Source organism: Vreelandella sp. ssv, from assembly GCF_059448525.1.
In genome coordinates this window covers 1-57,671 of the sequence record NZ_CM182545.1, presented here as the reverse complement: position 1 = coordinate 57,671, position 57,671 = coordinate 1, and the positions used below count along the sequence as shown (strand labels likewise).

At 52.9% G+C, this 57,671-nt stretch carries 46 protein-coding genes, 1 rRNA gene and 1 other RNA gene (1 of these 48 running past the window's edge); 24 read left to right on the top strand and 24 right to left on the bottom strand.

What is annotated here, in order from left to right:
• Nucleotides 1-998, bottom strand: a 16S ribosomal RNA gene (locus AC5TBW_RS00240) (it extends 535 nt beyond the left edge of the window).
• A 517-nt stretch (nucleotides 999-1,515) separates the two neighbouring features.
• Between AC5TBW_RS00240 and AC5TBW_RS00235 the strand changes: the two genes are divergently transcribed.
• A complete protein-coding gene (locus tag AC5TBW_RS00235) occupies nucleotides 1,516-2,541 on the top strand; it encodes an aspartate carbamoyltransferase (protein ID WP_495510205.1) in 1,026 nt (341 codons plus the stop codon).
• Nucleotides 2,542-2,590: 49 nt separating this feature from the next.
• Here AC5TBW_RS00235 and ruvX read toward each other — a convergent pair whose 3' ends face one another.
• The 7 genes from ruvX to AC5TBW_RS00200 form a co-directional block, all read right to left on the bottom strand.
• Nucleotides 2,591-3,046, bottom strand: a complete 456-nt coding sequence (gene ruvX / locus AC5TBW_RS00230) for a Holliday junction resolvase RuvX (protein ID WP_495510204.1) — start codon at nucleotides 3,044-3,046, stop codon at nucleotides 2,591-2,593.
• Nucleotides 3,046-3,603 (bottom strand): YqgE/AlgH family protein, encoded by a 558-nt coding sequence (locus tag AC5TBW_RS00225; protein ID WP_495510203.1) that lies wholly within the window; start codon nucleotides 3,601-3,603, stop codon nucleotides 3,046-3,048. The genes ruvX and AC5TBW_RS00225 overlap by 1 nt, the downstream gene beginning before the upstream one ends.
• A gap of 72 nt (nucleotides 3,604-3,675) precedes the next feature.
• Nucleotides 3,676-4,632, bottom strand: coding sequence for a glutathione synthase (gene gshB, locus AC5TBW_RS00220; RefSeq protein ID WP_495510202.1), 957 nt, complete (start codon nucleotides 4,630-4,632; stop codon nucleotides 3,676-3,678).
• Between the two features lie 76 nt (nucleotides 4,633-4,708).
• Complete coding sequence (locus AC5TBW_RS00215) at nucleotides 4,709-5,401, bottom strand: CvfB family protein (RefSeq protein WP_495510201.1); 693 nt, start codon at nucleotides 5,399-5,401, stop codon at nucleotides 4,709-4,711.
• Nucleotides 5,402-5,557: 156 nt separating this feature from the next.
• Entirely contained in the window at nucleotides 5,558-6,313 is a 756-nt protein-coding gene (locus AC5TBW_RS00210; RefSeq protein WP_495510200.1) for a 16S rRNA (uracil(1498)-N(3))-methyltransferase, read from the bottom strand.
• Between the two features lie 3 nt (nucleotides 6,314-6,316).
• Nucleotides 6,317-6,826, bottom strand: a complete 510-nt coding sequence (secB, locus tag AC5TBW_RS00205) for a protein-export chaperone SecB (RefSeq protein ID WP_495510199.1) — start codon at nucleotides 6,824-6,826, stop codon at nucleotides 6,317-6,319.
• A gap of 41 nt (nucleotides 6,827-6,867) precedes the next feature.
• Nucleotides 6,868-7,290: a rhodanese-like domain-containing protein gene (locus tag AC5TBW_RS00200; RefSeq protein ID WP_495510198.1), complete on the bottom strand. Its 423-nt coding sequence runs from the start codon at nucleotides 7,288-7,290 to the stop codon at nucleotides 6,868-6,870.
• 202 nt (nucleotides 7,291-7,492) lie between these two features.
• Between AC5TBW_RS00200 and gpmI the strand changes: the two genes are divergently transcribed.
• The 3 genes from gpmI to AC5TBW_RS00185 all read left to right on the top strand — a co-directional run bounded on the left by gpmI (nucleotide 7,493) and on the right by AC5TBW_RS00185 (nucleotide 11,615).
• Nucleotides 7,493-9,058: a 2,3-bisphosphoglycerate-independent phosphoglycerate mutase gene (gene gpmI / locus AC5TBW_RS00195; RefSeq protein WP_495510197.1), complete on the top strand. Its 1,566-nt coding sequence runs from the start codon at nucleotides 7,493-7,495 to the stop codon at nucleotides 9,056-9,058.
• A gap of 5 nt (nucleotides 9,059-9,063) precedes the next feature.
• Nucleotides 9,064-10,200 carry a murein hydrolase activator EnvC family protein gene (locus tag AC5TBW_RS00190; protein WP_495510196.1) on the top strand — a complete coding sequence of 379 codons (1,137 nt, stop codon included), beginning with the start codon at nucleotides 9,064-9,066 and terminating at the stop codon, nucleotides 10,198-10,200.
• A 122-nt stretch (nucleotides 10,201-10,322) separates the two neighbouring features.
• Complete coding sequence (locus AC5TBW_RS00185) at nucleotides 10,323-11,615, top strand: S41 family peptidase (RefSeq protein WP_495510195.1); 1,293 nt, start codon at nucleotides 10,323-10,325, stop codon at nucleotides 11,613-11,615.
• On the opposite strand, the gene AC5TBW_RS00180 is transcribed toward AC5TBW_RS00185, so the two are convergent.
• The 4 genes from AC5TBW_RS00180 to AC5TBW_RS00165 form a co-directional block, all read right to left on the bottom strand.
• Nucleotides 11,616-12,890 carry a UbiH/UbiF/VisC/COQ6 family ubiquinone biosynthesis hydroxylase gene (locus tag AC5TBW_RS00180; protein WP_495510194.1) on the bottom strand — a complete coding sequence of 425 codons (1,275 nt, stop codon included), beginning with the start codon at nucleotides 12,888-12,890 and terminating at the stop codon, nucleotides 11,616-11,618.
• Between the two features lie 78 nt (nucleotides 12,891-12,968).
• Complete coding sequence (ubiH, locus tag AC5TBW_RS00175; RefSeq protein WP_495510193.1) at nucleotides 12,969-14,210, bottom strand: 2-octaprenyl-6-methoxyphenyl hydroxylase; 1,242 nt, start codon at nucleotides 14,208-14,210, stop codon at nucleotides 12,969-12,971.
• Between the two features lie 96 nt (nucleotides 14,211-14,306).
• Entirely contained in the window at nucleotides 14,307-15,644 is a 1,338-nt protein-coding gene (pepP, locus tag AC5TBW_RS00170) for a Xaa-Pro aminopeptidase (RefSeq protein ID WP_495511885.1), read from the bottom strand.
• Nucleotides 15,645-15,684: 40 nt separating this feature from the next.
• Nucleotides 15,685-16,263 (bottom strand): UPF0149 family protein, encoded by a 579-nt coding sequence (locus AC5TBW_RS00165; protein ID WP_495510192.1) that lies wholly within the window; start codon nucleotides 16,261-16,263, stop codon nucleotides 15,685-15,687.
• A 182-nt stretch (nucleotides 16,264-16,445) separates the two neighbouring features.
• Between AC5TBW_RS00165 and AC5TBW_RS00160 the strand changes: the two genes are divergently transcribed.
• The 3 genes from AC5TBW_RS00160 (at nucleotide 16,446) to AC5TBW_RS00150 (ending at nucleotide 17,701) form a co-directional block, all read left to right on the top strand.
• Nucleotides 16,446-16,745 (top strand): cell division protein ZapA, encoded by a 300-nt coding sequence (locus tag AC5TBW_RS00160; RefSeq protein ID WP_495510191.1) that lies wholly within the window; start codon nucleotides 16,446-16,448, stop codon nucleotides 16,743-16,745.
• A gap of 93 nt (nucleotides 16,746-16,838) precedes the next feature.
• Nucleotides 16,839-17,021, top strand: a non-coding RNA gene (gene ssrS, locus AC5TBW_RS00155) — 6S RNA.
• 65 nt (nucleotides 17,022-17,086) lie between these two features.
• Nucleotides 17,087-17,701, top strand: coding sequence for a 5-formyltetrahydrofolate cyclo-ligase (locus tag AC5TBW_RS00150; protein WP_495510190.1), 615 nt, complete (start codon nucleotides 17,087-17,089; stop codon nucleotides 17,699-17,701).
• A gap of 455 nt (nucleotides 17,702-18,156) precedes the next feature.
• On the opposite strand, the gene ilvA is transcribed toward AC5TBW_RS00150, so the two are convergent.
• Nucleotides 18,157-19,671 (bottom strand): threonine ammonia-lyase, biosynthetic, encoded by a 1,515-nt coding sequence (gene ilvA / locus AC5TBW_RS00145; RefSeq protein ID WP_495510189.1) that lies wholly within the window; start codon nucleotides 19,669-19,671, stop codon nucleotides 18,157-18,159.
• 163 nt (nucleotides 19,672-19,834) lie between these two features.
• Between ilvA and rpiA the strand changes: the two genes are divergently transcribed.
• The 9 genes from rpiA (at nucleotide 19,835) to pelG (ending at nucleotide 34,261) form a co-directional block, all read left to right on the top strand.
• The gene (gene rpiA / locus AC5TBW_RS00140; protein ID WP_495510188.1) at nucleotides 19,835-20,509 is read left to right on the top strand and encodes a ribose-5-phosphate isomerase RpiA; all 675 of its coding nucleotides are present in this window, start codon (nucleotides 19,835-19,837) and stop codon (nucleotides 20,507-20,509) included.
• A 259-nt stretch (nucleotides 20,510-20,768) separates the two neighbouring features.
• Nucleotides 20,769-21,740 carry an NAD-dependent epimerase/dehydratase family protein gene (locus tag AC5TBW_RS00135; protein WP_495510187.1) on the top strand — a complete coding sequence of 324 codons (972 nt, stop codon included), beginning with the start codon at nucleotides 20,769-20,771 and terminating at the stop codon, nucleotides 21,738-21,740.
• 128 nt (nucleotides 21,741-21,868) lie between these two features.
• A complete protein-coding gene (locus AC5TBW_RS00130; protein WP_495510186.1) occupies nucleotides 21,869-24,592 on the top strand; it encodes a bifunctional glycoside hydrolase/polysaccharide deacetylase family protein in 2,724 nt (907 codons plus the stop codon).
• Nucleotides 24,579-28,271 (top strand): tetratricopeptide repeat protein, encoded by a 3,693-nt coding sequence (locus AC5TBW_RS00125; RefSeq protein ID WP_495510185.1) that lies wholly within the window; start codon nucleotides 24,579-24,581, stop codon nucleotides 28,269-28,271. The genes AC5TBW_RS00130 and AC5TBW_RS00125 overlap by 14 nt, the downstream gene beginning before the upstream one ends.
• A gap of 2 nt (nucleotides 28,272-28,273) precedes the next feature.
• On the top strand, nucleotides 28,274-28,897 hold the full coding sequence (locus tag AC5TBW_RS00120) for a hypothetical protein (protein ID WP_495510184.1): 624 nt from the start codon (nucleotides 28,274-28,276) through the stop codon (nucleotides 28,895-28,897).
• A gap of 10 nt (nucleotides 28,898-28,907) precedes the next feature.
• Entirely contained in the window at nucleotides 28,908-30,269 is a 1,362-nt protein-coding gene (locus AC5TBW_RS00115) for a PelD GGDEF domain-containing protein (protein WP_495510183.1), read from the top strand.
• Entirely contained in the window at nucleotides 30,256-31,281 is a 1,026-nt protein-coding gene (locus AC5TBW_RS00110) for a hypothetical protein (protein ID WP_495510182.1), read from the top strand. The genes AC5TBW_RS00115 and AC5TBW_RS00110 overlap by 14 nt, the downstream gene beginning before the upstream one ends.
• Nucleotides 31,278-32,855, top strand: a complete 1,578-nt coding sequence (pelF, locus tag AC5TBW_RS00105; protein ID WP_495510181.1) for a GT4 family glycosyltransferase PelF — start codon at nucleotides 31,278-31,280, stop codon at nucleotides 32,853-32,855. The genes AC5TBW_RS00110 and pelF overlap by 4 nt, the downstream gene beginning before the upstream one ends.
• A gap of 23 nt (nucleotides 32,856-32,878) precedes the next feature.
• Nucleotides 32,879-34,261, top strand: a complete 1,383-nt coding sequence (gene pelG / locus AC5TBW_RS00100) for an exopolysaccharide Pel transporter PelG (protein WP_495510180.1) — start codon at nucleotides 32,879-32,881, stop codon at nucleotides 34,259-34,261.
• 16 nt (nucleotides 34,262-34,277) lie between these two features.
• Here the strand turns inward: pelG and waaA are convergent, their stop codons facing one another.
• Genes waaA through AC5TBW_RS00085 form a run of 3 tightly spaced genes read right to left on the bottom strand, consistent with a single transcriptional unit; the run spans nucleotide 34,278 to nucleotide 38,110 of the window.
• Nucleotides 34,278-35,582, bottom strand: a complete 1,305-nt coding sequence (gene waaA, locus AC5TBW_RS00095) for a lipid IV(A) 3-deoxy-D-manno-octulosonic acid transferase (protein ID WP_495510179.1) — start codon at nucleotides 35,580-35,582, stop codon at nucleotides 34,278-34,280.
• A gap of 10 nt (nucleotides 35,583-35,592) precedes the next feature.
• Complete coding sequence (hldE, locus tag AC5TBW_RS00090; protein WP_495510178.1) at nucleotides 35,593-37,023, bottom strand: bifunctional D-glycero-beta-D-manno-heptose-7-phosphate kinase/D-glycero-beta-D-manno-heptose 1-phosphate adenylyltransferase HldE; 1,431 nt, start codon at nucleotides 37,021-37,023, stop codon at nucleotides 35,593-35,595.
• Nucleotides 37,013-38,110 (bottom strand): glycosyltransferase family 9 protein, encoded by a 1,098-nt coding sequence (locus AC5TBW_RS00085; RefSeq protein WP_495510177.1) that lies wholly within the window; start codon nucleotides 38,108-38,110, stop codon nucleotides 37,013-37,015. Before AC5TBW_RS00085 ends, hldE begins: the two co-directional genes overlap by 11 nt.
• On the opposite strand from AC5TBW_RS00085, the gene AC5TBW_RS00080 reads away from it, so the two are divergent.
• Nucleotides 38,109-38,816: a 3-deoxy-D-manno-octulosonic acid kinase gene (locus tag AC5TBW_RS00080; protein WP_495510176.1), complete on the top strand. Its 708-nt coding sequence runs from the start codon at nucleotides 38,109-38,111 to the stop codon at nucleotides 38,814-38,816. The two genes, AC5TBW_RS00085 and AC5TBW_RS00080, sit on opposite strands and share 2 nt — an antisense overlap.
• Before the next feature lie 35 nt (nucleotides 38,817-38,851).
• Here AC5TBW_RS00080 and AC5TBW_RS00075 read toward each other — a convergent pair whose 3' ends face one another.
• Both AC5TBW_RS00075 and AC5TBW_RS00070 read right to left on the bottom strand, forming a co-directional pair.
• Nucleotides 38,852-39,823 carry a glycosyl transferase family 90 gene (locus AC5TBW_RS00075; protein WP_495510175.1) on the bottom strand — a complete coding sequence of 324 codons (972 nt, stop codon included), beginning with the start codon at nucleotides 39,821-39,823 and terminating at the stop codon, nucleotides 38,852-38,854.
• Nucleotides 39,824-39,854: 31 nt separating this feature from the next.
• Nucleotides 39,855-40,883, bottom strand: coding sequence for a glycosyltransferase family 4 protein (locus AC5TBW_RS00070; RefSeq protein WP_495510174.1), 1,029 nt, complete (start codon nucleotides 40,881-40,883; stop codon nucleotides 39,855-39,857).
• A gap of 82 nt (nucleotides 40,884-40,965) precedes the next feature.
• Here AC5TBW_RS00070 and AC5TBW_RS00065 point away from each other — a divergent pair, with 82 nt between their 5' ends.
• The 4 genes from AC5TBW_RS00065 to AC5TBW_RS00050 are packed head-to-tail and all read left to right on the top strand — an operon-like array spanning nucleotide 40,966 to nucleotide 45,285.
• Nucleotides 40,966-41,718: a glycosyltransferase family 2 protein gene (locus AC5TBW_RS00065; RefSeq protein WP_495510173.1), complete on the top strand. Its 753-nt coding sequence runs from the start codon at nucleotides 40,966-40,968 to the stop codon at nucleotides 41,716-41,718.
• A gap of 31 nt (nucleotides 41,719-41,749) precedes the next feature.
• Nucleotides 41,750-42,925 carry a glycosyltransferase family 4 protein gene (locus AC5TBW_RS00060; protein WP_495510172.1) on the top strand — a complete coding sequence of 392 codons (1,176 nt, stop codon included), beginning with the start codon at nucleotides 41,750-41,752 and terminating at the stop codon, nucleotides 42,923-42,925.
• Nucleotides 42,889-43,587 carry a YrbL family protein gene (locus AC5TBW_RS00055; RefSeq protein ID WP_495510171.1) on the top strand — a complete coding sequence of 233 codons (699 nt, stop codon included), beginning with the start codon at nucleotides 42,889-42,891 and terminating at the stop codon, nucleotides 43,585-43,587. Before AC5TBW_RS00060 ends, AC5TBW_RS00055 begins: the two co-directional genes overlap by 37 nt.
• A 54-nt stretch (nucleotides 43,588-43,641) precedes the next feature.
• Nucleotides 43,642-45,285 (top strand): sulfatase-like hydrolase/transferase, encoded by a 1,644-nt coding sequence (locus tag AC5TBW_RS00050; RefSeq protein WP_495510170.1) that lies wholly within the window; start codon nucleotides 43,642-43,644, stop codon nucleotides 45,283-45,285.
• On the opposite strand, the gene waaF is transcribed toward AC5TBW_RS00050, so the two are convergent.
• Both waaF and rfaD read right to left on the bottom strand, forming a co-directional pair.
• A complete protein-coding gene (waaF, locus tag AC5TBW_RS00045; protein ID WP_495510169.1) occupies nucleotides 45,275-46,318 on the bottom strand; it encodes a lipopolysaccharide heptosyltransferase II in 1,044 nt (347 codons plus the stop codon). The genes AC5TBW_RS00050 and waaF overlap by 11 nt on opposite strands.
• A complete protein-coding gene (gene rfaD / locus AC5TBW_RS00040) occupies nucleotides 46,311-47,267 on the bottom strand; it encodes an ADP-glyceromanno-heptose 6-epimerase (RefSeq protein ID WP_495510168.1) in 957 nt (318 codons plus the stop codon). Before rfaD ends, waaF begins: the two co-directional genes overlap by 8 nt.
• A gap of 109 nt (nucleotides 47,268-47,376) precedes the next feature.
• Here rfaD and glyQ point away from each other — a divergent pair, with 109 nt between their 5' ends.
• The 3 genes from glyQ (at nucleotide 47,377) to gmhB (ending at nucleotide 51,126) form a co-directional block, all read left to right on the top strand.
• The gene (gene glyQ, locus AC5TBW_RS00035) at nucleotides 47,377-48,336 is read left to right on the top strand and encodes a glycine--tRNA ligase subunit alpha (RefSeq protein ID WP_495510167.1); all 960 of its coding nucleotides are present in this window, start codon (nucleotides 47,377-47,379) and stop codon (nucleotides 48,334-48,336) included.
• Nucleotides 48,336-50,402, top strand: coding sequence for a glycine--tRNA ligase subunit beta (gene glyS / locus AC5TBW_RS00030; protein ID WP_495510166.1), 2,067 nt, complete (start codon nucleotides 48,336-48,338; stop codon nucleotides 50,400-50,402). The genes glyQ and glyS overlap by 1 nt, the downstream gene beginning before the upstream one ends.
• Nucleotides 50,403-50,508: 106 nt before the next feature.
• Nucleotides 50,509-51,126 carry a D-glycero-beta-D-manno-heptose 1,7-bisphosphate 7-phosphatase gene (gmhB, locus tag AC5TBW_RS00025; protein ID WP_495511997.1) on the top strand — a complete coding sequence of 206 codons (618 nt, stop codon included), beginning with the start codon at nucleotides 50,509-50,511 and terminating at the stop codon, nucleotides 51,124-51,126.
• A 154-nt stretch (nucleotides 51,127-51,280) separates the two neighbouring features.
• Here the strand turns inward: gmhB and gyrB are convergent, their stop codons facing one another.
• From gyrB to dnaA, 4 genes are all read right to left on the bottom strand, one after another.
• Nucleotides 51,281-53,701, bottom strand: a complete 2,421-nt coding sequence (gene gyrB / locus AC5TBW_RS00020; protein ID WP_495510165.1) for a DNA topoisomerase (ATP-hydrolyzing) subunit B — start codon at nucleotides 53,699-53,701, stop codon at nucleotides 51,281-51,283.
• Between the two features lie 105 nt (nucleotides 53,702-53,806).
• Complete coding sequence (recF, locus tag AC5TBW_RS00015; RefSeq protein WP_495510164.1) at nucleotides 53,807-54,910, bottom strand: DNA replication/repair protein RecF; 1,104 nt, start codon at nucleotides 54,908-54,910, stop codon at nucleotides 53,807-53,809.
• 130 nt (nucleotides 54,911-55,040) lie between these two features.
• Complete coding sequence (dnaN, locus tag AC5TBW_RS00010) at nucleotides 55,041-56,144, bottom strand: DNA polymerase III subunit beta (RefSeq protein ID WP_495510163.1); 1,104 nt, start codon at nucleotides 56,142-56,144, stop codon at nucleotides 55,041-55,043.
• A gap of 60 nt (nucleotides 56,145-56,204) precedes the next feature.
• Nucleotides 56,205-57,671, bottom strand: coding sequence for a chromosomal replication initiator protein DnaA (gene dnaA / locus AC5TBW_RS00005; protein WP_495510162.1), 1,467 nt, complete (start codon nucleotides 57,669-57,671; stop codon nucleotides 56,205-56,207).

Genomic DNA, 57,671 nt, shown 5'->3' with positions numbered 1-57,671 from the left:
CTTCTGTAGATGTCAAGGGTAGGTAAGGTTCTTCGCGTTGCATCGAATTAAACCACATGCTCCACCGCTTGTGCGGGCCCCCGTCAATTCATTTGAGTTTTAACCTTGCGGCCGTACTCCCCAGGCGGTCGACTTATCGCGTTAACTTCGCCACAAAGTGCTCTAGGCACCCAACGGCTGGTCGACATCGTTTACGGCGTGGACTACCAGGGTATCTAATCCTGTTTGCTACCCACGCTTTCGCACCTCAGTGTCAGTGTCAGTCCAGAAGGCCGCCTTCGCCACTGGTATTCCTCCCGATCTCTACGCATTTCACCGCTACACCGGGAATTCTACCTTCCTCTCCTGCACTCTAGCCTGACAGTTCCGGATGCCGTTCCCAGGTTGAGCCCGGGGCTTTCACAACCGGCTTATCAAGCCACCTACGCGCGCTTTACGCCCAGTAATTCCGATTAACGCTTGCACCCTCCGTATTACCGCGGCTGCTGGCACGGAGTTAGCCGGTGCTTCTTCTGCGAGTGATGTCTTTCCTAATGGGTATTAACCACTAGGCGTTCTTCCTCGCTGAAAGTGCTTTACAACCCGAAGGCCTTCTTCACACACGCGGCATGGCTGGATCAGGGTTGCCCCCATTGTCCAATATTCCCCACTGCTGCCTCCCGTAGGAGTTCGGGCCGTGTCTCAGTCCCGATGTGGCTGATCATCCTCTCAGACCAGCTACGGATCGTCGCCTTGGTGAGCCATTACCTCACCAACTAGCTAATCCGACATAGGCTCATCCAATAGCGGGAGCCGAAGCCCCCTTTCTCCCGTAGGACGTATGCGGTATTAGCCTGGGTTTCCCCAGGTTATCCCCCACTACCGGGCAGATTCCTATGCATTACTCACCCGTCCGCCGCTCGTCAGCATCTAGCAAGCTAGATCTGTTACCGCTCGACTTGCATGTGTTAGGCCTGCCGCCAGCGTTCAATCTGAGCCATGATCAAACTCTTCAGTTTACAATCATTGTGATCCTTACTCGTCACCCGAAGGCAACAAAAGCGAATCAAACTTGGCTCAAGGTTCAAACGAATTCATTTCAATTTACATTGTCATGACCGCTTGCCTTGATATTTGGTGATTTGTCACCAACGTCAGCAAGCGCCCACATGAATTACCTGATCAAATTGTTAAAGAGCGTTTCGCTGCTGGGGTTACTGTGAAAGCAACCGGCTTGCCGTTGACTTGGCTTGCCTCAGCGAGGAAGGCGTATTCTACGCATTTCCTGGCGGTTGTCAATATGCGATTTTCAAAACCGCTAACTCGTTGACTAACCAAGGCTTTTACACCTTATTCACCGCTGGTAACGCTAGGCGTCCCCGGCAGCGGATGCGTACTCTACGGACTCACTGGCGAGTTGGCAAGGGGTTTTGTAGAAAAATGACAGATTAGTAGTTTTTCGCGAATTAAAGCCCTTCGGCGTCAGCCTTATTGGCGGTTACACTAGTGTTATCTATCACCTTATCGAGATCCGCCATGAGCCACCATCTGCTAACTGTCGACTCATTAAACCGCGAAAGTGTTGATCATTTACTGCGTGTTGCTGCGCGCATGGAGCCAATTGCTCAGCGGCACCAAGTGACACGTGTGTTAGAGGGGGCGGTACTCGGTAATCTTTTTTTTGAAGCCAGCACACGAACAAGGGTGAGTTTTAACGCCGCCTTTTGCCGTTTAGGCGGCAGTGTGTGCGACACAACAGGCTTTACCTTCTCCTCTATGGCGAAGGGAGAGTCGCTATACGATACCAGCCGTGTAATGAGCGGTTACTGCGATGCGATTGTGATGCGTCACCCCGACCAAGGCTCAGTAGCTGAATTTGCCGCAGCGACCAACGTACCGGTGATTAATGGTGGTGATGGCCCTGGCGAGCATCCCAGCCAAGCACTACTTGACCTTTATACGATTGATAAAGAGTTTCAGCGCCTGGGTAAATCACTGACCGGTGCGCATATCTTACTTACCGGCGACTTGAAGTACGGCCGGACCGTCCATTCACTGATTAAGCTTTTATCGCTCTATGGCCCGCTGCGCATTACGCTGGTTTCACCGCCAGGCCTTGAGATGCCTTCCAAGCTGATTGACTTAGTGGCCTCTCGCGGCCATCGCATCGAGCAGCGTGATTCACTTGCGAGTGATTTTGCCGATTTAGATGTGGTGTACACCACGCGAATTCAGAAAGAGCGCTTTACCGACGAGATGAACGAGAGCTTTCAGGGGCTCTCTGATGACTTTATGGTGAACCGCGATTTTCTCGATCACCGCTGCAGCCAAAGCACCATTGTGATGCACCCACTCCCCAGGGATAGCCGCCCCGGTGCGAATGATTTAAATGTGGACCTTAACGGCGACCCGCGTCTGGCGATTTTCCGCCAAACCGATAACGGTATCCCCATGCGAATGGCGATTTTCGCGACACTCTTGAATGTCGATGCGCTAATCGAAAAAGAGCTGCGCCCCGTGCGCTGGTACGTACCCACCCAAACGGGCACACTGGATCGTTAAAGCGCACAAGTTTAAGGGCAGGAATTTCAAGTTAGGGACTTATTAGGACTTATAAAGAAAGGCGCCCGCCAGGCAAGCCTTCCTGGTGGGCGAACCAGCCCTCAAGAATAAGAATGGCCGCAATGCCATCGACGCTATCTTGGCGATAGTTGCCTTTATGGCCCGCCTCGCGAGCAATTAGCTTGGCTTCTCGCGTGGTGCCACGCTCGTCGACCATTTCACACGGTTTACCAAAGCGACCATGCAAACGATTACCGAACTTGCGGGCGCGAGTGCTCATCTCTGACTCGCTGCCGTCCATATTAAGCGGCAGCCCCACCACTAACAGATCCGGCTGCCACTCGCTAAGCAGCCGCGTCACGACATTCCAATCGGGAATCCCATCCCTTGCCGTCAGCGGAGTGAGCTCGCGTGCACTCCGCAGTAGCTCGTTACCCACCGCCACACCGATACGCCGAGTGCCGTAGTCAAAGGCCAGGATTAAACGCTGCCCCACTTCGGCCATCAGGCGTGCCCCGCGTCTCGGGTCATTAGGTTAAGATCGATACCGAGTAAACCAGCCGCCGCCGTCAAGCGCTCAACGGGAGGTGTATTGAAGAGTACGCTGCTCTCGGCTTCTACAGTTAGCCAACTGTTCTCCTTCAGTTCCTCTTCCAGTTGCCCCACTTCCCAGCCCGCGCAGCCTAAGCAGACTAAAAAATGCTCTGGCCCCTCGCCTGCGGCAAAGGCCTGAAGAATATCCAGCGAGGTGGTCAGCGCAATGCCATCCTCTACCTGGATACTCGAGTCCCACTGCTGGCTATCGCCAACATGCAGGATGAAGCCACGGTCTTTATGCATCGGCCCACCGTAATAAACCGGCGCATTACGGTGTGGACTTGTTTCACCACCTAATTCCAACTGATCAAACAGGGCCTCAAGCGTGATCTCTAACGGTCGGTTAGTAATCACCCCCATACAGCCGTTGGTATCATGATCGCAAAGATAAATCAGACTACCGGCAAAATTAGGATCTTCTAAATGCGGCATCGCCATTAGAAAGTGATGTTTCAAACTTTGCATGCGTCTCCCACTGCCTGCTGGCGTCTCAGCAGGCATAGCGTAATAAGTGTCATTATAAGAGTGAAGTCGTGCTTAGGCTAAGCGGCGCTCGATGGCATCGAGCAGTAGACCGGCAATATTAGTGCCCCGCTGATCATCAATTTCACGAACACAGGTGGGGCTGGTGACGTTGATTTCAGTAATGTAGTCACCGATAACATCGAGGCCCACGAACATTAGGCCCTTTTCACGAATCATCGGCTGCACCTGCTGAATCAGCCAATAGTCACGCTCGGTGAGCTCGCGGCTTACGCCTCGACCACCGGCGGCCAGATTGCCACGGGTTTCGCCAGCCGAGGGAATACGTGCCAAGCCATAAGGTACTGGCTCACCATCGACCAATAGAATACGCGTGTCGCCATCCTTAATTTCCGAAAGATAACGCTGCGCCATGATTTGCCGTTTACCACGCAAAGAGAGCTGCTCTATCACCGCGCCAATATTGCGACCCTCTGGACCGATATGAAAGATACCGGTGCCACCCATTCCATCCAGCGGTTTAAAGATCACATCGCCATGTTCCGCGTGGAAAGCACGCAGCACATCTTCACGGCTCGCGACGATGGTAGGGGCACAGCATTGAGGGAACTGCTGGGCAAACAGCTTTTCATTACACTGCAACAACGCCGCCGTGGGGTTAACCACCAACACACCCTCGCGCTCGGCAAAGCCGAGCAGGTGAACAGCGTTGATAAATTCAGCATCGACGGGCGGGTCTTTACGCATCAGCACGACATCAAGCTCAACCAGTGGACGCGCAGAGGGTTCGCCCAGGTCGTACCAGTGATTCGGATCGCGATGCACCGTTAACGGCCGCATGCTTGCGTAGGCTTGCCCCGCATTTAAGAAAAGATCTTCCTGCTCCATATAGTGCAGGGTATAACCACGCTCCTGGGCAGCCCATAGCATGGCCATGGTGGTATCTTTCTTGTAAGCGATGTCGCTGATGGGATCCATCACAACGCCGAGATGCAGATTTGATTGGCTCATCGGGGCACTATCCAAACATGAACAATAGAGGCCCAGTATGCCGCACTGCCCGCCCGGCTCCAACTGCCCCAGCTAACTACTCGCTCAGCGCGCCAGGCACTAAGCGAATAGCGTCAGGCTCCAATGTGATCAATTGCTGCTTATAAAGCCGCCCAATGGCTTGTTTATAGGCACTTTTACTCACGCCTAAGCGGGCCTTAACTTCATGGGCCGGGCTTTTGTCTCCCAGCGCCAAATAGCCGCCGCTTTCACGCAGTGCTTGTAATATCTTATCGCCCACTACATCTAAACGAGCGGCTCCTGGCGGTAGCAAAGAGATATTTAAGCGGCCATCTTCGCGACGCTGCTTCACATAACCTTTAACGGACTGACCACGGCGCAATGGCTGAGTGACATCGTCCTGGTAAATAAGCCCCCAGTAGCGGTGATTGACCACTACCTTCATGCCCAAATCGGTACGCTCCGCCACGACGACAGCGACTTCGTCGCCTTTCTCCATAGCCCAGGCGTCATCGGTCAAAAATCGATCCAGCTTCATCGACGCCACTGGCCGGCCCTGGTCGTCGCTATATAGCATGACCAGTACACGTTTACCGGGATCAGGGCGGAAGTGCTGCTCGCTAAACGGCAGCAACACATCCTTCGGCTGCCCCCATTGCAAAAATGCGCCAATGTTATTGACGGCCGTGACCGTTAGATATGCCACTTCACCCAACTGGGCAGATGCATCGCTGGCGGATCGAGGGGATGAGTGTGACTCACGGACCATGGGGTGACATCCTTCAAAAATAGATGAACATTATGGTGTGTTCAGGGCGCAAGGCAAAGCGCGGCGGTATAAAAGTGCAGGGGGGGATAAATGCGTAGTGGGATCAGGGAGAAGGCTGTTAAGAGTAAAATAGAAGCCTACGTTGATAGTAAGTCCTTACAAATCACCAAAATAGTGCTGTAGCAATGAAAGCGCCACCACCGGTGCCGTCTCCGTACGCAATACTCGAGGCCCTAGGGTAAGAGTCGTAAAGGTAGCCGTTTGGGCAGCAGCGATATCGCTCTCGCTCAATCCCCCTTCCGGGCCGATAAGCAGCGCTACCGACGTCGGGCGGTCTTGGCGATCAAAGGCATTGCCGGTAGCCAAATGCAGCATCAGGCGCAGTGGCTCTTGTCGTTGTTCTAGCCATGCCTGGAGTGCCATGGGCGGATGTACGGGTGGTACTACCGCGCGCCCGCTTTGCTCGCAGGCGCTGGCAGCCACCGCTTGCCAGTGCAACAGCTTTTTCTCTTCACGGTCGCCTTTCAATCGCACATCGCCACGCTCGGTGTAGAGCGGCGTAATGGCAGAAACGCCAAGCTCGACGGCCTTTTGAATGGCGTAATCCATTCGGTCGCCCTTAGAGATGGCTTGGCCCAGATGGACAGATAGCGGCGACTCGCCGCTTCCGGACCATATTGCCTCAACACGCGCCACTGTCTGCTTGCGGCCTACCTCCACCAAACGAACGCCCGCCTCATACCCTTGCCCGTCAAACAGCACTAGTGGCGTACCTTCACCCATGCGCAGTACACGTGTGGTATGACGAGCCGGTCCTTCAGGCAATACAACGTCACTGCCCACTGCAAAAGCAGTGGGCACATAAAAACGTGGCATTTTGCCATGCTGGGCATACCAATCAGCGGCACTCATTACTTAGTGAGTGTTCTCTGCTGCTTGCTGTGCTTGCTGAGCTTCGCGCTGCTTACGCTGGGCATACATCGCTTCGAAGTTAACCGGCGCCAGCATCAACGGCGGGAAGCCACCGCGGTTGACTAGATTATCTACGCACTCACGGGCATAGGGGAACAGCAGGTTAGGGCAGAATGCGCCTAAGGTTTGTTCCAGCTGTGCACCTTCGATACCGGCAATGCGGAACAGGCCGGCCTGTTCAACTTCAGCCAGGAAAGACGTTGTGCCCGTTTCGTTATCGTTCACCTGAGCGGTCACTTTGACAACGACTTCGTACTGGTCGTCAGCAATTTTGGTGCTCGTGGTGTTCAGGTCCAAATTCACCTTGGGCTTAAACGACTGCTTAAACACTGAGGGCGAATTGGGCGCTTCAAACGAAATGTCTTTTACATAAATGCGCTGCAGCGAAAATTTAAGCTGCGGTTTTTCGTCTGATGCGGCACCGGCCTGCGGGGTGTTGTTATCTTCCGCCATGAGAAAACTCCTAATTATTTATTAAATAAATATAGCTATGGTTACTTCTTAACCACCGGAAGGCCATCGCCTTGCCACTGCGCCATACCGCCTCTTAACTTATAAGCGCGCTCAAAGCCAGCCTTGGCGAGTTTGGCCTGTGCGGCACCGGAACTCTGGCCATGTTTGCATACCACAATGATCGGCTGGGCTTTCACTTTATCCAGTTCGTTCATGCGGCTATCGAGGTTGCTTTGCGGAATGTTGCGCGCACCTGCGATATGCCCGGCTTTGAAATCCTTGCTTTCACGGATATCCAGCACCACCGCATCTTCGCGGTTAATAAGCTGAGTGGCCTGCGAGGCGGTCAGTGCATTTGTCGAGGCACTGCGCGTTTCATAAATAATCCACGCAATTAGCACCAGCAAAAATACCCCAACCAGCAGGGGGTGGTTCTGTACGAATTCGAACACCTGATCGATCATCGCGAACACAATCTCTTGGTCAATGCAGAAAAAAGCGGCCTAACCGCTGCCAAAACGCGACAAGTATACACGTCAGATAGCTTCCCGCGCAGGTCTTGATCATGACGCCTGGCAGTTGCCTGCGTTATGATGCCCCAAGCGTGCGCCCGTCGCGACCCCGAATTATCGAGTCACTCGGCTTGCCAATCTTAACGAGGTTTTTATGGATACTTCTCGTACCCCGCGCCCAGTGGCGCTGATTATTCTCGACGGCTACGGCCACAACCCCGATAGCGACCATAATGCAGTGGCTGCTGCCCATAAACCGGTAATGGATAGACTGTGGGAGAGCCGTCCCCACGCCTTCGTTCACACCGATGGCCTTAATGTGGGTCTCCCCGAAGGCCAGATGGGCAACTCGGAAGTCGGGCATATGAATATTGGTGCCGGACGTATCGTTTATCAGGATTTCACGCGTATAAGCAAGGCAATCAAAGACGGCGATCTGGATGTGAATGAAAACCTCACCCAGCCGATTGACGAAGCCGTCGCTAACGGTCGCCCGGTGCAGTTAATAGGACTGCTCTCCCCCGGCGGTGTACACAGCCATGAAGACCATTTTATTGCCATGGCAGAGCTTGCCGCCCGCCGTGGCGCGCAGCGTATTTTTGTTCATGCCTTTCTTGATGGCCGCGATATGCCCCCCCAAAGCGCCCTGGCCTCGATAGAGCGGGTCAATGCTCGCTTGGCAGAATTGGTGGGCGCTGATAACGGTTTTGTGGCCTCGATTATTGGCCGTTTCTACGCCATGGATCGTGACAATCGCTGGGAACGCGTCGAGCAAGCCTACCGCCTGCTCACCGATGGTCACGCGGAGCACTATGCCTCCAGCGCCGAAACCGCGCTACGCGACGCTTACCAGCGTGGTGAAACCGACGAATTTGTGGCTGCCAGCAGCATACCCCTGAAGGATAGCCCTATTACCCTGCAGGATGGGGATGCAGCGATTTTCCTTAACTTCCGCTCTGATCGTGCCCGTGAGTTAACCCGCGCTTTTGCCGAGCCAGACTTCAAAGGCTTTGAGAGGCGTTCGTGCCCTAAGCTTGCCGGTAAAGGGTTAGTAATGATGACCCAATACGCCGCTGACATACCTGCGCCTGCCGCCTTCCCGCCATCGGACCTTAATGACACCCTGGGCGAGGTCGTCGCCAAGCGCGGTCTGAAACAGCTGCGTATTGCAGAAACAGAGAAGTACCCCCACGTTACCTTCTTTTTTTCAGGTGGCCATGAAGCCGAGTATGAGGGCGAAGAGCGCATTTTGGTGCCCTCGCCACGCGACGTCCGCACTTACGATGAAAAGCCAGAAATGAGTGCATTTGAAATAACCGATAAGCTTGTCGACGCCATTGATGGCGGCAGCTTCGACTTTATCGTTTGCAACTACGCCAACGGCGACATGGTGGGCCATACCGGTGACTTTGACGCGGCGGTAAAGGCCATTGAAACCGTCGATACCTGCGTGGGCCGCGTTGTCGAAGCCATTGAGCGCGCTGGTGGTGCTTGCTTGATTACCGCCGATCACGGTAACGCAGAACAGATGGTGCACCCTGAAACAGGCGCCCCACAAACTGCTCACACGACGTTCGTAGTGCCACTCATCTATGTGGGTGATTCCGCTGCCACTTTAGAGGAGGGCAAGCTGTGTGATCTGGCGCCCACGCTGCTGACCATGATGAATCAGAAACAGCCCGAGGCGATGACGGGTAAATCCCTGATTCATTACAAGTAGTGCTCATGCGGCCATCTTTAGCACTGATACTCCTGCTGGCGTTGAGTTATACGCCAGCAGGCGTTGCTCAGCAGGATGAAGGGGCGGCGCGCCAGCAATTGGATGCAATAGGCCAAGAGATCGAATCCGTTGCGCAACGCCTCAGCGCGACCGGTGAGGCACGAGATAGCGCCGAGCGCGAGCTTCAACAAGTCGAAACGGAGCTGGCCGAAACACACCAGCGATTGGATACCCTGCAAGCTGAGCGCCGCCAGCTCAACGATGAAACGACCCAGTTACGCCAGCATCGCGACCGATTGGAGAGTGAGCGTACCGATCAGTACGCAGCACTGGGTCAACAGCTTTCAGCGCTTTACCGTTTAGGTCCAACGCCGCAGCTCAAACTGCTCCTGAATCAGGGCGACCCTGCAGAGCTTGATCGTATGCAAGCGTATATGAACCGGTTAACGGAAGCGCGCAACCGCCGTCTCAATGCCATCGCCCGCCTAGATACGGCACTCGCCGATACCCAGAAGGAGTTAAGTGAGCGACAAGTCCGTCTCGATAGTTTGGCTGATGAGCTAGAAGAGCAAAGCGCTTTATTGGCCCAGCGCACTACCGAACGGCGGGGCGTTGTTTCCAACCTGGATGACCGCTACGGCAGTGAAGAGGAGCGGCTGGCAGATCTTAATCAGAGCCGCGAAGAGGCCGAACGTGTACTGCGCAATATTCAGGCGGAGATGGCACAACTTGCTGAACCCACGCCCACTACGCATATTGTAAGTACCCAAGGTGATTTGCCTTGGCCGGTACAAGGCGCCATCAGCAGCAGTTTTAACCACCGCGACGGCGTGCACTATAACGGCATCGTCATTCAAGCTAGCGCGGGCACCCCTGTTACTGCGGTTCATGCCGGACGGGTGGTATTTGCTGATTGGATGCGCGGGTTTGGCAATTTGCTGATTATCGATCACGGCGATCAAATCATGACGCTGCATGCCCACCTGCAGCAGTTCAGCGTTAGGCTTGGCCAGCAGGTCAGCCGTGGCGATGAAATTGGTCGCGTAGGCAATAGCGGTGGTCAAACCCGCGCGGCGCTCTACTTTGAAGTCCGCCGCGGCGGAGAACCAATTAACCCACAGCGTTGGATTGCGCGCCGCTGACGGGATAAGCTGCACTACTATTGATGTCTCAGCGCTAGATGCTGCTTCAACGAATGCTTCAACTAATGTTCTAACTACAGGGTGGCACGCCATGTCGCTACCTATCGCCTTGCGGAGTCTGCATGACGCTATCTGTTACCGAGGTATCGGCCCCCGCCAAGCGCCTCTTGGCTACCCTGCTGCCGATTGCTTTGCTGTCGGCCCCGCTGCCGCTGCTCGCCCAGCAATCCGATAGCAGCGCGCTGCCATTGGAAGAGATTCAGACTTTTGCTGAGGTGTTCGAGCGCATTAAGCGTGCCTACGTTGAGGAAGTCGACGATCGCACGCTGTTGCGTAATGCCATGCGTGGCATGCTCAGCGAGCTGGATCCCCACTCCGCCTATCTAGACGAGGAAGAGTATCAAAGCTTAAGAGAGTCAACGCAGGGTGAATTTGGCGGCATTGGTATCGAAGTAGGCACTGAAAATGGCCAGCTAATGGTGATTACGCCGATTGATGACACCCCAGCTTCCCGCGCGGGGCTGTTGTCCCGCGATGTGATTGTTGCCATCGACGGCACACCTACTGACGGCATGTCCCTCCAAGAAGCCGTCACGCTGATGCGCGGCGACCCGAACACCGAACTCCGCATTAGCGTGCTGCGTTCAGGAGAAGAGACGCCGCGGGAGTTTATCCTTACCCGCGAAATCATTCGTAGCGAAAGCGTTAAGCACGAACTTTTGGAATCTGGCTACGGTTACCTGCGAATTAGCCAATTCCAATCGCGCACGCCGGAACAAGCTCGTGACGCACTTGCGCAAATGGCGCGTGAGCAGCCGCTGGAAGGTTTGATACTCGATTTACGTAATAACCCCGGCGGCGTGCTGCAAGCCGCCGTCGGCATTGCTGATTTGTTCCTGGATGAAGGGCTCATCGTATATACCGAGGGACGCCTTTCGGATACCGAGATGTCATTCTCCGCCTCATCCACTACCCCCGCTGGCGATGTACCCCTGGTCGTGTTGATTAACGGCGGCAGTGCTTCAGCGGCGGAAATTGTCGCTGGTGCACTGCAAGACCAACGGCGCGGCGTGATCATGGGCACCGATAGCTTTGGCAAAGGGTCTGTGCAGCAGATTATGCCACTAGGTAATGGCGAGGGATTAAAGCTCACCACGGCGCTCTACTACACCCCTAACGGGCGTTCAATTCAAGCACAGGGCATTGAGCCGGATGTGGAAGTAGTGCGCGGTCGCTTGGAAGTAGCCGAAAGCCGCCGTGAAGTTCGCGAAGCCGACCTTGAAGGACATCTAAGCGCCCAACAGGCACCCCGGGATCGCCAGGAAATGGCCGAGCGACTACTCGACGATTACCAGCTCAGTGAAGCGCTTAACCTACTGAAGGCTCTCAACGTCGTCGACCGTCGCCGGGGTTAATTAACGGCAAGTAAGCGGCAGGCGGCCGCGCTCTCCGGTCGCCTGCCGCATCAATACCCGCTTCAATGGAACCAACTGGTTCATGCCACTCATGCCCAAGTTTCGCGCCAGTGTAAGCGCCGGGTCGTGGCTGCCAAACAGTACCTTAAACCCTTTCATCAATCCCAGCATGGCGCTGTTATCAAAGCGGCGTCGACGTTCATAGCGCTTCAATGTGCTTAACGCTCCCCAGGGCGCACCGCGCTGCCAGGCATTCACCACCTCTTCGGCCAAGACCGCCGCATCCATAAGGCCTAAATTGACGCCCTGGCCCGCCAGCGGATGAATGCTGTGGGCAGCGTCCCCTACTAGCGCGAAGTGCGGCTGCACATAGTGGCGGGCATGGCGCTGCACTAACGGAAAGCGATGGGCTTTATCGCAGACCGTTACCTCACCTAGGCGGTAGCCAAACGCCTCGCCTAACGCTTCCCCAAGTGCTTCGCGGGATAATTCACTAAGCTCGGCGGCATGCTCCGGTGTGGTCGACCATACGATGGAGCAGTAATGATCATCGCCTTCTACCGTTAAAGGCAGGAACGCCAGTGGGCGGCCGTCGATAAACGCTTGGCGTGCTTTACCGCTATGGGGCTTCGCACATCGTACCGTCGTTACAACAGCCTCTTGCTGCATATCGTCACTGGCCACCTCAATACCGGCCATTTCGCGCAGCAACGAGTGGGCGCCATCGGCCGCGATGATTAACGGCGCGTGTAGCTGGCGTCCATCGTCAAGTATGAGCCAATCGCCGCGAGAGGCATTAGCATGAGTGCTGGTGCGCTGCAGTGCGTGCAGGCGAACACCAAAAAAAGGTGTAACGTTGGGATGGTCAATCACTTGGTTATTCAGTGCGGCCAGAGTAATAGCGTTCTCAACAATATGTCCTAGCACTGCCACTCCCGCCTCATCCGCAGAAAAAGCGATCTCCCCGCTCCCTTCGGCATCCCATACCTGCATACCTCGGTAGGGCGTTACGCGTGTTTTCTGCATAGCGGGCCAGGCACCCAAATGGGCCAGCAGGCGCTGGGAGACGGGTGTTAGCGCACTGACCCGCGGGGTAGGCAGCTTCTTAGTGGCCTGATCAAGGCTGAGCGGCACAGACTGGGCCTCAACGAGGGCGACCTGCATACCCGCTTGAGCTAACAGCGCGCATAGCGCCGTGCCGACCATACCGCCGCCGACAATCACCGCCTCAAAGCTTTCGACCGGCGGCTTCGCTGATGACCTTTCCGTATGCATAACAATCCTTTTAGTAGCATCAGTAAGCTTTTTAAAAACCCAAGACGTTGCCTGAAAAGCCAGCGGGCAACGGGCAGCTCAGCGCTCTAACCCCATCGCACGCCTGGCAAGCCCCCGGCGCAGTGGCCCCACTAGATTCAGGCCAATTAATCCGGCGGCACGGGCATGCGGCAATAACGGGAAAGAGAGTCCGAATAGCCTGACGAGACCATCGCTAAAGCGAATAACGTTGGCGCGATCATGAGAGCGCTGTTTCTCAAAGGCTTGCAGGGTGGTCATACCACCCAGTGGCCGACTGGCCTGCTCACCCTGCTCCAGCGCTTCGACAAGATCCATTACGCCACGTAAAGCCAGGTTAAACCCCTGCCCCGCAACTGGATGCAGGGCGTGAGCCGCGTTGCCTAGCACCGCCAACCCAGGCCGTACGGGCTCTTCTGCGGTGACCAACGAAAGAGGATAAGCGTGCCGAGCGCCAACCTGCGTAAACCGCCCGACTCGATCGCCAAACGAACGCTGAAGCTGCAGTAGAAATTCCCGCTCGGAAAGCGCCATACGCGCTTGCTCGCTGCCACTGGGATGCGTCCAAATCAGCTCCATGGCTTGGCCCGGCAGGGGCAACAGCGCCATCGGCCCTTGCGAGGTAAAGCGCTCGTAAGCCACCCCACCATGGGGCTGGCTCACGCCCACATGGGCAATTAGCGCCGTTTGTTCGTACGATTCACGACGACTGCCAATCCCTAGCTGCTCTTTGAGCCCCGATCGTCCGCCATCGGCCAGTACCGTTAGCCCTGCGGTTAGCTGGCTACCATCTGAGAGCTGTAGATGATGCCCGTTTGCCACAGGAGTCAGCTGCTCAACCTTCGCCGGGCAATGCCACTCCAGCGGCAGCTGGGCAAGCCGTTGGTGCAGAACACGCCCCATCCAGGCATTGGGAATCACGTGGCCAAGGGCAGCCACCCCCAGCTCTTCAGCGCTCAGCCGAGTCGCTCCCAAGCGGCCACGCTCACTAATATGAATGCGCTTGATCGGCGTGGCCTCACCCCGCATCGCTTCCCACACGCCTAACTGTTGGAAACGTTGAGCCGAACCTTCGGCAATCGCACTGGCCCGTGCATCAAAACTGGGTTGCCAGGCGCTTTCTAACGACTGCGCTGTTAATGGCGATGACTCTATGACCGCGACGCGCCACCCGTAACGCTCGATCAGCGGCGCAAGTGCACAACCTAAGCTAGCGCCTACTAAGCCACCGCCCACAATTACGATGTCATGGGTGAGCGTTCGACCCGCCGCTTGACTCGTCGCTTGTTTAGACCCCTGCATAGGCTTTTCCCTCTGAATACCGCCACACCCCAAAAGCAACTAATAATTCGTAATGTAATTTACATAAGGGCTGCTTGACGCATTCGCTGCTGGTTACTATTTAGCCATTAAGGCTTCAATATCGTCGATCTGTTTGGGCACCTTCGCCGTCAACACGTCATGCCCTTCGGACGTCACGACCACATTGTCTTCAATACGAATACCTATGCCGCGAAATGCATCAGGAATATCGTTATCGTTGGGAATATAAAGACCTGGCTCTATGGTGAGCACCATACCGGCGACCAATGGGCGAGGCGTTTGCTCATCTAGCCGATAGGTGCCGACATCGTGTACGTCCAGCCCTAGCCAGTGGGAGGTCGAGTGCAGATAAAAGCGGCGATAGCTCTCGTCATCGATACGCGCCTGAACCTCGCCTTCCAGTAGCCCAAGTTCAATCAGCCCGGTAGTTAAGTCATGCACCACGCCGTGGTGGATATCAGCAAGGGTAGCTCCCGGCTGAACCGCGCTGACCGCGCGTTGCTGTGCATTTAGTACGACTTGATAGAGCGCCCGCTGGGCATCACTAAATCGCCCAGCCACCGGAAACGTGCGGGTGATATCACCGGCATAAAGCTCAAACTCAGCGCCTGCATCAATCAGCACTAAGCCGTCTTCACATAGCGGTGCGCTGTTTTCAATATAGTGCAGTACGCAGGCGTTGGCACCGCTTCCCACAATCGTACTGTAGGCAGGACCACTGGCTCCTTGCCAGACAAACTCATGCTCTAATTCAGCCTGGAGCTGAAACTCGCTCAGCCCCTGGCGCGACACCTGCATGGCGCGCCGGTGAGCATGGGCAGATATCAGCGCTGCATGCCGGAGCAGGGCAATTTCAGCGTCACTTTTGATTAGCCGCATGGCGTGAATCAGCGGACTGATGTCCAGCCAACCTTTTAACAACGGCCGTCCGCGCCTCAGCCCGGCCTGGGCTTCTTGTAAAGCATCTTCAGCCATACTGACAGCTTCAGCATTGTCTAGCGGCAGATAAAGCAGCTCGCGCCCTGCTAACAATTCGGTCAGCCGATCATCGCGTGCAGCGTTTTCAAATGCCTGATCAATACCATGTTCAGTCACCACCCCCGCTGCACCCAGACGGCGACCGGTCCACGCTTCCATGGTGGGGTCACGATCCTGACAGAACACCACGCTCTCACCATCGGCCCGTCCTGGGAGCAGCACCAGCAGAGCATCCGGCTCTCGAATGCCGGTCAGGTAATAAAAATCACTGTTCTGGCGGAAGGCAAATTCGCTGTCACGTGAGCGGGTCATTAGCCCCGCTCCGGGAAGCACCACGGCAGCGTTATCCGGCAGTTGGGCCATTAGAGCGTCGCGGCGGTGGCGATACTCGGCCACGCTGATCGAAGGGGGGCGAGGTAACAACGTAGGTAACACAGGGTCGGGCAGCATAGCGGCTCCTATCTACACAACGGGATTAGTGAACGGGCGCATCCGTTTGCTCGACTTGCGGCATTCCTGGGTGCTGCTCGGTATAGAGCAACATAGCGGCCATGCGGGCATGCTCGGTCAGCGCAAACAGATCATTTTCGTTTTCGGGGCTGTCGTCGATATCAGTATCCATACGTCCTAACGCCTGCAAATCATCAATCGCCTCACGGAGCGCCTGAGACCAGCGCTCGCGCATCTCGCTGTCCACCACTTCCTCGACCACTTCGATAAAGCCCAGTGTCCATTCTTTAAGTCCTTGCGCCTGCTCACCCAGGGAAAACAGCTCGTCGGGTAGTAGTGGCGTATAGTCGAGATCGCTGGCGCTGAGCGCCTCTACGGTTTGCCGCCGCCAGCCTAATAACCGCTCGGCGCTTGGCTGATCGCGTGGCTGCTCAACGCCTAAGCTCTGGCAGACTTCGTCCAACCAGGCTTCTGCCGTCACATCGCGCAGTGCAAGCAGCGCACATAACCGGCCATCCAAAAATGCCGGAGACTGCATACTGCTATGCAGTAGAAAAACATCAGCCACATCAGAGAAATCCTGACGTTCATCAATCAATGACATAATAGTTAGTAACCTCATATTCACTGGGTGTGTGGGCGGATAGGGTGACGGCAATGGTACAAGATGCTCTCGCTCGCGCGTTGACCGCACACAAGCGCCTCTCTTATAGTGAACGACACCTATCTTCCTATGCTGTGATGTTAACGCATTGGGCCCCTCGCTGGCCCGTGCTGGAGTCTTTGATGAGCAACGCCAAGCGGCCAACCAAAGAAATAACCCTGTTAGGGCGCGGCTATATCATTGCCTGCGATACCGGCGAAGAAGCCAAACTTGAGCGCGCCGCGCGCTATTTGGATCGTGCCATGCAGGGCATCAATGCCCAAAGCAGCGTTCTGGGGAGTGAGCGTGTGGCGATTATGGCGGCCCTCAATATCACCCACGAGCTGCTTGAGGCGATGGATGAACACCGTGTCGGTGAAGAGAACCTGAACCGATTGAATAATCGCCTTGAACGGGCGTTAGCCAAAACACGCCAGCCCTAAGCATTGTCTATATGCGCTGTAAACGGTCTAAAAGTCACTGCGAACGTTTAACCCAGACCTTTGGCATTAGCTGTCGCTCTGTTAGGATGGCTGAGTTCTCTGGGGTGTACGCCAGTCGTTATAGTCCCTCGAGCCTATGCGTAATACCCAGGGGGCCAAATGCTAGCCAGGCCCGTGTGCATGTCCGTGCGTCGGAAAGCCTGACGGTCTGGCTGCGGCCACCCACCTGAACCAGTAGGTTCAGGGCCAGAATGACAGCGGCACTCTGGAGAACACCCAAAATCTAGGGTATTTGAAAACCTAGGGTATGCGAAAAATATAGGGAATAAGAGAACATCTGCATGGAAAGCCTCCCTCTGGACGACGAGAAGCGCGCACTCCGACGCTCTTTACGTCACCAACGCCGAGCCCTTCCTGAGCATGAGCAGCGCCTTGCTGCACAGCGCTTGTGTCAACGATTGAAAACCCTGCCTGAAATCCGCCGCGCGCAACGCTTGAGCCTCTATCTGCCTGTTAATGGCGAAATTGACCCTACCCCGCTAATTCCCTGGTTACGCAAACGAAGCGTCGAACTCTACCTGCCGGTATTAAGGCCCTTTAGCGACAATATTTTATGGTTTGTGGCTTATCGCCCGGATACACCAATGGTGCAAAACCGTTTTGGTATTTGGGAGCCTGATAGGCAATTCAGTGCACAACGACGCAATCGACTGCCCGCTTGGGCCTTAGACACCCTGATTGTGCCGCTAGTGGGGTTTGATGCTAACGCTAACCGCATGGGCATGGGAGGCGGATTTTATGACCGTAGCTTAGCGTTTATGCACCGTCCTGGCCCATCGCCTACCTTGATTGGCATCGCCCATGCATTTCAGCAGGTGGCTTCTCTACCCGTGGAGCCCTGGGATGTGCCCTTACGAGCTGTCGTCAGTGACCAAGGCTGTGTGCGACGTGCATAAACTGTCCATGAAAAAGGGCTGAACCTTAAAAGGATCAGCCCCATCATTGATATCTGTCACCCGGGTTAACAGCGTTATAGCAACTCGTTGTTGGAGTTAACTCCCCGACAACGCCTGCGCATAACCGGTAGCGAGCACACCCAATGCAAACACCACCATCAACGCCATTACCATATCAGGCTTCTTACGCCGCATGCCGCTTCTCCAACACCTTTGCTGTTACCGAATGTGTTAAATCTGCCAGTCCTTGTTGCTGCAAATGTAATTGCAAACAGGATGGCAAATTTGATTAATTTCAGTGACGACTATAGGGCTATTTAGGCACTGCTGACAACTGCCTGAGTAAAATTTTTTAACCTCTTTCAAAACGTTTTAGTAACGTTATGTTACTAGCAGCGCTGGCGTATAGCGTAAGCAACCACTTACACACCACTATTGTCTATTGCGCGGCAGCACTAGGCCATGAACAGACGATAAGCAGGGTTATCGCTCTCGCGCCAATAGCGGTAGCCGATAGCATCTAAATAATCAGCCACGTGGGTACGGTCGCCGTTGGGCACTTGCATGCCCACCAACACGCGGCCATAGGCAGCGCCATGGTTGCGATAGTGAAACAGCGAGATGTTCCAGTCGTGTGGCAACTGCGTTAAGAAATTCATTAGCGCGCCTGGGCGCTCGGGAAACTCAAAACGGTACACTTCTTCTTCGAATCGTTCGCTGGGGCGTCCGCCGCTTAAGTGACGAATATGCAGCTTCGCTAACTCATTATCAGTCAGGTCTTCTACCTGATAACCGCCCTCCCGCAATTTCTCTATCACTGCTAAACGATCTTCACCGCCAGGCTTCACCTGAATGCCCACATAAATATGCGCTTCGCTGCTATCGGCGTAGCGATAGCTAAATTCGGTCACCATGCGCTTGCCTAGCGTGCGGCAAAACTTTTTAAAGCTGCCGGGTTTCTCGGCGATGGTTACGGCTAGAATCGCTTCACGCTGTTCACCAAGCTCCGTACGCTCGGCGATGTGTTGTAAGCGATCAAAGTTAGTATTCGCGCCAGAGTTAATGCACAGCAACGTCTCGCCTTCGGCGCCGGTCTGCTGAATATATTTTTTCAGACCTGCCAGCGAGAGCGCACCGGAGGTTTCCGCTACCGCACGAGTATCCTCAAAAATATCTTTTACTGCGGCGCACATTTCATCGGTATTGACGGTAATAACACCATCAATTAGATCTTTTATGAGCGAAAACGGTACTTCGCCAATTTGCGCTACGGCCACACCCTCAGCAAAGACGCCTACTTGGTCGAGTATGACCCGCTCGCCGGCTTCCAGGGCGGCTTTTAAGCAAGCGCTATCTTCGGCTTCGACACCAATCACTTTAATATCTGGGCGCAGGTACTTCACATAGGCCGCCACACCGGCGATTAACCCACCGCCGCCAACGGGCACAAAAATGGCATCCAAGCGTCCAGTGTGCTGACGTAAGATTTCCACTCCGATAGTGCCTTGACCGGCCACCACGTCGATATCATCAAATGGCGGAATATAGGTGTAGCCGTGCTCTTTGATCAATTCCTGAGCATGCTCGGCAGCAGCAGCAAAGGCGTCGCCTTTGAGGATGACCTTGGCGCCCCGGGCACGCACAGCCTGCACCTTGATGTCCGGAGTGATCCGAGGCATCACAATCACCGCTTTGACGCCCATCAGCTTGGCGGCCATGGCCAGCCCTTGAGCATGATTACCGGCGGAAGCGGCAATTACCCCTTTGTCTTTTTGAGCCTGGGTGAGCTGGGCCATTTTGTTATAGGCGCCGCGGATCTTGAACGAAAAAACCGGCTGTAGATCTTCGCGCTTAATCAAAATATGGTTGTTGAAACGACGCGACAAAAAGGGGGCAGGGGAAATCGGGGTCTCACAAGCGGCTTCATATACGCGGGCTTGGAGGATCTTTTTGACGGTTGCTTCGAGCATGCGGGTATCCCAAGGGAAGTACGTGAACGGACAAAACTTTTATTGGTAGCAGATTACGCATAGCGGCGTCTAGCCACGTCTCCATCGGCAGGCAACGTTTAGGTCGCTATACTGGCGCGACTCACTCTTACTTCTAACTCTCCGCTGACTCACAAGGCTTACTATGAACCAGGATGAATTGAAGGCCGCCGTGGCGGACGCCGCCATTGCAGAAATTAAATCTCAATTAGAAAAGGATACCATCTTAGGCATTGGAACCGGCTCTACAGCCAACTTGTTTATTGATCGCCTGGGGCCTTTGCGTCATCTTTTTAAAGGCGCGGTGGCCAGCTCTGAAGCAAGCGCTCAGCGTCTTGAGAAGTTGGGGATTGACGTATTTGAGCTCAACAGCGTTGGCACCGTTCCTTTTTACATCGATGGAGCAGACGAAGTAAATGCTAACTTACACATGATTAAAGGCGGGGGCGCTGCGCTTACCCGCGAGAAAATCGTGGCTGCCTGTGCCCAACGCTTTATCTGCATTGCTGATGGCTCAAAATACGTGCCTAAGCTCGGTAATTTTCCGCTGCCGGTAGAAGTCATCCCCATGGCGCGCTCCTACGTCGCTCGTGAGCTTGTCGCATTGGGAGCCGAACCAGTTTATCGGCAAGGGGTAGTCACTGATAACGGTAATCAAATTATCGATTGCTATGAATTTATGATCGAAGATCCAGTGGCCATGGAAGCGCGCATCAACGCTATCGTCGGCGTCGTTACCAATGGTTTATTTGCCGCCCGTGGCGCTGATGTTCTTCTGTTGGGTAAAGCAGAGGGTGTCGAGCGCATAGCGTTAAGCTAACCCTCTTGTCATTGTTTAATAAGTGATTCTTAAGCTGGGCCAGGGTAGCAACCTGACCCAGCATTTGTTGATAGCGTCTCACGCCACTACGAAGCCTGCATCGGTATTAAAAAATCCCCATCCTCGTTGTAGAAATATCAGCTCCCAGAAACTTGTATCTAAATGTAAATAAGACAAGCTTTAAAGATACATCTTGTTTCAAAGCACGCTGGTTAGCACCTTGGCTAACTTAGGAATTGTGCTAACCGGGAGTAAGACCATGCGAACGCTTCCTCATCACATACTTGTCACAGGCGGTGCAGGGTTTATTGGTTCTCATAGCGTTGAGTTGCTCCTCGACAATAACGTCAACGTTCGGGTGCTGGATAATCTCTCCTCTGGTCGTTTAACCAACCTTCCTTCGCATCCACAACTTGAAGTGGTCGTGGGCGATATTCGCAACAGTAATGACGTCCAGGCTGCCATGCTAGGCATTACACACTGCCTTCATCTTGCTGCACAGGTATCTGTTGCCAACTCTGTGGAGGATCCCATTGGCTCGGCAACGCATAACATTTTAGGTGCCCTGAATGTTATGCATACCGCAGCAAAAGCGAAGGTCAGCAAGCTGGTCTACGCATCGTCAGCCGCTGTCTATGGTATTCCCGCCCAGCTACCACTGCTGGAAGAGGCAGCCCTACACCCCCTCTCACCTTACGGTTTGGAAAAGTGGGTAGATGAACGTTATGCGGCACTATTAGGCAGCCTGCATGGTTTACCCAGCTTAGGACTTCGTTACTTCAATGTTTATGGTCCCCGGCAGGATCCAAGCTCGCCCTATGCTGGTGTCATAGCGCGTTTTATTGATCGACTGTTGAGCCAACAAGCCCCCGTTGTGTTTGGCGATGGTTATCAATCTCGTGATTTTATTTACGTAGGCGATATTGCTCGCGCCAACATGGCTGCGCTGCTCAGCCCACAGTGCGGGGTGTGTAACGTTGCGACTGGTCAGCAGATTGATTTGCTGGGCTTAATCGAACTACTTGGCCAACTCACTGACTGCCATTTAGCGCCGCAGCACCTGCCCGCTAAAGCGGAAGATATTCGTTATTCCTGTGGCAATAACCAACGTTTATCAGACTGGTTGATGATTGATCCACAGTGGACATTAACGGAAGGGCTAAGCGAACTGGTTCGTTATGTACGCAATTCTTATTTTTCCCATAATGAGCAGGCCACCAGAAGAGCCTAGGGAATGCCTTTTCCACTACCTTCATTATTCTATAGGTGGCAACGATGTCTAAGCCATTGATTCATTGGATTTTATGTTTGCTATACGGGCTTTTCTACTCTTTTGCATACGCCAATGAAATACCTAAAATGCCCAGCGTAACTTTCTACTACGGCAACGACCCTCCTGTTGAACTGCTCTCCCAGTTTGACTGGATCGTCGTTGAAGCCGCAAATGTGGATCCCACAGAGCAACGCTTGCTTGAACAGCATGGTGGGCAATCCTTCGCTTACGTTAGCGTTGGTGAATTGGATGCCTGGCGTGACGCCAATACTTCCTTACCCAGCACGGCTCTGGTCGCCAGAAACGCTGCGTGGGATAGCCAAGTTGCTGATTTAACGCACCCTGCTTGGCGTTCATTTCTCATTGAAGAGCAGGTTCGCCCACTATGGAATGCGGGCTACCGTGGAATGTTTCTGGACACCTTGGACAGTTACCGCTTATTCGCCCCAGACGGCGTGGAAGCTGAACGCCAACAAGCGGCGCTAATCGAGATCATTAATGAGTTAAGGGAGCAATTTCCAGGCATCCAACTACTGCTGAACCGTGGTTTTGAGATACTGGATAGAGTTCATGGCGACATCATAGGCGTTGCAGCGGAGTCTCTCTACCAAGGCTGGAACCCTTCCACCAATGTGTTTGGCGCCGTACCGGACGATGATCAAACCTGGCTTTATCAACAACTTGCTCAGGTGCGTGATCATTACCGCCTACCGGCTATCGCGATCGACTACGTGCCCGCCAATAACCGCGCACTCGCCAGAGAGACCGCAAAGCGAATCCACGCTGAAGGATTTATTCCTTGGGTGAGCGTGCCGCAGCTGGATCAAATGGGTGTGGGGCTGATTGAGCCCATGCCTCGCCGGGTATTGATTCTCTTTGATAAAGCTAAAACAGAAGCGGAGGAGCTAGCGTACACCAGTTCACATCGCTACCTAGCTATGCCACTGGAGTATTTTGGCTATGGGGCCGAGTATTTGGATGTTAATGGTCCTTTACCCAGCGACTTGCTGCATGGCCGCTATGCAGGGGTTGTCACTTGGTTTAATGAACCCCTCACCAACGCGCCCCATTACAGCGCTTGGCTGCAGCGACAAATGGAGCATGGCCTGCGGGCGGCCATCGTAGGGCTTCCGGGCATTCCTCTATCTGGCGCATTAGGCAATTTAATGGGGCTGCGTGAAGTGTACGGCGTTAGCGCTCAAGGGCTAACGGTGGCTGGCCACGATGACGTCGCGAACTTTGAAGGCCTTCCACAGCCACTGCCCGAGCCACAAACCAGCTATGAGCTCATTGGCAATGGGCTGACCGCCCACCTTTCATTACGCGACCAAAATGGTCGGCAGCTTTCACCCATTGTGACAGGGCCATGGGGTGGATTAGCCAGCTACCCATGGGTCTTTCAAGAAGCCAACGAATACCAGATACGTTGGAACCTCGACCCCTTCGCTTTTTTGCAGCGTGCTTTGGCGCTACCTGACATGCCCACTCCCGATGCCACAACGGAGAATGGCGCCCGCTATTGGATAACCCAGATCGACGGCGATGCCTTTGCCAGCCGTGCGGATCTTCCTGGCACCCCATTTACTGGCGAACTGATACTTTCCGATATTTTAAAGCGTTACCAAGTGCCTACCACAGTATCCATCATTGAGGGTGAGATAGGCCCCGAAGGCCTCTATCCACAGTATCGCTCTGTACTTGAGCCGCTAGCACAGAGAATTTTCGCGCTCCCATGGGTAGAGGTAGCTACTCATACGTTTAGCCATCCCTTTGAGTGGGAAAGCCTCCATGAAAACGACTTGGCTGGCCAGGGCGAAACCCTAGCCAAATTCAATTACAACATGCCTATTCCCAACTACCGTTTTTCGCTGCGCCGGGAAATTGAAGGTTCGACTAATTATATTAATCGGAACTTGGCTCCCCCTGACAAGCCCGTAAAGGTAGTGCTCTGGACAGGCAATGCGCTACCTCCCGAGCAGGCCTTGGCGATTGCTGACGAACTGGGGCTGCGCAACTTGAATGGAGGCGATACCAGCGTTACCTATAGCAATCCCACCATGACACGCGTGTCCCCCATGCTGCGTCCCCTGGGACGCTACCTTCAAGTGTACGCGCCGCAAATTAACGAGAACGTCTATACCAACTATATGCTGGGCCCACTGTGGGGATACCGTCGAGTCATTGAAACCTATCAAATTACCGATCAACCACGACGCTTAAAGCCCATTGATATTTATTACCATTTTTATTCGGCCGCAAGCCCAGGCGCACTGCGTGCCTTGCATCAGGTATATGAATATGTATTAACCCAAGAGACGCTGCCGCTTTATGCCAGCGACTGGAGCGATGTAGCCACGCAGTGGTACCAAACCGGTATTGCGCGACATCTGGATGGCGGTTGGATGGTTAAAGGGGCGGATCACATGCGCACTCTGCGTCTTCCCGCTTCCCTGGGTTGGCCAGACCTGCAGCGCTCTAGCAATGTTGCTGGCGTGCGTGAGATTACCTCTGGCCGCTATGTCGCCCTCTCTGGGGAGAGCAATGCCACGCTATACCTCACCCCTAACATGCCTCAAACACCCTATTTGCGCTACGCCAATGGGCGCATTACAGAGTGGCAAAGACACTCGCCCCATCACCTAAGCTTCAGCCTTGCCGCCGAGCAAGTGCCATTAAAGGTAGAGCTTGCCGCCACTCAAGGATGCCGAGTAACAGCAGATGGGCGTCTGGAGCAGCGTGATAACAGCACTATTCTGACCTTTGGACGTGCTCGTGCTGAGCGCATTGAGGTGAACTGTGCTACACGCTAAGCCAAACACCGGGGCTAAAAAAGTCGCCGCGGCGCGCCCACGGCGACTACTTCGCCCCACCACGTTGCGGCTGATTGCGCTCGTCATTGCCCTCACGCTAGTGCTGCTATTTCCTGCCCACCACCTGCTCAACCTGGAAAACAGTGACAGCCTACCCAGTCGTATTTCGATTCTTTACTCCCAGGCGCTGTTAAATGCTAACCCTGGCAACACTGAGCTACGCCTCAGCCTGGCCAGAAAGCTCTACCAAGTGGGTGAGTTTGAACTGGCAAAAGCGACCCTCGAACCACTACAAGACTCGCAAGATGTGACCATTCAGTGGCTACGGCTTAGCATTGAGTGGCAGTTACTCGCGGCGATAACGTATGAGCAACCGGAACGCCCGCAAGCGGTACAGCAGTTTCAGGCACAACTGCTGGCTTTCCAGACAAATGCTTCCCTTCCCATAGCGTATTTAGAGGAGATGGCCTCTTATTGGCTGGCCATTGAGCAGCCTCATCAAGCTGCTGCACTTTATGAACGACTTGGGGCGCAAGATGATATAGAACGCCAATACTATTGGCTCTCCCTGGCGGGCTACTGGTGGTTGAGGGCGGGTTACCCAGAGCGCTCGGCAGCAGCCTGGCATCGCGCCTATCAAGTAGCGGAAAGACCTATTGTCACACTGGGCTGGCTTAACTGGTTAATTAGCCCCGCGCAGGCGCAGCCAGCGGATACCTCACCTGAATCTCCTCGGCGAGCAGCCGCAATAGAGGCGCTGCGCTCAGCTCAGCAGAGCGAGCAGCCCGATGGTATTAACTACGCCCAGGAATACATTACTGTTTTTCCAAACGACCCGGAGCTACTCGACCTGGGCATCCGTTTAGCCCTTGCCCATGATCAGCCACAGCAAGCGCTAGAGTGGTCGCAGCAACGGATAGAGTTACAGCCAGAGATCCCGGTTTTGGAACGCCATGTCACCATCGCATTGGGGCTCAACGAATTACAAAGTGCCCTTAACGCGATCACCCAGTTGCGCCAGCTTAACCCTGAAGAAACCATATACTTAGAGCAACTGGCCCAAACCCAGCAATGGGCAGGCGATACGGCTGGTGCTATGCACAATGCCGAAGAGCTCGCACTTCAAACAGGCGAAGAGCGCCATAATCGCTGGGTGGTGACCTTGGCGCTGAGTGTTCGTGACCGCGATGTGGCCGTTCAAGCCCTTTCCCGCCTAGCGCGCAATAACCACATCACACTGGAAGACCGCCGCTTATGGGCTGATTTGCTTGAACAACTAGGCGAGCCCGATGCCGCCATTGCCCTTATTCAATCCTGGCAAGCGGCGGGCATTCGCGATGAAGCATTAAGCGTTCGGCTCGCCACATGGCTGGAGCAAACCGGACGCTTGGATGAAGCAGGTGAAAGCTGGGCAGCTCTACGCGCGCAGTACGGTACACGACCTGAGTTTATTCAGGCACAAAGTGAGCTATTAACGCAAAACTGGCAGCTGGAGAGCGCCCTAACAGTATTGGCAAGTGCCGCCCCGCCTAGTGATAACCCCAACACGAATTACTGGCAGCAGCGGGCCGGGTTGGCATGGCAGTTAGGTGATGGCGCTGAAAGCTTGGCAGCCTACCTAGCCCTGTTTGAGCAGGGCGCCTTGGATGCCGACGGTGCCGCTCGCTTAATCCAGACCGCAGGGGATAACAGTGACCTTGATCTTGCCATGCGGGTATCCCAGCAACGCTGGACTCAGGAGCGTGATGGAGATGCGTTGATTCAAATGCTCTATCTGGCCCAGCGAGAACGCCAAAGCGCGCTAACGCCAACGCTATTAGCGATGGCAGACCAAGCACCCGAGCAGTTTGCACAATCGCCGGATTACTGGGGGGCAGTTGCTCAACAAGCGCTGCTTCGGCGTTCGCCTGATGAGGCCATCAATGCCGCTCAACACGCGCTTGAACTATCTCCTAACGATCCAAGCCTACGGGCGGGCATGCTCTACACCCTAGCCGCCGCAGGCGACGAAGCCACCCTGCGCCAGCGCCTTAACGAGTGGCAGTCTCAGGCCGCGCATACCCCGGTCATGATGGGCGCCATGGCCGAAGGGCACCGCTATCTGGGTGAACTAAGCAAAACACTGGTGTGGTACGCCTTAGCCAGCGATGCAGGCACACTAAATGCTTGGCAACAGCTTGATTACGCCGATGCGCTTAGCCAAAGCGGCCAAGAAGCCCTCGCCTTTAAACGTCGTGTCGCCGCCCTGGAAGCGCTTGCCCCGGGTCTTATCAAAGACCTAGAAGCCCCACTCAGCACTGAGCAGCGCCGGGATCATACCCAGGCCATGTCGCTGGTCGTCCAGCGATATGGGCCAGACAGCGTAAGCGGCTGGTACGACCACGTGGTCACCAAGGCCTTTGAAAACACTGCCCCCCAGGCAAGCGACAGCGAGTGGTTATTTGATGCGCAGATGACCATGCACCGACCGCTCCATGCCCGTTATTTACTGCTCCGCGCCCAAGCTCAGGGGCATATCAGCCCCCCTTGGCAAACGCTCGCCGTTGCGTTGGAAAAAAACGATCGCGATACGCTCAAACTGCTGCTTGATAGCGATATGGGGCGCGCCCTCTCCCTCACCGATCAATTGGCGATTATGCGCCAGCTAGATCGTCGGCAAGACGCCCAAGCACTCGCCGAGACACTCAACCACGCAGGCCAAGACCAGCGTCTAGACATGGTGGAAATGGCCAATGAGATGCCGCACCGGCTGGCTACCGCCGTATCTTACCGGCGTCTGGGTAAACTGCATATCGACTCCCAGGAAGCCCTGTACCAAGTCAGTGGTGAGCGCTTATGGAGCGAGCTTGTGCTGGTGCAACGCCAGTTGGAGATTCCCTCTAGCCGGGTAGACAGTGAAAGCCTCACCGAAGAGCGCGGCGCGGAACTCACCCTGGGCTGGAACGGCACACGCCTCGATACCATCCTCACCGTCGGCCAGGTGCAAACAGATAGCGTGGATCGGACGTATGGACGCGCGGCCCAGCGTTGGCAGGCTACGTCACGCTTGGCAGGCACGCTCTATGGCGAGATTAGCCAAACCTCGGACATCAATGACCGTATGCGTCTACTCGCGGTGGAAGACCGCATCGGTGCCCAGCTGGAGTGGACGCCAACGGCACGTGACACCGTTACCCTGGATGCTAGCCACGTGAACCTGCGTAACCGCGAATCGCGTAACAGCCTGGGTGATGGCTATCGGGTAGAGGCCGCACTACATCATGCGCTGTTAAAGGGTGCCACCCGTCAGCTAGAGGTGAGCCTGCTGGCGAATCACGCCGACTACACGTTAGACGATGACTTACCGGGCGATATTCGTCAGCGGCTGCCAACAGACTTTCAGCCTGATGATCTGCTGACCGATCAATCAAGCTTTGTCGGCATGGGCGTCACCCTGCGCCGCGGCGATCCTTATAGCACAACGCCCTTTGTTGCCTCCCCCACTCTTGAATTAGGGCTGGAGGCTGGCTACCAGCTGCCGGATAACGACATCGGCCTTAATGCACGCTTTGCGGTAGGCAGTCGCCTGTTTGGTAACGACTCTTTAAGCCTGCGCTTGGAGGCAGATCAAGGGTCGGGAAGTGATGGCGATACCAATCTCGGCGTTTCACTCACCTATCAATACTTCCTAGGGCACTAGCCATGTCTCAGATAACTCAACAGCGATGCCATTTCCTCAACCACTGCTTGCAGCGCCGTATTGGCGCCCCTGGAGATACCGCTATGTGCACTTATCTATCACGCCACCTGTTATGGCTTGCGCTGCTTAGCATAGCCTTGGGCACAGCGCTAAGCGGCTGCGCGGTTACGGACGTGCATCGCACAGAACCGCTTGATCGCCAAGTCACCTGGGCACTGATACCCCTTGCTAACCATTCTGAAACGCCCTTGGCAGGACAAAAGGCCGAAGCAAGCCTAATCACGCTGCTTCACCAGCAGGGCATCCGCTCGCTAGCCCAAGCCCCCAGGAACGCGCCCATGGGTTTACTAGAGCTACCCAACGACCAAGACTACCAAGCTGCTCTTAGCTGGGCACAGCAGCAGGGTATCCGTTATGGCGTTACCGGCTCGGTAGATGAGTGGCAATACAAAGCGGGGCTGGATGGTGAACCTGCCATCGGCATCAGCTTGCGGGTGGTCGACGTTAATAGCGGCAACATTCTGTGGAGCGCCAGCGGGGCACGCACCGGCTGGGGGTTTAGCACCACTAGCGGCGTGGCACAAAAATTAATGTCTGATCTAGTCGATACTCTGCCCTTGCAGTAGTGAGGTCATCATGGCCATGCATATAGACGAACTCCAGCCTGCCCTACCACCCCGCTGGCTGCGCCTGCTTGAAGCACTGATCATCACCCTGGCGCTACCGGTGATTGGTTGGCTGATCAATCCCAAAGACCCGCTACTGTTGGGCAGTGGTCTTACCTGGCTGTTAGCCATTGCCCCTTTATTGGTTGGCATGCGCCATGGCTTCGCGATGGGGTTCAGCAGCGCGCTGTTAAGCGTCGCCATAATGGGCTTGGAGAGCTGGTGGTACCACGCCAGCCTCCTCAATGACCGCGCTCAGCGGCTTCCCATTGCTATCGCTCTGATATTGGTGGGTATGGTGGCAGGAGAAATGGCGGATGTGTGGCGGCGGCGGCTACAGCAAATGGCGGTTATCCATCGTGCGCAGTCAACCCGTTTAGAAGAGTTTGTGCGCCACTACCATCTACTGCGCGTCTCCCATGACCAATTGGCAGAGCGTTTGGCCGCTACCCCCTTCACTCTGCGAGATGCGCTTAAAGCCCTTGAGGAGAAGTTTCAGTCTCTCGTCCCTAGCCAAGATCCTTTGACGCATCATGGGAGTGAGCTGCTCAATTTTTTGGCGCTTCACGCGCGCATACAGCAAGCGGTGCTAGTGCCGGTGGACCACCTCCACCGTTTAAACCCTCAAGCAGCGACTTGGTTTAGTGGCGAAACATCGCTTGACTGGAACGACCCTATGCTGCGTGCATGCCTTGAGCAGCGCCGGATGATCTGCCTTAGAAGTGCCATGGAGCAAGGCATCAATATTGATAATGCACCGCTACTGGCCGTCGTACCACTGATTGATGTAGAAGAGCGCATCTACGCAGTGGTCGCCGTTACCGCCATGCCGTTTATTGATTTTCATCGCGGTCATTTGCACCTGCTTGCCGTACTGGGTGCTCAATTAGGCGATATGCTGCACCACGCCCAGCAAAAGCTTCAGGAGGGTAGCTACGACCGCCACGCAGTGGTTGCTCAATGGGTGCGCCACGCTCGGGAGTACCAACTGACCTCGCTATTAGTAACCATCGACTTCTCCTCCCAGCTCAGCCATGCACAGGTTCAGCCTCTTATTGACACCGTGGTCAACCAGCAGCGAGGCCTTGACCGCAGCTGGGTTGTCACCCACGAGGGCCGCCCGCAGCGACTTTACGTCCTGCTACCGCTAACGCAGCAACGTACATTTGCCATTTATGCCGAACGCTTACAGGAAATTTTCGCCTCAGAACCCGGCTTGGGAGAACACTGCCAGTTCATCTCCATTACTTACCAAGTGATCGATGGTCGCCTTTCGGCTAGAAAACTGTTGCCGCACCATGCTAATCAAGAGGTGTCCTATGCCCACCTCTAAAGCTGTCGAACCTGCGCGGTTTGCCTTTCTCAGTAGCATCCCATGGTTGGCCGCAGGGGTTGGCTTCGAAGGATGGGTTGCCTACCGTTGGGTAGTCGACTTTAACCTCCCGACACTTTTTCAGCTTGCCATGCACGGCGTGGGCAGTCTGCTTTTAGCCGAAGGGTTGCGGTTAACATTACCGACTCACTACCAGCGGCCAGTCTTTGGTATTGTGCTGCTGTTTTTCCTACTGCTGTTGCTGTTTCCAGGCATCGCCTTGCTAGGCTTGTTGCTGGCCGTGGTTCCCGCGCTCTATTTTCCTGCTCCTCAACATACGGCCCACTGGCAGGCACTGGCATTACCGCCCCTCCCTTACCAACCGCTACCCCCTCCCAGAGCTGACTCGACGGCGATGCGCGAAGGTCTCACCAGCGTGCTGAGCTATTCCGGCAGCCCCGTTCAGCGCCAGGAAGCGATCTTGGCCTGCCGTCATTTACCGCCCCGTCAGGCCATTGGGCTGCTGCGTTTGGGGCTGGCCGATCCTAAGGATGACGTTCGCTTGCTGGCCTACTCCATGCTCAGTAGCATCGAGCGTGATTTGGACGAACGCATCCAGCGGCTGTCCCATTCGCGCAAACAGCATAGCGACCCCTTCGGCCACCATGCTGAAGCACTTGCCATGCTGAACTGGGAGTATGACTACCTAAAACTCGCCCAGGGCAGCACTGCACATTTCTATTTAACCCAAGCACTTTATTACATTGAACAAGCGATCAGCAGCACCAACTCTGCCCACCGACAGCTACTGCGTAGCCGCATATGCTTGGCTTTGATGGATATTGCGGGCGCTGAAGCGGCTTTTTTGCAGTGTGAAGCCTTGGGGTTGGATAACGATGACCTTGTCCCCTACCGGGCTGAGCTAGCGTTTCAATCTCACCGTTTCAGTGCACTGCGCGAACAGCTTTTAAAGCTTAGTCCTTCCGCTCAACAGCACCCTGTGCTGTACCCCGTGATGGAGTATTGGCGATGACCTGGCCCGTTCTTGGTAAACGTGATGCCCCCGCAGATGTGATTTTGCTGCTGGAAGGCACTTACCCCATGGTTCGTGGTGGGGTGAGCTCCTGGGTGGATCAATTGATTCGAGGGCTGCCTCAACTACGGTTTGCGCTGGTCTTTATTGGCGGGCGTCCCGACCACTACGGGGACATTCTGTTTGAGCGGCCAACTAACGTGGTGCATTTAGAGTGCCACTATTTAACGGATGAACTGCCTAGCCTACATGCCATAAAAGCACGCAAAGGCAACCCAAGCACGTTCAATACCGTGTATGAACTGCATGAAACACTGCGCAATCCAGCGCTTCAAGACCAAAGCCGACTGCTTTGTGACGTGGCCAAAATGATTGGTCAGCGAGGTGGCTTAAGTCAGGAGGATTTTTTACATAGTCAGGCAGCTTGGCAGCATATTGTTGATCACTACCTCGAACATGTTACCGAACCTTCATTTATCGACTACTTCTGGTCGGTGCGCAATATTCACGCACCGCTATTTCTGCTGGCGCGTATAGCCAATGGTTTACCGAGAGGCCGCTGTCTGCATACGATCTCGACGGGTTACGCCGGTTTTTTAGGCGCGTTAGCACACCATATTTACCAACGGCCGCTGTTGATTACCGAACACGGTATCTATACCAAAGAGCGACAAATAGATCTGCTGGAAGCGAAGTGGATCAAAAGCACTACCGATGCACTCTCCCATGGCTTTCAAATCGATACCGGTTATATTCGCCAAATGTGGATCCGCTTCTTCCAAGGCCTTGGGCGAATGACCTATGCCAGCGCTGCCCAAATCACCACGTTACACGAAGGTAATCGCCTACGGCAGCTGCAGGACGGGGCACCCGAATCCCGTACGCGCATTATCCCCAACGGTATCCGTATTGAGCGCTTCGCCCCTTTACGCAGTGCAACGGCAAACAACCAGCAACCAATTGTGGCGCTGCTTGGCCGCGTCACTCCCATTAAGGATATCAAGACATTTATTCGCGCAATGCGCCAACTCACCAGCCAGCTCCCCGACGCTCAGGGGTGGATTGTAGGGCCGGATAGCGAAGACCCCGACTACGCCCAGGAGTGCCGCGATTTAGTGGCTCAGTTGGGCTTAGAAAAGAGTGTTCATTTTCTGGGTTTTCAACGTACTGAAGAGATACTCGCCCAGGTGCGCCTTGTGGTATTGACCTCCATCAGTGAGGCGCAGCCGCTAGTCGTGTTGGAAGCCATGGCAGCGGGCATTCCAGTGGTATGCAGTGACGTGGGAGCGTGTCGCGAGCTCGTCATCGGCGACCCGGCACACCAACAGTCGGCAGGGCACATCGTTCCCATTGCCAGTCCCATGGCTACTGCCCACGCCATGCAGTCATTGCTAACTCAGCCGACCGCTTGGCAGAACGCGCGTGCAGCGGGCATTGCCCGGGTAGAAGCCGAGTACACCGAAGCGTTAATGATGGCGCGTTACCAACAGCTTTATGAAGAAGTGATTGACCCGCACTCCGCTCCGCAAAATGCCAGGGCTGCTCACCTCTTTTCAGCGCTCAGTATGCGCTAGCGACTCGCGATAGGAGTCTACAGATGGCTGGTATTGGTTTTGAACTACGCCGCTTACTTCGTCAGGACAGTTACGTTAGCCTGATACGCGCCTATGGGTACGCAGGCTTGATCAGCTCTGGGCCCTGGGTGCTTTCGATCCTGGCCGTTATGGCCCTGGGTGTGCTCTCTGCCGCGGCCAGCCCTGGGAACAGCACTCATATAACGGCGTTTTTGGTCTCAGTTACATGGCTAGTCGCAAGTTCGCTGCTACTCACCTCGCTGGTACAGCTTTTGTTTACCCGCTTTGTCGCTGACCGGCTGTTTGAGAAGCGCAATAGCGCCATTCTACCCAACTTATTTGGGCTGCTAACACTGGTTATAGTCGCCGCATCCAGCATCGGTGGCGCTCTGCTATGGCTCACCTTTGCAGGCACACCCTGGCTCTATCAGCTCGAAATGTTACTGAGTTTTGTGGTGCTTAGCTTAATCTGGTGTATCACGGTGTTTGTGGCGGGGACAAAAGCGTACCGCCAGGTACTCTTGGCCTTTGCCTGTGGTTACGGCACCACCTTTGTGGCGGGCTTGCTGCTTAAAGACTACGGTCTGGTAGGTTTGTTAGGTGGCTTTGTCATTGGTCAAAGTTTATTACTCTTTACCCTGCTGACGATGGTGATACGCTACTACCCAAGCGATCGTTTATGGGCCTTTGATCTTCACCGCGCCGGGCAGTGCCAATACTCGTTAATAGCCATTGGGCTGCTTTATCAGCTGGGTATTTGGGCTGATAAGCTGGCTTTTTGGTTCAACCCTGCCACTTCAGAATCGATTATTGGTCCATTGCGTGCATCGCCTATCTACGATTTACCAATCTTTTTAGCTTACCTGTCCATCGTGCCGGGCATGGCGGTCTTTATTATGCGCATGGAGACAAACTTTGCCGAAAGCTGCCACGCTTATTACCAAGCCGTTCGGGGTGGAGATACGCTTTTACATATCGAAGAGCTGCGCGGTGAAATGGTGGCCAGCGTAAGGCATGGTATTTACGATATCTTTAAAGTGCAGGGAATAACCGTGGTTGCTTTATTGCTCAGTGGCCCAGCGCTGTTTACCTGGCTAGGTTTTTCACACTGGTATTTACCTCTTTTTAATATCGATATTGTTGCAGTAGGTATTCAAGTACTGTTTATGGCCATACTCAACGTGCTGTTTTATTTAAACCGGCTTAAACCCGCGCTGTGGCTTTGCTTTTTATTCTTATTAGCTAATTTAATGTTGACCCTGCTTAGCCAGTTGTTAGGGCCAGTATTCTATGGCTACGGCTATGCCGTTTCACTGCTCTTCGTTTCCCTCGTGGGGTTGGCGGTACTGGATCACGAGTTTGAACAGCTCACCTTCCAGACCTTTATGTTGCAGCCTAGCAGATAGTGAGTAGTACTTACGCTTAACCAGTTTTCTGCGAGAGAAGCTTTTCAAGCCCATCAAGGGTACGCGACAAGGCTCCTCGGTGGGTCTGAACCGTTTTCCAGCCAGCGTGCCCTGCTCGCTGGGCGCGCTTTGAGTCGGCAAGGTAGCCTGCTAAGGCGTCCGCCAACGCTTCAGGGCTATCGACCAAGGTTAGTGCACCAGCGCTTTGCAGGGGCTCGACCACATCGGCAAAATTTTCCATATAAGGACCGCTAAGCACCGGCCTGCCCAGGGCAGCTGGTTCCAGCACATTGTGCCCGCCCAGGGGCACTAAACTGCCTCCCACAAAAGCCACACTACCCGCTGCATATAGCATCGCTAGTTCACCCAGTGTATCCCCTAGGTAAACCTGGGTTTGCGCCGTTACGGGCTGTTGCTGACTGCGACGACTGAGTGTCCAGCCTTCTGTTAAGCAAAGCTTAGCGACATCATCAAAGCGCTGAGGATGCCGGGGGACCAACACTAACAACGCATCAGGGTATTTTTGTAGCAATTGGCGATGGGCTTTAAGCAACAGCGCCTCTTCGCCTTCCCGGGTGGAGCCCGCCACCCAAACCGGACGACGCTCTCCCCGCTTTTGAAGTAAGCGCTCACCCTCTTCCCGCGCCTTATCTTGACTAACCATTTCAAATTTCAGCGAGCCGACTGAGCAGGTGATATCCGTGCTGCAGCCGAGCGTATTAAAGCGTTCGGCGTCTGCCGGTGATTTGGCGGCTAGCCAGCTAATCTCGGCCAGCGTGCTGGCCATTAGTGGCCGCAAACGTTGGTAACGCTTAAAGGCGCGGGGTGATAGGCGACCATTGACTACCGCCACTGGAACGCAGTGCTGGCGGCAGGCGTGGATCAAGTTAGGCCACAGTTCGGTTTCAAACAGGATCGCGAGTTCGGGTTGAACGGTGCGCACAAAACGTTTAGCGACGTCAGGAAAGTCCAATGGCAGAAAGCGGTGGGCAAGCCTTGCTTGATCGGCGGGGGGTTGCTCGCTAATGAGCGCTTGGGACTGCTGAGCACCCGTCGCAGTCATGGTGGTGAGCAGCAGGCTATGGGATGGATAACGCGCTAATAAGCCCTCAATCAGCGGTCGAGCAGCGCGCACTTCTCCCACCGAGGCGCAGTGCAGCCAAATACGTGGCGCGTTAGGCAGCGGCTTAAGGCGTAACCCCAGCCGCTGAAGGCGGGAGTAAGTGGGTACTTGCTCACGCCATATGCGCCAGCCAATCAGCGGTGAGAGCGCATACAGTGCCGCTGAGTAGGCTAGACGAGACCAAACAGGTGACGCCATCAGAGGTTTCTTAGCGCTCACGATCTAGAATCGAACTAATCATCGCCGAGGTCGACACGCCATCTTCAAAGCCCAGTATTATAACATCGCCTCCATTGGCGATAACGGCCGCACCACCCGCGATATCTTCTGGCCGGTAGTCGCCGCCTTTGACCAAAATATCGGGTAGTACCGCTTCGATCAGCGCCTGAGGGGTGTCATCGCTAAATGGCACTACCCAATCGACGGCGCCTAACCCCGCCAACACCTGCATGCGCCGATTAAGCGGATTAATCGGCCGCTTAGGCCCTTTTAGGCGACCAATAGAAGCGTCGTCGTTAACCGCGATGATTAAACGGTCGCCCAGACGTTTAGCCTGCTCCAAGTAAGCCACGTGGCCCGCATGCAGAATATCAAAGCAGCCGTTGGTCATGACTACCCGCTCACCGCGCAGCTGGGCGGCCCTGACAGCTTCTATCAGCACAGCAGGCTCAATGACCCCAAACTCGGCTAATCTATCGCCGTGTAGCGCGGTGTAGAGCTCGGCAATGGAAAGCGTGGCCGTTCCCGGCTTGGCCACTACCAGCCCTGCCCCCAAATTAGCCAGCATCATGGCTTCGGGAAAGGCGTGACCCGCGGCTAGCGCTAGCCCCATTAAACCAATAACGGTATCGCCCGCCCCTGTCACATCGAAAACTTCCTGTGCCCGGGTAGGTAAGTGAAGCGGCGGGTGCCCTTCGCGAATCAGGGTCATGCCCTTTTCACTACGGGTAATCAGCAGTGCCTCTAGCGCCAACTCAGCGCGAAGCGCTTCGCCTCGGCGGGATAGCTCAGCATCGGTCGCGCAATGTCCAACCACCGCTTCAAATTCAGTCAGGTTGGGCGTGATTAAACTTGCCCCACGGTATTTGCTGAAATCCTGTCCTTTCGGATCGATCAACACCCGTTTGCCCTGGGCTCTTGCGTTAGCTATCAGGTTCTCTACTTGGTTCAGCGTGCCTTTGCCATAGTCGGAAAGAATCACTACGTCGCATTCTGGGAGCGCCTTTTGGACCTGAGTCACCAGTTCACTGGTATCGACACTGTCCAAGCGCTGCTCGAAATCCAGGCGCAACAATTGCTGGTTACGACTCATCACACGCAGCTTAGTAATCGTTGGTATATCAGCGCTACGCTGAAAGTAAGTACTCACACCAGAGGCAGCCAAACTGGCTTGCAGAATCTGCGCGTTCTCATCGTCTCCGATCACGCCTGCCAGCACTGCATGACCGCCTAGGGAGTTAATGTTCAGCGCCACATTGGCCGCACCACCTGGGCGATCTTCAACATCTTCTACCCGGACCACTGGCACAGGCGCTTCGGGGGAAATCCGCGAGGTACCGCCATGCCAATAGCGATCAAGCATGACATCGCCGACCACCAGTACACGGGCATGTTCTAAGGCGGTTAAATCAATCTTCATCGGTGCTCCCTGCGCTGGCAGTCAAAGCAGTATGCGCCAGCAGTGAATCCAGTTTAGCGATAACGTCGTCCGCTTTAATCAGCATCATGGCGCTGGGGTGTCGCACCCGCTGGCCCCAGCTAACCTCGTCTACCGACTTATGCAGATAAGTACGTACCGCTTCAGGGTAAGCATTGACCGCAAAATCTCGCCACAAATAGGGCGCGGCACGCTGGGGATTGGTCGATGCATAAAGGCCTAATGCTGGTGTTCCCATGGCATTGGCCATATGGATAGGGCCGGTATCCGGCGCTATCACCGCTTGGGCATGATCGATCAGCGCTAAAACCCCTTTCAGTGAGGTCCCACCAATGGCGTTAATCACACTGGCTGGCTGGCAGAGCGCTTCGATTTGATCGCCGATTTCACGCTCCAGGGCACTGCCGCCACCGGTCAATACGCTTTTAAGACCGTGCTGCACCCAGGCGTGTTCAATCACGCTCGCGTAACCCTCTACCGACCAATTACGAAAATTTCGCAGGCGTACGTTGCTGCACGGGTTAATGACGAGGTAAGGCGCCTCACCACTGATGACCTGTGCTTCATTACGTGCCGTATCGGGTAGAGCTAAATTCCACTCTAGGCGGTCATCCTTTATCCCGAGCACCCTTGCGAAGTCCATAAATGACTCCAACACATGGGCATTGGGATGTGGTGCGAGCTGACGCTGGGTGAACCAGTGCTGAGCATCTTTGGCACGCGCTTTGTCATAACCCACGCGTACATCTGCCTTCAGCCCTAACGACAGCACGCTGGCACGAATGGCCTGCTGCATATGCAGCAGTACATCGAAGCGCGTATCGGCGAGCTGCCGCCACAACGCGCGCATCCCGGCAAGACCGGTCGACTTGTCGTAAACAACGAACTCGACCCCGGAAAGCCCCGCCAGTAGACTGTGCTCCCCCTTACCAATAATCCAGGTAATGCGCGCATTGGGCCACTGGCGCTGCAACGCCCGCACCGTGGGCACGAGATTGCATACGTCTCCTAGGGCGGAGAGGCGCAAAATGGCAATGTGGTTAGGCTGAACAGGCAGAGAGGGCTTCATGCGCTTAGCGGCACTCCGGCAGAGAAATTGGCTGATATTACATGATGTGGACAGTTTATGTGACGTGCAGGGAACACACCAAATTGATCCAGACTTATTCACTCTCGATTACTGGCGTGAGCGAGGATTAATTGTGGGCGAAGCGCCAGGTCGAGGCAGTAGTCTGTTTTTACAGGCAACGTCGACCGAGCAGTGGGTGTTAAGGCCCTATCGCCGGGGTGGGATGGCAGCCAAACTCAGTGAAAAGCGCTACCTATGGACTGGCGCTGAGCGCACCCGGGCGTTTCGTGAACTGCGCTTAACCGCCACGCTTTTTGAGCAAGGGCTGCCGGTACCCCGCCCCGTAGCAAGCTGTGTAACGCATCATGGGCTTACGTATGAAGCCGCGTTGATTACCGTGCGCATTGCCGGCGCCAAAGCACTCGCTGAACTATTGATCAATGACCAGGCCGATGAAGCGCTATTGCACCGCGTAGGCGTTATGATTCGCCGCTTTCATCAAGTGGGGCTTGATCATGTTGACCTGAATGCCCGCAACATCCTGGTCGACCCAGGTGGCGAGCCTTGGCTGATTGACCTTGATCGCTGTCGGCTTCGTGCGGCAGGAAAGTGGCAGGCAGCGAACCTCGATAGATTAGAACGCTCCATTAAGAAATTCACTAGCTCGCCATCAATATCAGCTATTAATCTAGGATATTTTAGCTAAAGCTAAAATTATTCGCATTGTTTATTTTATTTACCTTAGCTGCTGAGTTGCCCTGTTTTCTCAAAATATTTTTGCATTACTAACAAGCCGATAAGGTGCTCTTGCTTTTGATTTAAAAAAGGCTTCACATAATTATTAGCATTTTCAATAATTTTTTCTGCTTCATCTGGATGCTGTTGGTAATAAATTAATTTTTCTTCTAAGTCTGAATAATCGTCAGCAATTTCAATATAATGAAAGCCTGGTATAAGGGAGCCCTCCATAAACCATGTTTCATATTTAGGCTTAGTCATAAAACATAATGAGTTAGAGGCCATAATCCATTTTAAATTTGTTGCAACATCATTGCCTTCAATGCTCAATACAAACTTATACTTTAACTGTTCATTGACGCTCATATAGGGGCGCGCCCAAGGCTTTCCCTGAGCTTTTTCACGACTGTCTCCCACGTTACACAAAGGGTGATGGTAATATTGTTTAACAAAGGCTTTTCGATGTGACTGATGACAAGCACCACGCCACACTAACTGATCGTATTTCTCATCAAAATTCAGCGTGTCGTCCACGAAGAAGTAATGTCGTACTCGATTTAGCTTTAGTAGCACTGACTGTCTGTTATCTGGACGAATGGGGCGACTTTTTACAAATGTAGGCTCTTCGGGTATTGTACGAATATCACCCGGCAAGAAATGGAATTTTAAAGATTTCTCAAAACGCGACAAATAGCGTTTCATATCAATATAGTAAGACCAACTTTTTTGTTTTGAAAAGCCGCCTATCTCTAATGCTTGATTATTTAGCTCGAAAGGCTCAGAAAGCTGATTATAGTAATTTACACGGCTTTCAATATAAGACTTTTCGCTTCCTGACGGCAACTTATCAAAAGCAGCGAGATATTTTTTTCGTTCGAAGAAATAATACTTTCTGGGCAAGCCTATTGCAAAGGCACCTTTACTATAAAACAAAAATTTATGGTAGTTAGCTTTCAAACGTTCGATCAAGGTCATAAAACTACGTCCGTAGTATTATTAATAAGCGTTATGTAGTGAAATATAATAACAAATAAGCATCCATCATCGCATCAGGAGAAAATCTTTCTAATTGATCAAGAGCGTTATATGCCAGCATATTTCGCAATTGATAATCTTTTATTAATGACTCAAGACCTTCAATTAGCTTTTCAGAATTATTAGGTGGTACTAAAAAGCCTGTTTGTCCATGCTTTACAATATCAGGAATTCCCCCAACATCACTGGCAATGATAGGAACTTTAGCATTCATTACATCGAGTAGTACTGAGCCCAACCCTTCATTCCGTGAAGGGAAGGCAAAAAGGTCTAGCGCTGGCAGGTAGTCACCAATGTTGGGCTTAAAACCCATCCAAAGAACATTACTTAATGAACCGCTCTCCTGACGTAGAATTTGCTCGTCCTCGCCTCTTCCAAAAAATACAAATAATATTTCTGGCCGCGTAACCTGAAATTGGCGAGCTGCCTCTAGTAGCACTCGCTGTCCCTTATGGCGATCCACCAGGGCACCAACATGACCTACGATAAAACGGTTGGGATAACGAGCACGCAGATCCTCTGCGATAGTTGGATTAGGTGAAACTGGCGTGAAGGCGCTAGGAATAATGGGAATTTTTTGCGAAGTTAACATGCTGATTTCATTCGAGATGGCACTTGATATAGCGACGCAGTAATGGGCATTACGATAAAATAATTTATTACTTAATTTACGCTTAATAGGGGTGTCGACGCGGCGAGTAATTATATAGGGCGTTTGGAACAGCTTGCTATGTAGCCATGCCCAGTGAACGGCTTTTGCCTCATGTGCATGCACGACATCGCCTTTACCTGCATGCCAATGCCCCGCTAATTGATGTCTAGCGTTAGCAAATTCCAACCCCGGAGTGCCTGCTAACTCATCACGTAATGGGGACGTCGGCTGGCAGACCAGCGTCTGGCGCTTTATGTCATCCTTCTTGGCCAATGCTTGTATCAATAGGAAAGTCTGACGCTCTCCCCCTCGGAATCCTTTAGCCAGATTGACATGAATGATGTGCAAAAACGCCTCACTGAGGATACGGTGACTGTAAAATGGGTATAATAGCACTCGCTAACCACTTTCTAACAGGATCGAAACATTTATGCCCGCTGGCGTTAGCATTGTTATCATCACTCGAAATGCCGCCTCAACGTTACAAAATACGCTGGATGCAGTGCAGTCTTTTGAAAACGTAGTGATTTACGATAACGGCTCTAGCGACGATACCCTCCGCATTGCCGCGAGTTATCCGAACGTTTCACTGCATCAAGGTGATTTTCTTGGCTTCGGGCCCACCAAGCGTCACGCTGTTTCACTAGCCAAGTATGACTGGATATTCTCCATCGATGCTGACGAAGCACCTTCTCCAGAACTCATTCGATCAATCACAACATGGGTTAGCGACGCATCACTTAGCGACTTAGGGGAAATATTGCGTGAGAACTGGATGATGGGTCAGCCAGTCCACTACTCCGGTTGGGGAAATGACTGGCTAATACGCCTCTTCAATCGCCGCTGTCATAATTTCAACAATGCCATGGTGCACGAAGCGATCTCATTGAGCAGTATTAGCCGAGTACAACGCTTATCGGGTACTATTAAGCATACTGCTGTAACAGACTTGTCTCAGTTTCTAGAAAAAATTAATCGTTACTCAACCATTCGCGCTGAATCTGGAAAACTGAAAGGTTATTCAGTGCCGGGCATTTTTTTCAAAGCCGTTTTCGCCTTTCTACGCACCTATTTTTTACAGCAAGGTTGGCGCGATGGCTGGAGAGGGCTAGTAATAGCAGTGTCGAATTCCAATGGTGTATTTTGGAAATATATGAAAAACTTTTTGATGACCAAAAATTAAATTTTAAAGACTTATAACAGCAGGCTCTATCATGGAAGACATGCCGACGGCAGTTATTGCCATCCGCAATTTAAACAAAACAACTGGCGCGGCAAGAATTGCTCTGCAACAAATTCCCATTTTAAAAAATATGGGATATCGCGTTACCGTTATATGTGAAAGAGCTAATGGGAAAATAATTGCTTCCTATGGTGCGGATTTGAAAATTATTAAAAAAATCCCATTGAGCAACTACATAAGACGACTATGGTTTAGCCGGCGTGCCAATGCATGGTGCCAGCATAAAAAACCTTCACTTATTATTAGTCATGGTGATATGGAAAATGCAGATATAATCTTTATGCATAACTGCGTTGACTTGGCACAAGAAATAATTTACCCAAACTCTGTTCAACAGCAAAAAAGTGTATCAAGAATACATAGTAGAGTTCTTAGTAAAAATAACTATCAGTGTGTTGTTGCTAACTCTCAATTAATGGCAAATGATTTATCCAATCGTTACGCCATTCCTGCTCAAAAAATAAACGTATTTTACCCTGGTTTTGACCAACAACAGTTTAACGACTCTAAAAAAGCAGTATTTAGACAGAAGAAACGAGATGAGCTTGGCATTAAAGAGGAAGAAAAACTAATCGGTTTAATTACCTCGGGTGATTTCAAAAAAAGAAACTTGGATTTATTTATTGAAATTGCGGGGCATTTAGCAAAAAAAACCAACATTGTATATCGCTTTTTAGTTATAGGGCAGGGAGAGATAGAAACCTATAAAGAAAAAACAGTACGACTAGGTGTCGACCAGTATTTTATATGGCAAAAAACGGTTCATGACGTTGAGCAATACTATGCTGCTTTAGACCTCTTTGTTTTACCTGCGCATATTGAAGAGTTTGGCTGTGTTATATTAGAAGCAATGGCATGTTCTACGTTAACGCTGGTATCAGAACGTGTTGGTGCTGGAGAGCTTCTTAAGGGCGAGTTAAAAGATTTAATAGTAAAGGGTTATCATTCAGATCAGTGGGCACAAAAAATTGAGAGCCTAATGCTTAAAGACAATGTGCCTATAAGCAAACTGCTAGTCGAGACGGCCAGCCATTACACCTATGAGTATCAATATCAAGCGCTGCAATTTTTAATTTCAGAGCTCCTCAAACAAAATATCAAGGATGATATATGTACATTTCATTCAGAGAAATCAGAAAACAAATAAAAAATAGTGAAAAAATAATTTTAAACGATGACAACATTTTATCTTATGGGTCAAATCGAATTTGTTATTTAGATGAATCCAACCCGGCGAAACTTATAAAAATCGCTCGGCACCCAGAAAGGTGGAAAAAAGATCATCGCCAAAGCTTTTCAGAGTGGTACGTATCAAAAGCTGTTATCGCTGCGAATACTGATTGCGGTATTAGTCTCTGTGAAAGTTGGGTGAGAACGAATAAAGGACCTGGTTTAGTTGTCGAAAGAATTGTTGATGACAATGGCCAATCCATTACTTTACGCAAGCTTTTATTTAAAAGAGAGCTTACCGTTGAGCTTGCTTTATTAGTAGTGGAAAAAATCATTTATAACCTTTCTATTTCTGGCGTTCCGGCATCTGACTTTAACATAGATAATTTCGTCATTGAGGGTGAGCACGCGAATAATAAACTGGTTATGATTGATGGTTTTTCTCCTAAAAAAATCAATTTGAAAACACGTTTACTTTTACACAGCAAAGTACTTTCAAATTTTTATACAAAGCGAAAATGGCATCAAACGAAATCAAGATTTATCTATTGTGCACAAAAAGTTTATGCTGGTGATTATCATTTTGCCGCAGCCATACCCCTTAGTGATGCCTCAAACGGAACGTCAGGCATCAAATAGTGACTCTCTAAAATTAGTTAATGAAATGAATTTGTCAGATAATGTAGGTTACATATGAACCCTAATGCTATCCGAAAAATTGCGATAGTCCTGATAGGACTCTGCTTTGGTTATGCCATCACGGTAATGACCCGCCTGCCTTGGTGGACACTATTTGTTGTAGCAGCCGCGTGGATTGGTGTGGGCTTGAAGTTGCGCTGGGGGCATCCTACCAACGCTCGCTACCGCAAAATGTGGCCCTGGTCGCTGTTGCCGCTAAGCCTCTGGGGTATTTATATTTATTTGGCAGATAGCTTCGGCATAGTCGATCTTGGCGCGGTGTTTTTTCACCTCCAGGCAGGTATAGCCGAGCATGGTGGGGCAGGCAAAATGCTTTCCGCGGTGCTCTATACATTGATAATGATCAGCGTACTGGCCGCCGTGACGTGGCTATCACGTCACGACCAGCGTTGGCGGTTAGCAGAACGCTTTTTTGCCATTCTGCTACTGGCGACTAACCCCCTGTTGTTTGGCCTGGGGCAGCGAAGCGCAGCCATCGTCACAGATGATGGTGCATGGCTGGATCGTCGCTATAAGACGCCTCCTACAGAGGAGCTCAGAGATGCTCCGAACTTACTTCTCTTATATCTAGAGAGCATAGAGCGTACTTACTCCAATGAGCTATTCGGGGACGCCTACGCCCATCTTAATGTGCTGGGCGAGCGAGGAGCGGTGTTTGAGGGAGTTCGCCAGATGGATAACACCGGTTGGACAATGGCGGGCATGATTGCCAGCCAATGCGGTGTGCCATTGATGCCAGCAGGACTTCTCCACGACAGCCAATTTGACCCTTTGTCTAAGGTCGTTCCAGGCGTCGATTGCCTGGGTGATATACTTTCCGCCCAGGGCTATCGGTTGAGCTATTTAGGCGGTGCCAGCACTCAGTTTGCCGGTAAAGGGCTGTTTTACCGTGGCCACCATTTCAATACGGTAAAAGGACGTGAAGAATTAGAACCACAGCTTATCGACCCCGAGTACGTAAATAGCTGGGGGCTGTATGACGACACGCTTTATGACATTACGGCAGACGAGATACGTCGCCTGAATCAAGAAGATAACGGCCCATGGGGCGTGGTTAGTCTCAACCTGGCAGGCCATGCACCGAACGGCTATCCCTCTCAATCCTGTGTGGAGCGGCAAGGCGAATTCGATGGCCAGGATATTCTCTACTCGGTGGAGTGCTCGACGTGGCTTGCCCGGGATTTAATTGAGCGTTTGGAAAGCGAGGGCCTTCTCGACAATACGTTAGTGGTCGTACTCAGCGACCACCTGACAATGCGGGTTTCCGTGTGGGATCAATTGACAGCATTAGACCGAGATAACACGCTGATTATGTTGGGGGATGGTATCGAACCCCAGCGTATTCGCCGTGATGCCACCATGGTAGATGTCTTTCCCACCCTTTTAGATGCGTTAGGCTTTCGTTTAGAAGGCAAGCGCGCCGGGCTTGGCACTTCGCTGTTCAGTGATAACAGAACATTGGTAGAAGCGCACGGCATTGAAGTACTCAACGAGCGCCTGCGGGAAGAGACGGCGCTTCAGCACCGCCTGTGGGAGGGCATCTCCCCCCAACGCCGGGAGACCGAAACACCCTCCTCTCAAGAACAAACGGTGGAAACCCCTGCCGACCTAGCCGATGAAGTTGAGCTCATCCATTAGCAATTACACTCTCACGCTGATGAAACGCATGGATCTGCTGATAAACTTGGTCAACGCTCAGATGATTAAGGCAATTGGTGTGCCCTAATGGACATATGCGCTCAAAGCAAGGTGAACAGGAGAGTGCCAGATAGTGGATCGTCGCATTATCGGTCAGCGGCGGCGTGTAGGCTGGCGATGAAGAACCGTACAGCGCATGGATGCGCACGCCCACCGCTGCGGCCACATGCATTAAGCCCGAATCGTTGGTGACCACTTGCCGACAATCGGCCAGCAAATCCACCGCATCTGCCAACTGCGTTTTACCGCATAGGTTATGGGCGTGGTAAAGGCCTTGAGTGATCTCCTCCCCCGCCTGATGGTCTTTTGCCCCACCTAACACTCGCACCTCAAACCCCTCATCCACCAGCCGCTTAGCTAAAGTATGAAAATAACTAATCGGCCACTGTTTGGCGGGGCCATACTCAGCGCCGGGCATCATCCCAATCGCCGGACGTGATGAAAGCGAGTGGACTAGGCGTAAATTGACCAAATTATCACGGTCAATCTGGAGGCGTGGTTTGGGCACCGCAAAATCACCGCTAGACGCTTCTTCAAGCGGTAGACCAAGGGATACAAAGCGCTTTACCGTTTGATCGAGAACCTGCTTGTCGAGCTTGCGACGCTCTTTGAGCAGGCCGTAACGGTGCTCACCTATAAAGCCAACACGCTCGGGTATGCGCGCCATAAAGGGCACCAGCGCCGCCTTCCACGAGCGTGGTAGCACAATGGCGCGATCAAAGCGTCCACGCAGGCGGTTGGCGAGTTCACGGCGGCTAGCCAAGCCAAACTCACCGTGGCCCACGGCCAGCGGAAGCACTTCGTCTACTTCGGGCATACGCTCTAAAATAGGCTGTGACCACGCTGGTGCGACCACGCCAATCGTTGCGTCTGGCTGGCGGGCTTTTAAGGTCATGAACAGGCTTTGTGCCATTACCATATCGCCTACCCATGAGGGGCCAATCACCAGCAAACGCTGTGCTGAGTTAGCCATTTAACCACCCCAAGTAGGCCTTGACCCCTTGAGCAACGGTTTTAAACTCCACATCACAGCCGCTCTCGCGTAACTGGCCAATATCGGCACGGGTATAGCTTTGATAGCGCCCCTTCAACTCTTCTGGAAAGGCAATGTAGTCGATCTCCCCTTTACCGTAAAAGTTGATGACAGCCTCGCCAATGGCTTTGAATGGCTCAGCGCGACCAGTGCCAAGATTGAAAATGCCAGACTGGTCAGGATGGTCTAAAAACCAGAGATTCACATCGACCACATCGCCCACATAAACGAAGTCACGGCTCTGCATACCCGCCTCATACCCGCCGTAGGCGCCGAACAGCTTCAGGGTTTCGCCATTACGAATTTGCAGATGGTTGTGATACGCCACGCTGGCCATCTTGCCCTTATGCTGCTCACGCGGGCCATACACATTGAAGTAACGAAAGCCGACGACTTGTGTCGTTAATTCGTTCCAACGCGAACGCACGTGTTGATCAAACAGCAGCTTTGAATAACCGTATACGTTGAGAGGCTTTTCACACTTTGGCACTTCTTTGAATACTTCACTGCCGCCATAGGTGGCGGCTGATGAGGCGTATAAGAAAGGGATGCCCTGCTGTTCGCAGTAATTCAGCAGCACTTTGGAGTACTCAAAGTTATTTTCCATCATATAGTGGCCATCCCATTCGGTGGTATCCGAGCAGGCGCCTTCATGGAAAATGGCATCAATGTTGGGCAGGTCGACGCTTTCGCCTTTCAGGGCAGCTTTTACCCTGGCAAGGAAATCATCTTTATCAAGATAATCCGCTAGTGTGCAGTCGGCTAAGTTGACGAATTTGGTGCCATCACGCAGATCATCAACCACCATTACATCGTTTCGACCGCGGGCGTTCAGTGCTTTAACTAAATTGGCACCAATAAAACCGGCTCCGCCTGTTACGACAATCATGCTGTTCTCCTTACCTAAAGCGGCTTGTTGGCATACGTGCCTATAACCCATCTGCCTAGGATTGTATACTTGACGCCTTATGAATTCATGGCCAACGGTGCTTTCCGCGATGAGTGTCTCGACAAACCAATCGACACCCGATGTGTCGACCTTTCAGGGCTTGATCCTTGCTCTGCAGCAGTACTGGGCAGAACAGGGCTGTGTCATCCTTCAGCCGCTCGATATGGAAGTCGGCGCAGGCACCTTCCATCCAGCGACGTTTCTGCGGGCGATAGGTCCCGAAACCTGGAACGCTGCTTATGTGCAGCCTTCACGACGCCCCACTGATGGCCGCTATGGCGAAAATCCAAATCGCCTGCAGCACTACTATCAGTTTCAGGTAGTGATGAAGCCATCGCCGAGCAACCTGCAGGATCTTTATCTTGGCTCACTTAAACGCCTCGGTCTTGATCCGCTGGTTCACGATGTGCGCTTTGTCGAAGATAACTGGGAATCCCCCACATTAGGTGCCTGGGGCCTGGGATGGGAAATCTGGCTAAACGGCATGGAAGTCACCCAGTTTACCTATTTCCAGCAGGCAGGTGGCATCGAGTGCTACCCGGTCACCGGCGAACTGACCTATGGGCTTGAGCGCATCGCCATGTACCTACAGGATGTCGACAGCGTATATGACCTCGTTTGGGCGATTGCGCCTGATGGCAGCAAAGTGACTTATGGCGATGTCTACCTGCAAAACGAGCGCGAGCAGTCAGCTTACAACTTTGAACACGCGGATGTGGACCAATTGTTTGCCGCTTTCGACCATCAGGAAAAAGAGTGTGGCAAACTGCTCGCTGCCAGCCTACCTCTGCCCGCCTATGAGCAGGTCTTAAAAGCATCTCACACGTTCAATCTGTTGGATGCCCGCCATGCTATTTCGGTCACCGAACGTCAACGCTTTATTCTCCGCGTTCGTACCATGGCCCGTGATGTAGCTACTGCCTACTTTGATTCGCGTAAAGCAGAAGGTTTCCCTATGGCGCCAGAAATACTTCGCCGCGAACTACTCGCCGATCAGGGAGACGATTAATGGCTGTTAATACGCTTTTATTAGAACTCGGAGCAGAAGAGCTACCTCCCACAGCATTAGATGCACTTTCTGATGCGTTCGCAGCGGGTATTGCTAAGGGCCTGCAAGAAGCCGATGTACCGTTTGCTCGCATTACCGCCTATGCGACGCCGCGCCGTTTAGCGGTGCAAGTGAGTGATCTGGCCGATAAACAGCCTGACCGTGACGTTGAGCGCCGGGGCCCAGCGCTGGCGGCTGCCTTTAAGGATGGCGTCGCCACCAAAGCAGCTGAAGGCTTTGCCCGCTCTTGTGGCGTGAGCGTTGAAGAGCTAATTCACTTAGAAACCGATAAAGGCACATGGTTAGGGTTTCGTGAACAGCAGCAGGGTGAATCTATTCAAGCGCTGCTTCCCGAGATTATCCGCAAATCCATCAGCACCCTCCCGGTACCTAAAAACATGCGCTGGGGTGCTTCACGGGTTGAGTTTTCTCGCCCTGTTCACTGGTTAGTGGCACTTTATGGCAGCGAAGTAGTGGCCGCAGAAGCGCTAGGTCTTCAGGCCAGTCGCACGACCTACGGTCACCGCTTCCACGCCCCGGATGCTATTCAGTTGACCCATGCTGATGAGTATGCCGCCACTTTGGAAAACGCCTACGTTTTGGTAGATCGCGAGCAGCGCCGCGAACGTATCCGCGAACAGGTATTAGCAGAAGCCGAAGTGCAGGAGGCCAATGCGGTTATCGACGAAGACCTTCTGGTAGAAGTCAGCGGCTTGGTTGAATGGCCTGTCGCCCTGACGGGTAGTTTCGATGAGCGCTTCCTGGAAGTGCCCGCCGAGTGCTTGATCTCTTCGATGAAGGCTAACCAGAAATATTTTCACCTGCTGGATGACGCCGGCAAGCTGAAACCGTTGTTCATCACCATTGCCAATATCGATAGCGCAGATCCTGACCAAGTTATTGCCGGTAATGAAAAAGTTATTCGTCCCCGCTTGGCCGATGCAGCATTTTTCTACGATACGGATCGTAAACGCACTCTTGCATCAAGAATTCCCCAGTTGGAAAGCGTGGTATTTCAGCAGCAATTGGGCACCCTGGCAGATAAAGCACGCCGCAGCACGGTGGTGGCAACCTTTATTGCTGAGCGTATCCATGGCGATGTTGCTCACGCCCAACGTGCTGTGGCACTAGCTAAATGTGACCTCGTCACCGAAATGGTGCTCGAATTCCCAGAGCTCCAAGGCATTATGGGTCGCTATTACGCCGAACAGGATGGCGAACCCACAGAAGTTGCCCAAGCGCTTGAAGAGCAGTACCTGCCGCGCTTTGCTACCGATGTGATTCCCCAAAGTGCCACAGGCAAAGCGTTAGCTCTGGCTGACCGTTTGGATACTCTGGTAGGTATCTTTGGGATTGGTCAGCGTCCTACCGGTGCAAAAGACCCTTTCGCTCTTCGTCGTGCTTCGATTGGCGTGCTCAATATTCTGGTCAAGGGCGAGCTTCATCTGGATCTACGTGAGCTACTCACTATCACCGCAGAACAGCACCAGAACCTATCTAAGGCGGATGGACTAGTTGAGGACGTACTGACGTACATGCTTGATCGCTTCCGCGCCTGGGGCCAGGAAGAAGGCATCAGCGCTGAAATGTACCTTGCCGTACGTGCACGCCCGGTTACTAACCCTCTCGACTTCGCTCGTCGCCTGCGGGCCGTTAAAGCCTTTGCCCAGCGAGATGAAGCGGCAGCCCTAGCGGCAGCTAACAAGCGTGTTTCTAATATCCTAAGCAAGCAGGAACATGATGGTAGTCAGCAGGTCGATCAAAGCTTGTTGCAGGAAGATGCAGAGCGGGCGCTGTTCGATGCTGTAACCGTCAGCCAGGCACAGGTGGCACCACTATTTGCTGCAGGCGACTACCAGCAGGCACTCGACTCACTTGCTACGCTGCGTGAGCCGGTCGACACCTTTTTTGATAAAGTAATGGTGATGGCAGATGACCCGGCTATTCAACGCAATCGATTAGCCCTTCTTGCTAGCCTTCAAGCACTATTCTTAGAAGTCGCTGATATTTCGCTGCTCCCGCAATAGTCGTCGACTAATAAGTCGTAACCCAAGCTCAACCCCTAACGGGTTGGGCTTTTTTGTTGTGGGGTGGGCCGTTTCACGTGAAACACTTTTGCTAGTTCAGGGTAATATAGCTTTCAAACTAGCGGGCAAAAAGCGTTGGACGCTGCAACGTAACAATAGGATCTTTATGCTAAGTGCCGAGAAACTGGTCATTCTGGATCGAGACGGTGTCATTAACCATGACTCCGACAACTACATCAAATCCCTAGATGAGTGGGTGCCCTACCCCTCTTCAATCAAAGCCATTGGCCGCCTGACACGCGCAGGCTACACCGTCGCCGTCGCAACGAACCAATCGGGTATTACCCGCGGCTATTATGATGAAGCAACCCTACATGCCATGCATGATCACTTAATCACGTTAGTTGAAGCGGAAGGTGGTCGCATTGCTCAGATTGCCTACTGTCCCCATGGACCTGACGATAAGTGCCAATGCCGTAAGCCACTTCCTGGCATGTTGCTAAAAATCCAGCACCAGCTTGGATTAGAAACCCTAGCAGGCAGCTGGATGGTGGGTGACAGTTTGCGAGATCTACAGGCAGGTGAGTCCGTAGGTTGCAAAACTGCACTAGTCAGAACAGGCAAAGGGATCAAAACAGAACAAAAAGGCGCTGGCCTTGAAAGTGCCCAGGTCTACGATGATTTATCTCAATTTGTTGAATGGCTAATCACTTCAAAGCAGTAACACAAACTCGCTATCACATACTTGAACACTTCTCGACCATGTTCCTGCTTTCCTCTTCGAATAAAAAAAGCGCCGCAAGTCTACTTGCGGCGCTTTCTGTTAATCCCCGTCACTATGTTTCACGTGAAACATAGTGCGCTAGTAGCAAAACCCTTTAGACATCCAGGTTGGCTACCAGAGCATTGGTCTCGATGAAGTCACGACGTGGCTCAACATCATCACCCATCAAGGTATTGAACATCATATCTGCACCCACCGCATCTTCGATCGTAACGCGAAGCATACGACGGCTATCAGGATCCATGGTGGTATCCCAAAGTTGGTCAGGGTTCATTTCACCCAGCCCCTTATAGCGCTGAACGGATAGGCCACGCTGCCCTTCTTGCATCAGCCATGCCAGTACTTCGGAAAAGTGGGACACTGGTTTTTGACGTTCGCCCCGGGCAATAAACGCGCCCTCTTCAAGTAAGCCATCCAGGGTTTCGCCCAGCTCGGCGATGCCCCGATAGTCAGCGCTTTCAAAGAAGTCGAGTCCCCATGAGTACTCAGTGGTCACACCATGAGCCACCAGCGATACGGTTGGTAAGAAAAGACCACGCTCAGAATCTTCTTTAAGGTGGAAGTGATAACGCGGGCCACCTTCATAGGCAACCATGTCATCCATGGTTTTCTGGATTTCATCAATCCAGTTCTGCATGGTCACGCGATCTTTCAGACTTTCTTCGCCTTTAAGCGCGGAAGTATGAATGATCTGCTTGAGCACTTCATTGGGGTAAACTCGTGACAAGCGGTCAATCCGTTTCATGACGTTACGGTATTGGTTTACCAGCGTTTCTAACTGAGAACCCGAGATGCCTGGTGCGTTGGCATTAACGTGCAGTCCAGCGCCGTCCAGGGCCGTGGTGGTTAAATAATCCACCATCGCTTGCTCATCTTTCAGGTAGAGCTCTTGCTTACCGCGTTTGATTTTATACAGCGGCGGCTGGGCAATGAAAATATGGCCACGCTCAATCAGTTCCGGCATTTGACGGAAAAAGAACGTTAGCAGGAGTGTACGGATATGCGAGCCATCCACGTCCGCATCGGTCATGATAATGACGGAGTGATAACGCAGCTTATCGGGGTTGAACTCTTCACGGCCAATGCCGCAGCCAAGTGCAGTGATCAACGTGCCCACTTCAGCTGAAGAAAGCATTTTATCAAAACGCGCTTTTTCAACGTTCAGAATTTTACCCTTGAGCGGCAAAATAGCCTGGGTACGCCGGTCACGACCCTGCTTGGCACTCCCCCCTGCCGAATCACCCTCCACCAAGTAGAGTTCAGACTGGCTGGGATCTTTTTCCTGGCAATCGGCAAGCTTGCCCGGCAAACCTGCAATATCCAAAGCACCTTTACGGCGTGTCATATCACGCGCTTTACGTGCCGCTTCACGGGCACGCGCAGCATCAAGCATTTTATTAACGATCGCTTTAGCTTCGTTAGGCTTTTCAATCAGATACTCGGAGAAAAGGCGGCTCATTTCCTGCTCAACGGCCGTCTTGACTTCACTCGATACAAGCTTATCTTTCGTTTGAGACGAGAACTTAGGATCTGGCACTTTGACCGAAATAATAGCGGTTAAGCCCTCACGAGCATCGTCACCCGTGGTATTGACTTTGGCTTTTTTCAGCAGGTTTTCCGCTTCAATATAGTTATTGAGCGTACGGGTCAGGCCTGCGCGGAAGCCCGCTAAATGCGCACCACCGTCTCGCTGTGGAATATTATTGGTGTAGCAGAAGATATTCTCAGTGAAGGCTTCACTCCACTGCATGGCCACCTCAACTTCAACGCCATCTTCGCGGATAGCATTAAAGTGGAACACCGGGTTAATGACACTTTTATTGGTGTTCAGGTGATCAACAAAGGCTTTTAAGCCACCTTCGTAGTGAAACAGCTCTTCCTTACCACTACGCTCATCCAACAATCGTATGGCAACACCAGAATTCAAGAAAGAGAGTTCACGTAGCCGTTTAGCTAAAATATCGAAATGAAATTCGATATTTCCAAACGTTTCTGGCGAGGGGCGGAAATGCACACGCGTTCCGCTTTTTTCGGTTTTACCCACAACGCCTAATGGAGCCTGAGGCACGCCGTGGTGATACATCTGCTCAAAGACCTCACCCTGGCGCCAAATCGTCAATCGTAGCTCAGCAGAGAGTGCATTGACGACAGAGACACCTACACCGTGGAGCCCACCGGATACTTTGTAGGAGTTGTCATCAAATTTACCGCCTGCGTGCAGTACCGTCATGATAACTTCAGCAGCAGACACCCCTTCCCCCTCGTGGAGTTCAGTAGGTACGCCGCGACCATTATCACTAACAGTGACCGACTCATCCGGGTGGATAACAACGCGAATTTCGCTGCAATGCCCAGCCAACGCTTCGTCGATGGAGTTATCCACCAATTCGAAGACCATGTGGTGCAGCCCAGTACCGTCGTCGGTGTCACCAATATACATACCCGGACGCTTACGTACTGCGTCCAGACCCTTGAGCACCTTGATGCTTGATGAATCGTAAGCCTGCTCGCTCATTGACCACTCCGTCGTGAAGTCTGTCTCATTCCGTATCGTCTTACCCTACCTGCCCGCTCGGCTAATCAGCTTTTCCGAGCTAGCAACTGCACTAACAATTTGGCTCTAGCTGTCTTGCACTAAATGGCTTAGCCCGTGGTCAAGATGTTTCACGTGAAACATCTTGACCGACGTATTAGTGCGCCAAGTATTTCTTAGCGCAGTGGGTTCGACGCTGGTAATAAATGCTTGGCATTGCATATCTTCCAGTAATTCGCAAAACTGATGACGGTTTTGCTCATCGAGTTCGGCTGGCAAATCATCAATAAGATAAATACAGTGCCGCTGTGCCGTTCTTTCCAGAAACCGCCCTTGGGCGAGTTTTAAGGCGCTCACCACTAACTTTTGCTGGCCTCTGGAAAGCACTTCTACCGCAAGCTGCTTATTCACTCTAATACGTAAATCTGCACGCTGTGGGCCTTGCTGAGTGAACCCCATTTGCTGATCAGTCGATCGGCTATCATACAATACTGCTGAAAGTGACCGTTCTTTATCCCAACCCCGAGCGTAATGTAGCGACAAACCCGGCAATGGCAGTAACACCCTAAGTGTCTCTTCAAATACAGGCAAAAAATCACTAAACCAAGCGCGACGCAATATATCCATCTGCTCGCCCCAATTGGCCAGCTCCTGCTCCCAAACGACTATCTCTTGAGCCTGTATTCTACCACGCCTGAGCAGTGCATTCCGATGTTTCAACGCACGCCGCGTTCGCCTCCAAATTCCTAAAAAATCATGTTTCACGTGAAACACCCCCCAATCAAGAAACTCACGGCGACCGGCTGGGGAGCCTTCTAGTAATCGAAAGGCATCTGGGTTAATTAATTGAAGCGGCATAGCTTCAACAAGCTCTGCCAACCGAGCATTCTTATCCCCTTTTAACCGCAGCTCAAGCTCCCTCTGAGCACGCAAGCGACGTACGCCTAGGGTGACTTCAGGATTACCACTCAAACGCCCGTACAGCGTCATATACGGCTCATCTGCCTGGATCACGTGCTTTAACTGGCGGGTACGAAATGAGCGCCCCATCCCCAAAATATGCACACCTTCAAGAAGGCTGGTTTTACCGCTGCCATTAACACCACTAATTACGTTAATGCGAGAAGAGGGAGACATTTCGACAGGCTGTAAGTTGCGCAAACCCTGGAAGTTAAGCAGTGTCAGGCTCATCCTATTATCACCACTTAAAAGAGTTCAAAAAAATGGAGCATCGTTCCAAACGCGTTAGCGGCGTCTCTGTTCCCAGAAACGCCGCTAAGGTAGCGAGGCTTATATATAAACTGTGGCAAAGGAAAACCGTTTATAGACGCATAGGCATAACAACGTAAAGTGCATCCCCGCCGCCAGGCTCTTCTAGCAGAGCACTACTATTAGGATCAGCCAGCGTAATCTGCACTCGCTCTTCGTTAAGCACCGTAAGTACATCAACCAAGTAGCCAACGTTAAAACCCACTTCCATTGAACCACCGTTATACTCAACGGCGATATTCTCTTCTGCTTCTTCCTGCTCTGGATTGTTGGCCATTACTTTAAGGTTATTCTCCTCAAGGTAAAGACGCACACCGCGATACTTTTCATTAGAGAGGATGGCCGTACGTGAAAGCACTTGGCGCAGCTCAGCGCGCTCGGCAATCAGTACTTTATCCCCATTGCGCGGCACAACACGCTCATAGTCAGGAAACTTACCGTCGATTAACTTGGAGGTAAACGTAAAATCGCCTGTGTGGGCTCGCACATGGCTTGAACCCAACGTTAGGCTGACGGGTTCATCGCTGTCATCCAGCAAGCGGGACAGTTCAAGGATACCCTTACGCGGGACGATCAGCTTTTGAGACTGGCTAACAGAGACGTCGATGGGCCGCGAGCACATCGCCAAACGGTGCCCATCAGTGGCGACCGTGCGCAGTAAATTGCTTTGAATTTCCAGCAGCATACCATTGAGGTAATAGCGTACATCCTGCTGCGCCATGGCAAACGAGGTCGCTTCAATCAGGTGCTTTAGCGTACCGCGGGGCACGCTAATTTCCTGACTGCCGTCCGCATCTTCAATATTGGGAAACTCGGCAACCGGTAGTGTCGACAGGGTAAAGCGTGAACGGCCACTGCGCAGCACTGCCCGCCCCTCTTCAACCGCAAGCTGAATGTCTGACTGGTCAGGCAATGACTTACAAATATCCATCAACTTGCGCGCGGGCACTGTCGCGGACCCCGCCTGATCGACTTGACTGGCCACGGTACGGCCAACGAGCTCGACTTCTAAATCAGTACCGGTGAGCGAGACCTGGTCACCCTCAACCTGAATCAATACATTTGACAGTACAGGTAATGTTTGGCGGCGCTCGACCACACCTGCGACCAGAGTCAGCGGACGTAATAGCGCCTCTCGGGAAATCGAAAATTTCATCAATACTCCGGTTCTATATCCTGAAAGACCTGCGCATAACAGGCCCGTCCCATAGGGTGATTAACTGGTCAACAGGCGCAGCAGATTCTTGTAATCCTCACGAATATCCGCGCTCTCTTCCTGCAACGATTTAACTTTTCGACAAGCATGCAACACCGTTGTGTGGTCACGGCCACCAAAGGCATCGCCAATCTCAGGTAAGCTGTGATTGGTGAGTTCTTTAGCAAGTGCCATCGCGACTTGACGAGGGCGAGCAACCGAGCGTGAACGACGCTTGGAAAGTAAGTCTGCCACCTTAATTTTGTAATATTCTGCGACCGTGCGCTGAATATTATCAACACCTACCTGTTTATCCTGAAGAGCCAATAGGTCTTTCAGCGACTCACGAATAAAGTCTTGGGTAATTGTTTTACCCATGAAGTGCGAATCAGCGATCACTTTTTTCAACGCGCCTTCCAATTCACGCACGTTGGAACGAATCTTCTGAGCAATAAAGAAAGCCGCATCGTGAGGCAAATCGACCTTCGCCTGGTCGGCCTTTTTCATCAAGATGGCCACACGGGTTTCAAGTTCCGGCGGCTCTATCGCGACCGTGAGCCCCCAACCAAAGCGTGATTTAAGGCGCTCCTCTACCCCACTGATCTCTTTAGGATAGCGATCAGAGGTAAGAATCATTTGCTGACCACCCTCTAATAGTGCGTTAAAGGTGTGGAAAAACTCTTCTTGCGAACGCTCTTTGCCAGCGAAAAACTGAATATCATCAATAAGTAATGCATCAACACTGCGATAAAAGCGCTTGAAATCGTTAATCGCATTGAGCTGTAACGCCTTGACCATATCGGCGACAAAACGCTCTGAGTGCAGATAGACCACGCGGGCGTTTTCGCGCCGCGTTGCCAGGGCATTACCCACGGCGTGCATCAAGTGAGTTTTACCAAGGCCCACGCCGCCGTATAAAAACAGCGGGTTATAAGCGCCGCCGGGGTTTTCAGACACCTGACGGGAGGCGGCGCGCGCCAATTGGTTTGATTTACCTTCAACAAAGGTATCAAAGGTAAAATTCGGGTTAAGGCCACTGCCGTGTTTCAGACTACCTTCTACCTGTACCTGACGTTCATTGTTGCGCCGACTTGGTGCTTCATCACGCAGCCTATCTATTTCACGCTCATCGGCAATATCACCCCGGGGGGGGGTATGAACAGCGGGTGCCGAAGGGCGCGATGGAGAGGCCGATACGGGATTTCCCAAGTCGCGATGCTGAGGTGCCTGCGTTGCCAAACGGCGGCTACCGACCGTCAAACTCACTTTCGGGGGTTTTGCCGGCGAGAGCTCACGCATCAGCTCACTGATCCGCTTGGCATACTTATCACTCACCCAATCGCGCACAAAACGATTCGGCGCTAATAAGCGCAGCTCGTTGGACTCTCCTTCTTCTGCCTGCAGTGGGCGTATCCAGGTATTGAACTGCTGTGAATTCAGCTCATCCTGCAGGTTGTCCAGGCACTGTTGCCAAAGCGTCAGTGACAC

Bases quoted from the DNA above. Each gene is read 5' to 3' on its own strand.
- glyS (WP_495510166.1), top strand. From the start codon at position 48,336: ATGGCTGTTAATACGCTTTTATTAGAACTCGGAGCAGAAGAGCTACCT.
- AC5TBW_RS00075 (WP_495510175.1), bottom strand. From the start codon at position 39,823: ATGACCTTGATCGAACGTTTGAAAGCTAACTACCATAAATTTTTGTTT.
- AC5TBW_RS00085 (WP_495510177.1), bottom strand. From the start codon at position 38,110: ATGAAGCCCTCTCTGCCTGTTCAGCCTAACCACATTGCCATTTTGCGC.
- AC5TBW_RS00150 (WP_495510190.1), top strand. From the start codon at position 17,087: ATGGAAAGCCTCCCTCTGGACGACGAGAAGCGCGCACTCCGACGCTCT.
- AC5TBW_RS00115 (WP_495510183.1), top strand. From the start codon at position 28,908: ATGGCCATGCATATAGACGAACTCCAGCCTGCCCTACCACCCCGCTGG.
- gyrB (WP_495510165.1), bottom strand. From the start codon at position 53,701: ATGAGCGAGCAGGCTTACGATTCATCAAGCATCAAGGTGCTCAAGGGT.
- rpiA (WP_495510188.1), top strand. From the start codon at position 19,835: ATGAACCAGGATGAATTGAAGGCCGCCGTGGCGGACGCCGCCATTGCA.
- pelF (WP_495510181.1), top strand. From the start codon at position 31,278: ATGACCTGGCCCGTTCTTGGTAAACGTGATGCCCCCGCAGATGTGATT.
- AC5TBW_RS00185 (WP_495510195.1), top strand. From the start codon at position 10,323: ATGACGCTATCTGTTACCGAGGTATCGGCCCCCGCCAAGCGCCTCTTG.
- AC5TBW_RS00210 (WP_495510200.1), bottom strand. From the start codon at position 6,313: ATGAGTGCCGCTGATTGGTATGCCCAGCATGGCAAAATGCCACGTTTT.
- AC5TBW_RS00180 (WP_495510194.1), bottom strand. From the start codon at position 12,890: ATGCATACGGAAAGGTCATCAGCGAAGCCGCCGGTCGAAAGCTTTGAG.
- AC5TBW_RS00225 (WP_495510203.1), bottom strand. From the start codon at position 3,603: ATGCAAAGTTTGAAACATCACTTTCTAATGGCGATGCCGCATTTAGAA.
- AC5TBW_RS00080 (WP_495510176.1), top strand. From the start codon at position 38,109: ATGCGCTTAGCGGCACTCCGGCAGAGAAATTGGCTGATATTACATGAT.
- waaF (WP_495510169.1), bottom strand. From the start codon at position 46,318: ATGGCTAACTCAGCACAGCGTTTGCTGGTGATTGGCCCCTCATGGGTA.
- gpmI (WP_495510197.1), top strand. From the start codon at position 7,493: ATGGATACTTCTCGTACCCCGCGCCCAGTGGCGCTGATTATTCTCGAC.
- AC5TBW_RS00060 (WP_495510172.1), top strand. From the start codon at position 41,750: ATGGAAGACATGCCGACGGCAGTTATTGCCATCCGCAATTTAAACAAA.
- recF (WP_495510164.1), bottom strand. From the start codon at position 54,910: ATGAGCCTGACACTGCTTAACTTCCAGGGTTTGCGCAACTTACAGCCT.
- gshB (WP_495510202.1), bottom strand. From the start codon at position 4,632: ATGAGCCAATCAAATCTGCATCTCGGCGTTGTGATGGATCCCATCAGC.
- dnaN (WP_495510163.1), bottom strand. From the start codon at position 56,144: ATGAAATTTTCGATTTCCCGAGAGGCGCTATTACGTCCGCTGACTCTG.
- AC5TBW_RS00135 (WP_495510187.1), top strand. From the start codon at position 20,769: ATGCGAACGCTTCCTCATCACATACTTGTCACAGGCGGTGCAGGGTTT.
- AC5TBW_RS00055 (WP_495510171.1), top strand. From the start codon at position 42,889: ATGTACATTTCATTCAGAGAAATCAGAAAACAAATAAAAAATAGTGAA.
- waaA (WP_495510179.1), bottom strand. From the start codon at position 35,582: ATGGCGTCACCTGTTTGGTCTCGTCTAGCCTACTCAGCGGCACTGTAT.
- AC5TBW_RS00050 (WP_495510170.1), top strand. From the start codon at position 43,642: ATGAACCCTAATGCTATCCGAAAAATTGCGATAGTCCTGATAGGACTC.
- secB (WP_495510199.1), bottom strand. From the start codon at position 6,826: ATGGCGGAAGATAACAACACCCCGCAGGCCGGTGCCGCATCAGACGAA.
- AC5TBW_RS00235 (WP_495510205.1), top strand. From the start codon at position 1,516: ATGAGCCACCATCTGCTAACTGTCGACTCATTAAACCGCGAAAGTGTT.
- AC5TBW_RS00130 (WP_495510186.1), top strand. From the start codon at position 21,869: ATGCCCAGCGTAACTTTCTACTACGGCAACGACCCTCCTGTTGAACTG.
- rfaD (WP_495510168.1), bottom strand. From the start codon at position 47,267: ATGATTGTCGTAACAGGCGGAGCCGGTTTTATTGGTGCCAATTTAGTT.
- AC5TBW_RS00165 (WP_495510192.1), bottom strand. From the start codon at position 16,263: ATGTCATTGATTGATGAACGTCAGGATTTCTCTGATGTGGCTGATGTT.
- glyQ (WP_495510167.1), top strand. From the start codon at position 47,377: ATGAGTGTCTCGACAAACCAATCGACACCCGATGTGTCGACCTTTCAG.
- ruvX (WP_495510204.1), bottom strand. From the start codon at position 3,046: ATGGCCGAAGTGGGGCAGCGTTTAATCCTGGCCTTTGACTACGGCACT.
- ubiH (WP_495510193.1), bottom strand. From the start codon at position 14,210: ATGCAGGGGTCTAAACAAGCGACGAGTCAAGCGGCGGGTCGAACGCTC.
- AC5TBW_RS00110 (WP_495510182.1), top strand. From the start codon at position 30,256: ATGCCCACCTCTAAAGCTGTCGAACCTGCGCGGTTTGCCTTTCTCAGT.
- AC5TBW_RS00120 (WP_495510184.1), top strand. From the start codon at position 28,274: ATGTCTCAGATAACTCAACAGCGATGCCATTTCCTCAACCACTGCTTG.
- AC5TBW_RS00065 (WP_495510173.1), top strand. From the start codon at position 40,966: ATGCCCGCTGGCGTTAGCATTGTTATCATCACTCGAAATGCCGCCTCA.
- AC5TBW_RS00190 (WP_495510196.1), top strand. From the start codon at position 9,064: ATGCGGCCATCTTTAGCACTGATACTCCTGCTGGCGTTGAGTTATACG.
- AC5TBW_RS00215 (WP_495510201.1), bottom strand. From the start codon at position 5,401: ATGGTCCGTGAGTCACACTCATCCCCTCGATCCGCCAGCGATGCATCT.
- hldE (WP_495510178.1), bottom strand. From the start codon at position 37,023: ATGAAGATTGATTTAACCGCCTTAGAACATGCCCGTGTACTGGTGGTC.
- AC5TBW_RS00200 (WP_495510198.1), bottom strand. From the start codon at position 7,290: ATGATCGATCAGGTGTTCGAATTCGTACAGAACCACCCCCTGCTGGTT.
- AC5TBW_RS00160 (WP_495510191.1), top strand. From the start codon at position 16,446: ATGAGCAACGCCAAGCGGCCAACCAAAGAAATAACCCTGTTAGGGCGC.
- pelG (WP_495510180.1), top strand. From the start codon at position 32,879: ATGGCTGGTATTGGTTTTGAACTACGCCGCTTACTTCGTCAGGACAGT.
- ilvA (WP_495510189.1), bottom strand. From the start codon at position 19,671: ATGCTCGAAGCAACCGTCAAAAAGATCCTCCAAGCCCGCGTATATGAA.